61 protein-coding genes, 1 tRNA gene and 1 pseudogene (1 of these 63 only partly in view) are annotated in these 55,620 nt (G+C 67.6%); 29 read left to right on the top strand and 34 right to left on the bottom strand.

Features of this window, described 5'->3' with window-relative positions; genetic code table 11:
* On the bottom strand, window positions 1–482 hold the start of the coding sequence (locus tag AC5Y4T_RS20895) for a peptide ABC transporter substrate-binding protein (RefSeq protein WP_499955190.1). The gene continues 1,147 nt to the left of window position 1, outside the view; 482 of the gene's 1,629 nt are visible here — the first part of the coding sequence; it begins with the start codon at window positions 480–482; its stop codon lies off the left edge, out of view.
* Between the two features lie 83 nt (window positions 483–565).
* Between AC5Y4T_RS20895 and AC5Y4T_RS20890 the strand changes: the two genes are divergently transcribed.
* Together AC5Y4T_RS20890 and acs are read left to right on the top strand one after the other, a co-directional pair.
* Window positions 566–1,378 carry an LppU/SCO3897 family protein gene (locus AC5Y4T_RS20890; protein WP_499955154.1) on the top strand — a complete coding sequence of 271 codons (813 nt, stop codon included), beginning with the start codon at window positions 566–568 and terminating at the stop codon, window positions 1,376–1,378.
* Window positions 1,379–1,538: 160 nt separating this feature from the next.
* A complete protein-coding gene (gene acs / locus AC5Y4T_RS20885; RefSeq protein ID WP_499955152.1) occupies window positions 1,539–3,488 on the top strand; it encodes an acetate--CoA ligase in 1,950 nt (649 codons plus the stop codon).
* A gap of 11 nt (window positions 3,489–3,499) precedes the next feature.
* Here acs and AC5Y4T_RS20880 read toward each other — a convergent pair whose 3' ends face one another.
* Window positions 3,500–4,198, bottom strand: a complete 699-nt coding sequence (locus tag AC5Y4T_RS20880) for a S1 family peptidase (RefSeq protein WP_499917100.1) — start codon at window positions 4,196–4,198, stop codon at window positions 3,500–3,502.
* A 206-nt stretch (window positions 4,199–4,404) separates the two neighbouring features.
* Here AC5Y4T_RS20880 and AC5Y4T_RS20875 point away from each other — a divergent pair, with 206 nt between their 5' ends.
* Both AC5Y4T_RS20875 and AC5Y4T_RS20870 read left to right on the top strand, forming a co-directional pair.
* Window positions 4,405–4,947: a phage holin family protein gene (locus AC5Y4T_RS20875; RefSeq protein ID WP_499947386.1), complete on the top strand. Its 543-nt coding sequence runs from the start codon at window positions 4,405–4,407 to the stop codon at window positions 4,945–4,947.
* Window positions 4,948–5,907: an alpha/beta fold hydrolase gene (locus AC5Y4T_RS20870; RefSeq protein WP_499917102.1), complete on the top strand. Its 960-nt coding sequence runs from the start codon at window positions 4,948–4,950 to the stop codon at window positions 5,905–5,907. It abuts the gene before it with no gap.
* Between the two features lie 7 nt (window positions 5,908–5,914).
* Here the strand turns inward: AC5Y4T_RS20870 and marP are convergent, their stop codons facing one another.
* The 4 genes from marP to nth are packed head-to-tail and all read right to left on the bottom strand — an operon-like array spanning window position 5,915 to window position 9,330.
* Window positions 5,915–7,108: an acid resistance serine protease MarP gene (gene marP / locus AC5Y4T_RS20865; protein WP_499917638.1), complete on the bottom strand. Its 1,194-nt coding sequence runs from the start codon at window positions 7,106–7,108 to the stop codon at window positions 5,915–5,917.
* A 5-nt stretch (window positions 7,109–7,113) separates the two neighbouring features.
* Window positions 7,114–7,929: an NUDIX hydrolase gene (locus AC5Y4T_RS20860; RefSeq protein WP_499917103.1), complete on the bottom strand. Its 816-nt coding sequence runs from the start codon at window positions 7,927–7,929 to the stop codon at window positions 7,114–7,116.
* Between the two features lie 30 nt (window positions 7,930–7,959).
* Window positions 7,960–8,616, bottom strand: a complete 657-nt coding sequence (locus AC5Y4T_RS20855; protein ID WP_499917104.1) for a TlpA family protein disulfide reductase — start codon at window positions 8,614–8,616, stop codon at window positions 7,960–7,962.
* Between the two features lie 33 nt (window positions 8,617–8,649).
* Entirely contained in the window at window positions 8,650–9,330 is a 681-nt protein-coding gene (nth, locus tag AC5Y4T_RS20850) for an endonuclease III (RefSeq protein ID WP_499917105.1), read from the bottom strand.
* Between the two features lie 189 nt (window positions 9,331–9,519).
* On the opposite strand from nth, the gene AC5Y4T_RS20845 reads away from it, so the two are divergent.
* Both AC5Y4T_RS20845 and crp read left to right on the top strand, forming a co-directional pair.
* Window positions 9,520–9,900 carry a hypothetical protein gene (locus tag AC5Y4T_RS20845; RefSeq protein ID WP_499955150.1) on the top strand — a complete coding sequence of 127 codons (381 nt, stop codon included), beginning with the start codon at window positions 9,520–9,522 and terminating at the stop codon, window positions 9,898–9,900.
* A gap of 104 nt (window positions 9,901–10,004) precedes the next feature.
* Window positions 10,005–10,679 (top strand): cAMP-activated global transcriptional regulator CRP, encoded by a 675-nt coding sequence (crp, locus tag AC5Y4T_RS20840; RefSeq protein ID WP_007772229.1) that lies wholly within the window; start codon window positions 10,005–10,007, stop codon window positions 10,677–10,679.
* A 124-nt stretch (window positions 10,680–10,803) separates the two neighbouring features.
* Here the strand turns inward: crp and AC5Y4T_RS20835 are convergent, their stop codons facing one another.
* The 3 genes from AC5Y4T_RS20835 to sp36 are packed head-to-tail and all read right to left on the bottom strand — an operon-like array spanning window position 10,804 to window position 12,244.
* Window positions 10,804–11,607: an MBL fold metallo-hydrolase gene (locus AC5Y4T_RS20835; RefSeq protein ID WP_499955148.1), complete on the bottom strand. Its 804-nt coding sequence runs from the start codon at window positions 11,605–11,607 to the stop codon at window positions 10,804–10,806.
* A 5-nt stretch (window positions 11,608–11,612) separates the two neighbouring features.
* Window positions 11,613–12,068: a RidA family protein gene (locus AC5Y4T_RS20830; RefSeq protein WP_499955146.1), complete on the bottom strand. Its 456-nt coding sequence runs from the start codon at window positions 12,066–12,068 to the stop codon at window positions 11,613–11,615.
* Window positions 12,069–12,082: 14 nt separating this feature from the next.
* Window positions 12,083–12,244, bottom strand: coding sequence for a Sp36 family protein (sp36, locus tag AC5Y4T_RS20825; protein WP_007772224.1), 162 nt, complete (start codon window positions 12,242–12,244; stop codon window positions 12,083–12,085).
* A gap of 35 nt (window positions 12,245–12,279) precedes the next feature.
* On the opposite strand from sp36, the gene bagA reads away from it, so the two are divergent.
* Complete coding sequence (gene bagA, locus AC5Y4T_RS20820; RefSeq protein ID WP_499955144.1) at window positions 12,280–13,299, top strand: ATPase BagA; 1,020 nt, start codon at window positions 12,280–12,282, stop codon at window positions 13,297–13,299.
* The gene (gene bagB / locus AC5Y4T_RS20815) at window positions 13,296–14,453 is read left to right on the top strand and encodes an ATPase BagB (protein ID WP_499917110.1); all 1,158 of its coding nucleotides are present in this window, start codon (window positions 13,296–13,298) and stop codon (window positions 14,451–14,453) included. Before bagA ends, bagB begins: the two co-directional genes overlap by 4 nt.
* 24 nt (window positions 14,454–14,477) lie before the next feature.
* Here bagB and AC5Y4T_RS20810 read toward each other — a convergent pair whose 3' ends face one another.
* Window positions 14,478–14,828 (bottom strand): WhiB family transcriptional regulator, encoded by a 351-nt coding sequence (locus AC5Y4T_RS20810; RefSeq protein WP_007772220.1) that lies wholly within the window; start codon window positions 14,826–14,828, stop codon window positions 14,478–14,480.
* A 352-nt stretch (window positions 14,829–15,180) separates the two neighbouring features.
* On the opposite strand from AC5Y4T_RS20810, the gene ponA2 reads away from it, so the two are divergent.
* The 4 genes from ponA2 (at window position 15,181) to AC5Y4T_RS20790 (ending at window position 19,873) form a co-directional block, all read left to right on the top strand.
* Window positions 15,181–17,610 (top strand): transglycosylase/D,D-transpeptidase PonA2, encoded by a 2,430-nt coding sequence (gene ponA2, locus AC5Y4T_RS20805; protein WP_499955142.1) that lies wholly within the window; start codon window positions 15,181–15,183, stop codon window positions 17,608–17,610.
* Window positions 17,611–17,667: 57 nt separating this feature from the next.
* A complete protein-coding gene (locus AC5Y4T_RS20800) occupies window positions 17,668–18,627 on the top strand; it encodes a metallophosphoesterase (RefSeq protein WP_499917112.1) in 960 nt (319 codons plus the stop codon).
* Complete coding sequence (gene cds1, locus AC5Y4T_RS20795) at window positions 18,624–19,739, top strand: L-cysteine desulfhydrase Cds1 (protein WP_499917113.1); 1,116 nt, start codon at window positions 18,624–18,626, stop codon at window positions 19,737–19,739. The genes AC5Y4T_RS20800 and cds1 overlap by 4 nt, the downstream gene beginning before the upstream one ends.
* A gap of 60 nt (window positions 19,740–19,799) precedes the next feature.
* Window positions 19,800–19,873, top strand: a tRNA-Pro gene (locus AC5Y4T_RS20790).
* A gap of 52 nt (window positions 19,874–19,925) precedes the next feature.
* Here AC5Y4T_RS20790 and AC5Y4T_RS20785 read toward each other — a convergent pair.
* Window positions 19,926–20,159: a DUF7218 family protein gene (locus AC5Y4T_RS20785; protein ID WP_075234960.1), complete on the bottom strand. Its 234-nt coding sequence runs from the start codon at window positions 20,157–20,159 to the stop codon at window positions 19,926–19,928.
* A 304-nt stretch (window positions 20,160–20,463) separates the two neighbouring features.
* Between AC5Y4T_RS20785 and AC5Y4T_RS20780 the strand changes: the two genes are divergently transcribed.
* A complete protein-coding gene (locus AC5Y4T_RS20780) occupies window positions 20,464–21,153 on the top strand; it encodes a GAF and ANTAR domain-containing protein (protein WP_499917114.1) in 690 nt (229 codons plus the stop codon).
* A 55-nt stretch (window positions 21,154–21,208) separates the two neighbouring features.
* On the opposite strand, the gene AC5Y4T_RS20775 is transcribed toward AC5Y4T_RS20780, so the two are convergent.
* The 3 genes from AC5Y4T_RS20775 to AC5Y4T_RS20765 form a co-directional block, all read right to left on the bottom strand.
* Window positions 21,209–21,859, bottom strand: a complete 651-nt coding sequence (locus AC5Y4T_RS20775; RefSeq protein ID WP_499917115.1) for a restriction endonuclease — start codon at window positions 21,857–21,859, stop codon at window positions 21,209–21,211.
* 106 nt (window positions 21,860–21,965) lie between these two features.
* Complete coding sequence (locus AC5Y4T_RS20770; protein ID WP_499917116.1) at window positions 21,966–22,268, bottom strand: DUF4193 domain-containing protein; 303 nt, start codon at window positions 22,266–22,268, stop codon at window positions 21,966–21,968.
* A 237-nt stretch (window positions 22,269–22,505) separates the two neighbouring features.
* Entirely contained in the window at window positions 22,506–22,823 is a 318-nt protein-coding gene (locus tag AC5Y4T_RS20765) for a hypothetical protein (RefSeq protein ID WP_499917117.1), read from the bottom strand.
* Between the two features lie 241 nt (window positions 22,824–23,064).
* On the opposite strand from AC5Y4T_RS20765, the gene AC5Y4T_RS20760 reads away from it, so the two are divergent.
* The gene (locus AC5Y4T_RS20760; RefSeq protein WP_499917118.1) at window positions 23,065–23,748 is read left to right on the top strand and encodes an HAD family hydrolase; all 684 of its coding nucleotides are present in this window, start codon (window positions 23,065–23,067) and stop codon (window positions 23,746–23,748) included.
* A gap of 14 nt (window positions 23,749–23,762) precedes the next feature.
* On the opposite strand, the gene AC5Y4T_RS20755 is transcribed toward AC5Y4T_RS20760, so the two are convergent.
* A complete protein-coding gene (locus AC5Y4T_RS20755) occupies window positions 23,763–24,263 on the bottom strand; it encodes a DUF6328 family protein (RefSeq protein ID WP_499917119.1) in 501 nt (166 codons plus the stop codon).
* Window positions 24,264–24,473: 210 nt separating this feature from the next.
* Window positions 24,474–24,842, bottom strand: coding sequence for an STAS domain-containing protein (locus AC5Y4T_RS20750; protein ID WP_499917120.1), 369 nt, complete (start codon window positions 24,840–24,842; stop codon window positions 24,474–24,476).
* Window positions 24,843–25,012: 170 nt separating this feature from the next.
* Between AC5Y4T_RS20750 and AC5Y4T_RS20745 the strand changes: the two genes are divergently transcribed.
* From AC5Y4T_RS20745 to AC5Y4T_RS20720, 6 genes are all read left to right on the top strand, one after another.
* Entirely contained in the window at window positions 25,013–25,915 is a 903-nt protein-coding gene (locus tag AC5Y4T_RS20745; RefSeq protein WP_499917121.1) for an STAS domain-containing protein, read from the top strand.
* 22 nt (window positions 25,916–25,937) lie between these two features.
* The gene (locus AC5Y4T_RS20740) at window positions 25,938–26,342 is read left to right on the top strand and encodes an STAS domain-containing protein (protein ID WP_499917122.1); all 405 of its coding nucleotides are present in this window, start codon (window positions 25,938–25,940) and stop codon (window positions 26,340–26,342) included.
* Entirely contained in the window at window positions 26,332–26,742 is a 411-nt protein-coding gene (locus AC5Y4T_RS20735; RefSeq protein WP_499917123.1) for an ATP-binding protein, read from the top strand. The genes AC5Y4T_RS20740 and AC5Y4T_RS20735 overlap by 11 nt, the downstream gene beginning before the upstream one ends.
* Before the next feature lie 46 nt (window positions 26,743–26,788).
* Complete coding sequence (locus tag AC5Y4T_RS20730; protein WP_499917124.1) at window positions 26,789–27,361, top strand: SpoIIE family protein phosphatase; 573 nt, start codon at window positions 26,789–26,791, stop codon at window positions 27,359–27,361.
* Window positions 27,358–29,574, top strand: coding sequence for a SpoIIE family protein phosphatase (locus AC5Y4T_RS20725; protein ID WP_499917125.1), 2,217 nt, complete (start codon window positions 27,358–27,360; stop codon window positions 29,572–29,574). The genes AC5Y4T_RS20730 and AC5Y4T_RS20725 overlap by 4 nt, the downstream gene beginning before the upstream one ends.
* Window positions 29,575–29,642: 68 nt before the next feature.
* A complete protein-coding gene (locus AC5Y4T_RS20720) occupies window positions 29,643–30,683 on the top strand; it encodes an iron-containing redox enzyme family protein (protein ID WP_499917126.1) in 1,041 nt (346 codons plus the stop codon).
* On the opposite strand, the gene AC5Y4T_RS20715 is transcribed toward AC5Y4T_RS20720, so the two are convergent.
* The 6 genes from AC5Y4T_RS20715 to AC5Y4T_RS20690 form a co-directional block, all read right to left on the bottom strand.
* Complete coding sequence (locus AC5Y4T_RS20715) at window positions 30,610–30,795, bottom strand: CDGSH iron-sulfur domain-containing protein (protein ID WP_499917639.1); 186 nt, start codon at window positions 30,793–30,795, stop codon at window positions 30,610–30,612. The genes AC5Y4T_RS20720 and AC5Y4T_RS20715 overlap by 74 nt on opposite strands.
* 65 nt (window positions 30,796–30,860) lie before the next feature.
* On the bottom strand, window positions 30,861–31,550 hold the full coding sequence (locus AC5Y4T_RS20710; RefSeq protein WP_499917127.1) for a HemK2/MTQ2 family protein methyltransferase: 690 nt from the start codon (window positions 31,548–31,550) through the stop codon (window positions 30,861–30,863).
* Between the two features lie 103 nt (window positions 31,551–31,653).
* The gene (locus AC5Y4T_RS20705; protein ID WP_499917640.1) at window positions 31,654–32,208 is read right to left on the bottom strand and encodes a type 1 glutamine amidotransferase domain-containing protein; all 555 of its coding nucleotides are present in this window, start codon (window positions 32,206–32,208) and stop codon (window positions 31,654–31,656) included.
* A 65-nt stretch (window positions 32,209–32,273) separates the two neighbouring features.
* Window positions 32,274–32,651 (bottom strand): malate dehydrogenase, encoded by a 378-nt coding sequence (locus tag AC5Y4T_RS20700; protein WP_499917128.1) that lies wholly within the window; start codon window positions 32,649–32,651, stop codon window positions 32,274–32,276.
* 187 nt (window positions 32,652–32,838) lie between these two features.
* Window positions 32,839–33,825 carry an LLM class F420-dependent oxidoreductase gene (locus AC5Y4T_RS20695; protein WP_499917129.1) on the bottom strand — a complete coding sequence of 329 codons (987 nt, stop codon included), beginning with the start codon at window positions 33,823–33,825 and terminating at the stop codon, window positions 32,839–32,841.
* A 143-nt stretch (window positions 33,826–33,968) separates the two neighbouring features.
* Entirely contained in the window at window positions 33,969–34,433 is a 465-nt protein-coding gene (locus AC5Y4T_RS20690) for a GatB/YqeY domain-containing protein (RefSeq protein ID WP_499917130.1), read from the bottom strand.
* Between AC5Y4T_RS20690 and AC5Y4T_RS20685 the strand changes: the two genes are divergently transcribed.
* The 5 genes from AC5Y4T_RS20685 to AC5Y4T_RS20665 are packed head-to-tail and all read left to right on the top strand — an operon-like array spanning window position 34,432 to window position 39,863.
* Complete coding sequence (locus AC5Y4T_RS20685; protein WP_499917131.1) at window positions 34,432–35,751, top strand: DUF7847 domain-containing protein; 1,320 nt, start codon at window positions 34,432–34,434, stop codon at window positions 35,749–35,751. The genes AC5Y4T_RS20690 and AC5Y4T_RS20685 overlap by 2 nt on opposite strands.
* 23 nt (window positions 35,752–35,774) lie before the next feature.
* Window positions 35,775–36,428: a DUF4129 domain-containing protein gene (locus tag AC5Y4T_RS20680; protein ID WP_499955140.1), complete on the top strand. Its 654-nt coding sequence runs from the start codon at window positions 35,775–35,777 to the stop codon at window positions 36,426–36,428.
* Entirely contained in the window at window positions 36,428–37,567 is a 1,140-nt protein-coding gene (locus AC5Y4T_RS20675) for a DUF4350 domain-containing protein (protein WP_499955138.1), read from the top strand. Before AC5Y4T_RS20680 ends, AC5Y4T_RS20675 begins: the two co-directional genes overlap by 1 nt.
* The gene (locus AC5Y4T_RS20670) at window positions 37,564–38,541 is read left to right on the top strand and encodes an AAA family ATPase (protein WP_499917134.1); all 978 of its coding nucleotides are present in this window, start codon (window positions 37,564–37,566) and stop codon (window positions 38,539–38,541) included. Before AC5Y4T_RS20675 ends, AC5Y4T_RS20670 begins: the two co-directional genes overlap by 4 nt.
* On the top strand, window positions 38,541–39,863 hold the full coding sequence (locus AC5Y4T_RS20665) for a DUF58 domain-containing protein (RefSeq protein WP_499955136.1): 1,323 nt from the start codon (window positions 38,541–38,543) through the stop codon (window positions 39,861–39,863). The genes AC5Y4T_RS20670 and AC5Y4T_RS20665 overlap by 1 nt, the downstream gene beginning before the upstream one ends.
* A 26-nt stretch (window positions 39,864–39,889) precedes the next feature.
* Here the strand turns inward: AC5Y4T_RS20665 and AC5Y4T_RS20660 are convergent, their stop codons facing one another.
* Window positions 39,890–40,882, bottom strand: a complete 993-nt coding sequence (locus tag AC5Y4T_RS20660; RefSeq protein WP_499917136.1) for a stage II sporulation protein M — start codon at window positions 40,880–40,882, stop codon at window positions 39,890–39,892.
* Window positions 40,883–40,962: 80 nt separating this feature from the next.
* On the opposite strand from AC5Y4T_RS20660, the gene AC5Y4T_RS20655 reads away from it, so the two are divergent.
* Window positions 40,963–41,895 (top strand): RDD family protein, encoded by a 933-nt coding sequence (locus AC5Y4T_RS20655; protein ID WP_499955134.1) that lies wholly within the window; start codon window positions 40,963–40,965, stop codon window positions 41,893–41,895.
* On the opposite strand, the gene AC5Y4T_RS20650 is transcribed toward AC5Y4T_RS20655, so the two are convergent.
* Window positions 41,892–42,278 carry a hypothetical protein gene (locus AC5Y4T_RS20650; protein ID WP_499955132.1) on the bottom strand — a complete coding sequence of 129 codons (387 nt, stop codon included), beginning with the start codon at window positions 42,276–42,278 and terminating at the stop codon, window positions 41,892–41,894. The genes AC5Y4T_RS20655 and AC5Y4T_RS20650 overlap by 4 nt on opposite strands.
* Window positions 42,279–42,480: 202 nt before the next feature.
* On the opposite strand from AC5Y4T_RS20650, the gene AC5Y4T_RS20645 reads away from it, so the two are divergent.
* Window positions 42,481–43,191 carry a PadR family transcriptional regulator gene (locus tag AC5Y4T_RS20645; RefSeq protein ID WP_499955130.1) on the top strand — a complete coding sequence of 237 codons (711 nt, stop codon included), beginning with the start codon at window positions 42,481–42,483 and terminating at the stop codon, window positions 43,189–43,191.
* A gap of 43 nt (window positions 43,192–43,234) precedes the next feature.
* Here AC5Y4T_RS20645 and glpK read toward each other — a convergent pair whose 3' ends face one another.
* The gene (gene glpK, locus AC5Y4T_RS20640) at window positions 43,235–44,761 is read right to left on the bottom strand and encodes a glycerol kinase GlpK (RefSeq protein ID WP_499955128.1); all 1,527 of its coding nucleotides are present in this window, start codon (window positions 44,759–44,761) and stop codon (window positions 43,235–43,237) included.
* 136 nt (window positions 44,762–44,897) lie between these two features.
* On the opposite strand from glpK, the gene AC5Y4T_RS20635 reads away from it, so the two are divergent.
* A complete protein-coding gene (locus tag AC5Y4T_RS20635; RefSeq protein WP_499955126.1) occupies window positions 44,898–46,370 on the top strand; it encodes a glutamate-cysteine ligase family protein in 1,473 nt (490 codons plus the stop codon).
* A 10-nt stretch (window positions 46,371–46,380) separates the two neighbouring features.
* Window positions 46,381–46,458, top strand: a pseudogene (locus AC5Y4T_RS20630) (SAM-dependent methyltransferase); the annotation flags it as partial.
* Window positions 46,459–46,501: 43 nt separating this feature from the next.
* Here AC5Y4T_RS20630 and egtE read toward each other — a convergent pair.
* From egtE to AC5Y4T_RS20585, 9 genes are all read right to left on the bottom strand, one after another.
* Complete coding sequence (egtE, locus tag AC5Y4T_RS20625) at window positions 46,502–47,608, bottom strand: ergothioneine biosynthesis PLP-dependent enzyme EgtE (protein ID WP_499955188.1); 1,107 nt, start codon at window positions 47,606–47,608, stop codon at window positions 46,502–46,504.
* 47 nt (window positions 47,609–47,655) lie between these two features.
* On the bottom strand, window positions 47,656–48,621 hold the full coding sequence (egtD, locus tag AC5Y4T_RS20620) for an L-histidine N(alpha)-methyltransferase (RefSeq protein ID WP_499955125.1): 966 nt from the start codon (window positions 48,619–48,621) through the stop codon (window positions 47,656–47,658).
* The gene (gene egtC / locus AC5Y4T_RS20615) at window positions 48,621–49,343 is read right to left on the bottom strand and encodes an ergothioneine biosynthesis protein EgtC (RefSeq protein WP_499955124.1); all 723 of its coding nucleotides are present in this window, start codon (window positions 49,341–49,343) and stop codon (window positions 48,621–48,623) included. The genes egtD and egtC overlap by 1 nt, the downstream gene beginning before the upstream one ends.
* Window positions 49,343–50,659, bottom strand: coding sequence for an ergothioneine biosynthesis protein EgtB (gene egtB / locus AC5Y4T_RS20610; protein ID WP_499955186.1), 1,317 nt, complete (start codon window positions 50,657–50,659; stop codon window positions 49,343–49,345). Before egtB ends, egtC begins: the two co-directional genes overlap by 1 nt.
* A gap of 92 nt (window positions 50,660–50,751) precedes the next feature.
* Window positions 50,752–52,065, bottom strand: coding sequence for an ergothioneine biosynthesis glutamate--cysteine ligase EgtA (gene egtA / locus AC5Y4T_RS20605; protein ID WP_499955123.1), 1,314 nt, complete (start codon window positions 52,063–52,065; stop codon window positions 50,752–50,754).
* Window positions 52,066–52,246: 181 nt separating this feature from the next.
* A complete protein-coding gene (locus AC5Y4T_RS20600; protein ID WP_499955184.1) occupies window positions 52,247–52,894 on the bottom strand; it encodes a sensor domain-containing protein in 648 nt (215 codons plus the stop codon).
* A 38-nt stretch (window positions 52,895–52,932) separates the two neighbouring features.
* Window positions 52,933–54,381, bottom strand: a complete 1,449-nt coding sequence (locus AC5Y4T_RS20595; protein WP_499955122.1) for a catalase — start codon at window positions 54,379–54,381, stop codon at window positions 52,933–52,935.
* Between the two features lie 230 nt (window positions 54,382–54,611).
* Complete coding sequence (locus tag AC5Y4T_RS20590) at window positions 54,612–55,121, bottom strand: hypothetical protein (RefSeq protein ID WP_499955119.1); 510 nt, start codon at window positions 55,119–55,121, stop codon at window positions 54,612–54,614.
* A 150-nt stretch (window positions 55,122–55,271) separates the two neighbouring features.
* Window positions 55,272–55,620: hypothetical protein (locus AC5Y4T_RS20585; protein WP_499955117.1), on the bottom strand; the 349-nt coding region annotated here is incomplete at its 5' end.

The raw sequence follows: 55,620 nt of genomic DNA, 5'->3' as shown, positions 1-55,620 counted from the left end.
ATCACCCGTAGGCCGGACATGGTGGTAGTCGTTGGCTTGCCGTCGGCGGTCAGCCCGGCGACGGCGTCGTAGCCGTCGATGGGGCTGAAAAAGCTCTGCTGCAGTTGGGCATTGGTGCTCAGCGCGCCGTAGTTCCAGGCGTCGACGAAGGAATGGGCCGTCACCGGGGAGCCGTCGGTGAAGCTCCAACCGGGTTTGAGGATGATCCGGTAATTGACGTTGTCGGTGGTCTCGACCGACTCGGCCACCTCCGGCGACGGATTGCCGGCGGCGTCGTAGGACATCAGCCCGGCGAACAGCCGATCGAGGATCCGGCCACCCAGGCTGTCGTTGGTGCCGGTGGGAATCAGCGGGTTCGGCGGTTCCCCGCCGTTGACCACCACCAGATCCGGGCTGAGGACGCCGCCACCGCATCCGGCCAGCGAGGCGACCGCCACCAGGGCGGCGCCGACCGGGGCCAGCAAGGCCACCGGTATCCGCATCCGCCACATGACCCCGACCCTAGGGCCTGAAGTCGTACGACGGTGAAGTGCCCGGCACGGCGTCGCCAACTTAGAATCCAGCCGTGACTGTGGCGTATCTGGCCTCGGACTCGGCGGTGCGGGCGGGTCGTTTGATGTTCTCCCTCGGTGTGCCGGCAATTGGATTGGTCTGCCTGGTTATTGGGCTGGTGGAGCGCTCGCGCCGCCGCCGGCGGACACCCGCCTACCCGCCGCCGCAGTATCCCCCCGGTTACGCCTATCCGCCACCGCCGGGCTACCCGGTTCCGCCGTATCCGGCCCATCCGGGTTACGCGCCGGGTCATCCGCCGCGGCCGCGGACGCCGAAGTCGGCCACCGCGCTCATCACCATCGGCGCGGTGCTGCTCGCCCTCGGCATCCTAGGCAACGCCGTGCGGGTGCTGCCGGAGCGCGGCCGCGCAACGCGCACCGCCGACCCGTCTTCCCCGTCTACGGCGGCCGCCGGGCCTCAGATCGGCCAGTGCTTCAGTGAATTCGACGTCGGCATGGGCTCGTTCGACCGACCCACCGACTGCGCGGATCCCGTGGCGACCTACGAACTCGCCGCCAAAGGCGGTCCGACAACAATGTGCCCCGATGGCAAACGCGATGACTCCGTCTATTCGCGCCTGACGAACGAATCCCACATCCTGTGTTTCGCCCCCAACCTTCAACAGGGGCACTGCTACCTCAGGACGGACGAGCGTACGACGGCGACGTGGACGCCGGTCGATTGCAACGAGTCTCGGTTCGCACGGTTCAAGGTCGGCAAACGCATCGACGGCGACACTGATGCAGCGCAATGCCCGCCCGAAACCAGGGCCAACGCGTACCCCAAGCCCCCGCGCCTCTATTGCTTGGCGATCGTCGACTCTTGAGCCGCTCAGCACGCGGTGATCGGGTGCACCTGGATCAATGATCAAGTGTGGGTAGCCGGGCATCAGCACTCGCACAGCCACGCCTCACCCGGCTAGGCTCGCAGTCGGCCAAAGCGTGAGGCCGCTCCCACGGCGCAGTCTCGACACAGGAGAGAAGCCAGTGACCGCCAGCAATTCCGCGGGCCCGTCGTCGTATCCGCCGCCGGCGCAGTTCGCCGAGCAGGCCAACGCCGGCGAGGAACTCTACCGCGAGGCCGAGGACGACTGGTTGGCGTTTTGGGCTGAGCAGGCCAATCGGCTCGCGTGGGCGACGCCGTTCACCGAGGTGCTGGACTGGTCCGAAGCGCCGTTCGCCAAGTGGTTCGCCGACGGCAAGCTCAATGTCGCCTACAACTGCGTCGACCGCCACGTGGAGGCCGGGCACGGGGATCGGGTCGCCATCCACTGGGAGGGTGAACCCGGCGACAGCCGCAGCCTGACCTACTTCGACCTGCAGGCCGAAGTGTGTAAAGCGGCCAACGCGCTGACCGACCTCGGTCTGACCGCCGGCGACCGGGTCGCGATCTACCTGCCATTGATCCCCGAAGCGGTGATCGCGATGCTGGCCTGCGCGCGCCTGGGCGTCATGCACAGCGTGGTGTTCGCCGGTTTCACCGCCAAGGCGTTGCGCGCCCGCATCGCCGACGCCCAGGCCAAGCTGCTGATCACCAGCGACGGGCAGTTCCGGCGCGGCAAGCCCGCCCCGCTCAAGGACGCGGCCGACGAGGCCGTCTCGGCTGCCGACAGCCCGGTCGAGCACGTGATTGTGGTGCGGCGCACGGGAATTGACGTGTCGTGGAACGACGAGCGTGACCTGTGGTGGCATGACGTCGTCGACGCCGCATCGGCCGAACACACCCCGGAACCCTTCGATGCCGAGCAGCCCCTGTTCCTGCTGTACACCTCGGGAACCACCGGCAAGCCCAAGGGCATCGTCCACACCAGCGGCGGCTATCTGACCCACGCCTCGTACACGCACTACTACGTCTTCGACATCAAGGCCGAAAGCGACGTCTTCTGGTGCACCGCCGACATCGGCTGGGTCACCGGGCACACCTACGGCGTCTACGGTCCGCTGTCCAACGGGGTCACCGAGGTTCTCTACGAGGGCACGCCCGACTCGCCAACCCAGCACCGGCATTTCGAAATCATCGAAAAGTTCGGCGTGACAATCTATTACACCGCACCCACGCTGATCCGCACGTTCATGAAGTGGGGACGCGAGGTTCCTGACGCGCACGACCTGTCCAGCCTGCGACTGCTGGGGACGGTCGGTGAACCGATCAATCCCGAGGCGTGGCGCTGGTACCGCAAGGTGATCGGCGCTGAGAGCCTCCCGATCGTGGACACCTGGTGGCAGACCGAAACGGGCGCCACGATGATCTCTCCGCTGCCCGGAGTCGCCGCGGCCAAACCCGGTTCGGCGATGAGGCCGCTGCCGGGCATCTCGGCCAAGATCGTCGACGACCACGGCGATGAGCTGACGCCGGTCGTGCACCAGGGCGAACACATCACCGGCTATCTGGTCCTGGACCGGCCGTGGCCGTCGATGCTGCGCGGCATCTGGGGCGATCCGGAACGATACGTCGAGACCTACTGGTCCCGGTTCGCCGAGCAGGGCTGGTATTTCGCCGGCGACAGCGCCTATTACGACCGTGACGGCGCCATCTGGGTGGTGGGCCGCATCGACGACGTGATGAACGTGTCGGGGCACCGGCTGTCGACCGCCGAGGTGGAGTCGGCGCTGGTCGGCCACGCCTCGGTCGCCGAGGCGGCGGTGGTCGGGGCGACCGACGCGACCACCGGCCAGGCCATCTGCGCGTTCGTCGTCCTGCGTGGCGATCACGAAGTGCACGACGGGATCGTCGACGAATTGCGCGTCGAAGTGGCCCGGGAGATCTCACCGATCGCCCGCCCGCGCGAGGTCCACGTGGTGCCCGAGCTACCCAAGACCCGCAGCGGCAAGATCATGCGCAGGCTGTTGCGCGACATCGCCGAAAACCGCGAATTGGGTGACACCTCTACGCTGCTGGATCCCGACGTGTTCGACGCGATCAGGGCCGCGAAGTAGTCGCTGCCTCCTCAGCCCGGAAGTGGGCTGAACCCCGCACCGGGCCGATGTTTGGCGTTGATGTCGCCCAGGACGGCGTTGAATGACACCACAACCGCCGGCGTATGCAGCGGGATGTATTTGATGATGCAGGTCGGCAGGTTGTCGCTGAACGCTCCGTGGATCATCCCGACCAACTGATTGTTGACGGTAACCGGAGCGCCGGAGTCGCCCGGTTGACCGCAGACCTGCATGACGATGGTGCCCGGTGACTGACCCATGCCCCACGTGACGCCGCACGAATTGCCGGTCGTGCGGCCCTGTTTGCAAGCGATCTCGCCGAAGGCGGGGTCCGGGCCGACGCCCGTGATCAGGAAGCCGTTGAAGTTGGCCACCGGTGTCACCTTGGCCGGGTCGAACTTGATCACGGCGTAGTCGAGGTTGTCGTTGCCCGCCACCATGGTGCCCAACACGCCCGCGTTCTCCGCGCCCTCGGCGGTGACCTGGGCGCCGGGGCCGCCGCAGTGCGCGGACGTGAAGCCGATCAGCTCACCGGCGGCATCGCCGCCGATGGTGGTCAGGGTGCACATGGTGTCGCCGTTGATGACGATGCCCGCACCACCGCCGATCGGGATGCGCACGTCAGCGGCAGCGGCTCGGGCAAAAGAACCTAGGGCGGCCACGAGCAGGGCAACCATTGCCAGTAAGAAGCATCGGTGCGCCCTCCGCACAGCCCCACTCCTATCGGTAGGCCGGACATCACGGCCGGCTTGGCCGAGTGTAATCGCCCGGGATGTGATGTTTCGCTCCGGCGAGAGCGCGTCAGGCTCCGCGGCGTAGTGCTCGGCCGGCATCGTCTGGCTTCTCCTGTCCAGGCACCACATGGCAACATGAACCGCGACGACCGGGAGCCGGCGATGACGAAAGAGGACCGTCTGTGAGCAAAGCCGATGACAAGAACGGTGTGCCCAGCACCCTTACCACGATTCCGTTGACGGACCCGCATGCCAAACCCGCCGAGCCGTCGATCGGTGATCTGATCAAGGATGCGACCACCCAGGTCTCCACGCTGGTGCGCGCCGAAGTCGAACTGGCCCGCGCCGAAATTACCCGCGACGTCAAAAAAGGTCTCACCGGAAGCGTTTTCTTCATCGCGGCGCTAGTGGTGCTGTTCTACTCCACCTTCTTTTTCTTCTTCTTCGTCGCCGAGCTGCTCGACACCTGGCTGTGGCGCTGGGCTTCTTATCTGATCGTGTTCGGGTTCATGGTGTTCGTCGGCGCCGTGCTGGCCCTGCTGGGCTTCCTGAAGGTGCGCCGGATCCGCGGGCCGCGTCAGACCATCGAATCGGTCAAGGAGACGCGCACCGCGCTCACACCGGGCCACGACAAGGCCCCCGGCGACGCCAAGCAGCTCCCCGCGTCGCCCGGCCGGCACGCGAAGCCCGGAAACGGCGCTGCCGGCGATCCATCGGGTTGGTAGATGGCACCGCCGGATCCGTCGGTAACGCGCATCGAGGGGCCGTGGCGCCACCTCGATGTGCACGCCAACGGCATCCGCTTTCACGTCGTCGAGGCGCTCAACGACGCCGACGGGCCGCCCGCGACCGCCCGCCCGCTGGTGATGCTGCTGCACGGTTTCGGGTCGTTCTGGTGGTCTTGGCGCCATCAGCTACGCGGACTGCGCGGCGCGCGGGTGGTCGCCGTCGACCTGCGCGGCTACGGCGGCAGCGATAAGCCGCCCCGCGGCTACGACGGCTGGACGCTGGCCGGAGACGCCGCCGGGCTGATTCGCGCGCTGGGGCATTCGTCGGCGACCTTGGTGGGCCACGCCGACGGCGGGCTGGGCTGCTGGGCCACCGCCTTGTTGCATCCGCGACTGGTGTCGGCGATCGCGCTGATCAGTTCTCCGCATCCGGCGGCGTTGCGACGATCCACGTTGACGCGGCGCGACCAGGGTTACGCGCTCTTGCCGACGCTGCTGCAGCACCAGATCCCGTTGTGGCCCGAGCGGCTGTTGACCCGGGACAACGCCGCCGAGATCGAGCGCCTGGTCCGAAGTCGCAGCTGCGAGAAATGGCTTGCCTCCGAAGACTTCTCGGAGACCATCGGCCATTTGCGGACGGCGATCCAGATTCCGGCGGCCGCGCACAGCGCGCTGGAATACCAGCGCTGGGCCGCGCGCAGCCAGCTGCGCGACGAAGGCCGGCGTTTCATGAAGTCGATGAGCCGGCAGCTCAGCGTGCCGCTGTTGCATCTACGCGGCGAGGCGGATCCCTACGTACTGGCCGACCCCGTCGACCGCACCCGGCGCTACGCGCCGCAGGGCCGCTACGTATCCATCGCGGGCGCAGGGCATTTCAGCCATGAAGAGGCGCCCGAGGAAATCAACAGGCACCTGACGAAGTTCTTGGAGCAGGTGCACCTGACCCGGACGCGGTAGGCGCGGCTCAGCCGACGCAGGACCCGGTTCCCACCAGCTGGGTGTCACCGATCCTGGACAGCTGACCCGCCACCTCGTCGGCGGTCAACACGAAGCCGGTGTCGGGGTCGTCGACCGCCGCGCCGAACACCACGCCGAGCACGTGACCGTCCAGATCGATCAGTGGGCCGCCCGAATTGCCTTGCTCCACACTGGCTCTGATCGTGTAGACGTCACGGGTGACCGGTGCGGGATCCCGGTAGATGTCGGGTCCGCTCAACTTGATCAGCTCGCGGATCCTGGCCGGGGTCGCGGTGAAGTTCCCGCCACCGGGATAACCCAGAACCACAACGCTGGCACCGGTTTTCGCGTCGCCTTGGGCGAAGGCGAGTGGGGGCGGCGGCAGGTTGGGGACAGCCAGGATCGCGACGTCGACCGCCGGATCGTAGGACACCACGGTGGCGTCGAGGGGATTGCCGCTGGCATAGATCTGAACACTGTTCGAGCCGGCCACCACGTGCGCATTGGTCATCACCCGGTCGGGTGCGATCACAAATCCGCTGCCCTCCAACACTTTCTGGCAACTGGGGGCCAGGCTGCGGACCTTGACCACGCTGGGCGCGGTGGCCTGCACCACCGGGTTGCCGGCCAGCTCGGGATCGGGAGATGCGACCGGGATGACCGGGGTGCGGCTGAACGGCTCCAGCACCGCGGGCAGACCGGAGGTATTCAGCAGCGCGGACAGCCGCTTGGGCACCGTCTTGAGCCAGGGCGGCGCGACGTCGTTGACCCGAGCCAGCACTCGCGAACCGCGAACCGCGGCGGCCAGTTCCGGCTGGTCCTTGGACTGGGTCAGCGGCGTCGCCAACAACCACGCCGCGGTCAGCACCACGACGAGCTGGACCGCCACCCCGATGACCGAGTCGACCGTCCGGATGGAGCGGCTGCGGATCGCCCCGCGCACGGCCCGTCCGAGCACCACACCGGCGACCTCGCCGATGACCACGAGCGCGAGGATCAGGAACAGTGCGGCAAATAATTTCGCGCGCGGCGCGGCGATGTGGCTGACGAGGTGAGGCGCCAGCAGCACGCCCGCGATTGCGCCGAGTAGGACCCCGACGAACGACAGCAACGACCCCAGCGCGCCGGACCGCCAGCCGGAGATCGCCGCGATGAAAGCGACCGCGAGGACGGCGACATCCAGCCACTGCGACGGAGTCATGGAATTCATCGAGACCCACCGCCTTCGCCGACCAGCGCCATCGCCGCGTCCAACTCCCGCTCGTCGGTGGTGTCCCACGGTTGAGCCCAACCGGCGACGTCCAGCAGCGCGGAAATCACCTGGCCGGTGAATCCCCAGACCAGCATCTCGTTGAGCAGAAACGCCGGCCCGGCCCACCGGCGGCCGAGATCGCCGCGGTACACCATCAGCCGGTTGTCCGGATTGATGAAGGCGCGCAACGGAACTCGCGCCACGATCGCCGTTTCGGCGTCGTTGACGACGCCGACGGGGCCGGGATCCGGCGAGTAGGCCAGCACCGGGACCACGTGAAACTGCGACGGCGCGATGAACATCTTTTCCATCGTGGCCAGGGGGGACAGCCTGCTGACGTCGATGCCGGTTTCCTCGCGGGCCTCGCGTAACGCGGTGTCCACCGGACCGTGGTCGGTGGGATCGGAGGCACCGCCGGGGAATGCGGCCTGGCCGGCGTGGTGGCGCAGAGTCGACGCCCGCACGGTGACCAGCAGGTCGGCCTCGGCGGGGAAACCCCCGTCGCGCGAGCCGGATTCCGGACCGGAGAACAACACCAGGACGGCGGCCTCGCGGCTGGCGCCGCGCAGGTTCGCCACCGCCGATACGGCCTTGCTGGTGATCATCGCCAGCACGTCGGCCGGCAGGCGGCGCCGGGCCGCATCGGGGACGTCGTCCAGGTTGTCGACCAGCGGACGCAGCCACGACGGGCAGGCGTCAGGCCTCAGCGGAACGGTCCCGCGCGCGGGAGCGGGGTCCCCATTCCGCAGGGGCGAACCCCCAGCACTCACGGCCCCTCCAGTCGGGTTCAATTTGTCCGCTTATCCCCTGTCGTCGCCGATCGCGGCGGCGATCTCATCGGCAGTGTTGAAAGCTCGTGGCAGCGTTTGGGCAACGCTACCGTCCGGCCGCAGGACCACCGTCGCGGGCATCACATTTACCACCCGCAGCGCGGCCGCGACCCGGCGGCGACCGTCCTGCAGCGTCGGCAGGCGCACCCCGAGCTCGGCCAGCCGCAGCAGCGCCGCCGTCTCGTTCTCGTCTTGATGCACCGTCACCACCATCACGTCGGAACCGGCCCGACGTTGATACTCGGCCATCGCGGGCAGTTCGGCAGCGCACGGCGCGCACCAATACGCCCACAGGTTGAGGACCACCCGGCGCCCGGCCAGCGCGCGCGCGACGTCGACCACCGATCCGTCGGCGGCGCAATCGACCGTCACCCCGCGCAGCGCCTCGGGGCCGTCGCCGGCTCCGGCGGCGGGGCACGGCGGCAGGTCGGCGCGGCGCCGCGGGCCCGACAACGCGGCGGGCGTATCGGCGTCGCGGTGTTCCCGGTCGGCCACCTTCTGATCATTCGCCGGCATCGAGGGCGAGGCGGAGTCGTCGCGCAGCTGGGCAACCAGCGCCGCGATCAGCGCCGCCACCACCGCCAGGATCGCGATGTGCCAGCGAGCCTTCCGGGTCAGCGTCGGCATTGCGGTCCCAGTGCGCGTCGTTCGCGGGCCGGCCTACAGCCCGGCCAGGGCGAGCAGGTGCTCGGTTTCCGGGCCCTTCACCAAGGGCGCGGCCAGCGCCGGCTCGGTGGGGCCGAGGCCGAAAGACGGGCAGTCTTTGGCGATCAGGCAGACGCCGCACGCCGGTTTGCGCGCGTGGCAGACCCGGCGGCCGTGGAAGATCACCCGATGGCTCAGCATGGTCCAGTCGTTGCGTTCGATGAGCTCACCGACGGAGTGCTCGATCTTGACCGGATCCGTGTCCGCGGTCCAGCGCCACCGGTGCACCAGCCGCGCGAAATGGGTGTCCACGGTGATGCCGGGAATCCCGAAGGCGTTTCCCAGGATGACGTTGGCCGTCTTGCGCCCGACGCCGGGCAGGGTGACCAGTTCGGCCATGGTCGACGGCACCTCTCCGTCGAACCGTTCAACCAGGGCCTGCCCCAAACCGATCAGCGAGGACGCCTTGTTGCGAAAGAAGCCGGTCGGACGGATCAGGGTTTCCAGCTCGACGCGGTCCGCTTGCGCATAGTCCAGCGCCGACGGATACCGCTTGAACAACGCCGGCGTCGTCAAATTGACCCGCTTGTCGGTGCTCTGCGCCGAAAGGATTGTGGCGACCGTCAATTCCAGCGGCGTCGTGAAATCCAGTTCGCAGTGGGCGTCCGGAAACGCTTGTGCCAGAGCACGATTCATCCGCCTCGCCCGTCGCACCAAGCCGACTCGAGATTCCTGCGACCGACGTCGCGAATCGGCGCCACCGGGTTGGGCCGGAGTCGATTTCGAACGCCCGGACGACTTTGCCGCTGTCACCTACGACAGAGTACTGATTTCGTGATCTCGCCGAGACCCCGTGTTGATTCAAGGCGATGTTTACTCTTCGATGTGTCGTGGTTGCTGGTGGCCGGCGTTCCGGCGCTGCTGATGCTGGCGGCGCTGGGTCTCGGGAAGCTCGAGTCCGAGCTCACCCCTGCCGCTTGGCCGGTGGCCGACGCCGGCGAGCTCCTCGAGCGTGCCGACGCTGTGGATATGCACACACTCGCCGCCGAAGGCATGCCCGAGGCGCTGGAATACCTGCACCGGCGCGAGCTCGCGCAGCTGCCTGAGGGCCCGGCGAACGGGCGCGGCGGCGGCCCGCGCCACGCCGCGCCGTCGTTCGCCGTGCGCTTCGTCGACCGCGATGAAATGACGCTCCCGACCCGGATACACGGCCATTCGCACGTCAATCCGCAGTTTAGGGCACCTCGACACGCCAATCCTGTGTAGCGTTGGCACGTTAGACACAACGGCGTTCCTCTAGACTCGTCACGCGAGCAAGGGGTTAGCCTGCCCGTAGCACACTAATTTTCTGGGAAAGTTGAAGAGGCAACGTGGACGAGATCCTGGCAAGGGCAGGAATCTTCCAAGGGGTTGAACCCGGCGCAGTCACAGCGCTGACCAAGCAGCTGCAACCCGTCGACTTCCCCCGTGGACACACGGTCTTCGCTGAGGGGGAACCCGGCGACCGGCTGTACATCATCGTCGCGGGGAAGGTGAAGATCGGTCGCCGTTCACCCGATGGGCGCGAGAACCTGCTCACGATCATGGGCCCTTCGGACATGTTCGGCGAATTGTCGATCTTCGACCCCGGTCCGCGGACGTCCAGCGCCACCACCATCACCGAGGTGCGCGCGGTGTCGATGGACCGCGACGCGCTGCGGGCGTGGATCGCCGATCGTCCCGAGATCGCCGAGCAGTTGTTACGGGTGTTGGCCCGACGCCTGCGCCGCACCAACAACAACCTGGCCGATTTGATCTTCACCGACGTGCCCGGCCGGGTGGCCAAGCAGCTGCTGCAGCTCGCGCAGCGGTTCGGCACTCAAGAGGGCGGCGCCATGCGGGTCACCCACGACCTGACGCAGGAAGAGATCGCGCAGCTGGTCGGGGCCTCGCGGGAGACCGTGAACAAGGCGCTGGCCGATTTCGCCCACCGCGGCTGGATCCGCCTAGAGGGCAAGAGCGTGCTGATCTCTGACTCCGAGCGCCTGGCGCGCCGAGCGAGGTAAGCGCGGGCGAAGCCCGCGCCGGCTCTCGAGTGTGCAGCCAGGCCCTCGAGTGTGCTCATAGGGCGGGAATTCCGCGAATGTCCCGCCCTCACGACACGCCCAACGCCGTGAGCGCCTGCCGGGTTTATGCCGACGGCTCCGAGCGCAGGTGATTCAGCTGCACCTGTACCGACCACTCGGCGGCCTCCCACAGTTTCTCGTCGACATCGACATAGACGTGTTCGACGATCCGGCGGGCGCTGGCGTCCTCCCCCAGCTCGCGCAACGCCGAACGGACCTGATCCAGTCGCTCCCGCCGGTGCGCGAGATAGCCCTGCGCGACGCTTTCCAGATCGGCCAGATCCGGGCCGTGTCCGGGTAGCACCGTGCGTCGGCCCAGGCCGCGCAACCGCCGCAGCGATTCCAGGTAGTCCGTCAGGCTGCCGTCCTCCTTGTCGAGGACGGCCGTGCCGCGGCCCAGGACGGTGTCGGCGGTCAACACGGCATCGTCGAGCAAAAAGGACAGCGAATCCGCGGTGTGGCCGGGGGTCGCCAGCACCTTGATCTTGAGGCCGGCGGCATCGATCACCTCGCCGTCGGTCAGCTCCCCGCCGAGGCCGCGCAGAAAACCGCTACCCGCCGAGCGCACCGTCGCGCCCGTCAGCTCGACGAGCTTGTCGATGCCGTCGGTGTGATCGCTGTGGCGGTGGCTGATCAGGACCAACGCGATACGGCCGAGCGCCGCGACCCGCGCGATGTGGCCGTCGTCGTCGGGTCCGGGGTCCACGATCACCAGCTCGTTGCTGCGCGGGCCGCGCAGCACCCAGGTGTTGGTGCCCTCGAGCGTCAGCAGCCCGGGATTCTCGGCCAACAGGACCGACGCGGTCTCGGTGACCGCCCGCAGCTTGGCGTATGCGGGATGGGTCAACGACGCGGCGGCCTGGGTCACGGACGTCAGCCGACCTCCACGATCAGCTCCACTTCCACCGGCGCATCCAGTGGCAGCTCGGAGACGCCGACCGCCGAGCGCGCGTGCGCCCCCTGTTCGCCGAACACGTCGGCGAGCAGCTCGGAGGCGCCGTTGATGACGCTCGGCTGGCCGTTGAATCCCGGCGCCGAGGCGACGAACCCGACGACCTTCACCACCCGGGTCACCTCGTCGATCCCCACCAGCGAGTCGACGGCCGCCAGCGCGTTGAGCACACAGATCCGGGCCATCGCCTTGGCATCTTCGGGGCTGACGTCGGCGCCGACCTTGCCGGTGGCCGACAGCTTTCCCTCCCGCATGGGGAGTTGGCCCGCGGTGTAGATCAGATTGCCGGTGCGCACCGCCGGTACATAGGAGGCCAGCGGCGCAACCACCTCCGGGAGCGCGAGGCCGAGCTGGCCGAGCCGGGCCGAAGCAGTCATCGGACCCGACCCTTTTACTTGGGCCGCTTCAGATACGCGACGTGCTGCTCGCCGGTCGGCCCTTGCAGCACCGACACCAGCTCCCAGCCGTCGGCGCCCCACTGGTCCAGGATCTGTTTGGTGGCATGCGTCAGCAGCGGAACGGTGACGTACTCCCATGCGGTCGGTTGGCTCATGCCGCGAGCTTATCGGGTCGGGCTAGCATGCGAAGGTGGCAACCACATCGAGCGGCGGAGCTGCCGTCGGCTGGCCATCGCGCTTGACGAAGGCCCGTTTACATTTCGTGACCGGCAAAGGCGGAACGGGTAAGTCGACCATCGCGGCCGCGCTGGCACTGACCCTGGCCGCGGGAGGACGCAAGGTCCTGCTCGTGGAAGTCGAGGGCCGCCAAGGGATTGCACAACTCTTCGATGTGCCACCCCTGCCCTATCAGGAGGTGAAGATCGCGACCGCCGAGCGCGGCGGTCAGGTCAACGCCCTGGCGATCGACATCGAGGCCGCCTTCCTGGAATACCTCGACATGTTCTACAACCTGGGCATTGCGGGCCGCGCGATGCGCCGGATCGGTGCGATCGAGTTCGCGACGACGATCGCGCCTGGCCTGCGTGACGTGCTGCTGACCGGCAAGATCAAAGAGACGGTGATACGCGTCGACAAGAACCGGCTGCCGGTTTACGACGCGATCGTCGTCGACGCCCCGCCGACCGGACGGATCGCGCGATTCCTGGATGTCACGAAGGCCGTGTCCGATCTGGCCAAGGGCGGCCCGGTGCATTCGCAGGCCGACGGCGTGGTGAAGCTACTGCACTCCGAACAGACGGCCATTCACTTAGTCACCCTGCTGGAGGCGCTGCCGGTCCAGGAGACGCTGGAAGCCATCGAGGAGCTCGCCGAGATGCAGCTGCCGATCGGCAGCGTGATCGTGAACCGCAACATTCCCTCCTACCTGCAGCCGGCCGATCTGGCGAAGGCCGCCGAGGGCGACGTCGACGCGGACTCGGTGCGTTCGGGATTGGAGAAATCCGGAATCAGCCTGAGCGACAACGACTTTGCCGGCCTGCTGACGGAGACCATCGAGCACGCCACGGTCGTCGCCACCCGCGCCGAAATCGCCCAGCAGCTCGACGCGTTGAAGGTGGCGCGGTTGGAACTACCGGCAATCTCCGACGGGGTCGACCTCGGTAGCCTTTATGAGCTGTCGGAATCGCTTGCACAGCAGGGAGTTCGATGAGCACCACACCTAAACAGCTTGACATGGCGGCCATTCTGGCCGACACGACCAACCGCGTGGTGGTGTGCTGCGGCGCCGGCGGGGTGGGCAAGACCACCACCGCCGCCGCGATCGCGCTGCGTGCCGCCGAATACGGCCGCAACGTCTGCGTTTTGACGATCGATCCGGCCAAGCGACTGGCGCAGGCGCTCGGGGTCAGCGACCTCGGTAACACGCCGCAACGCGTCCCGCTGGCGGCGGAGGTTCCCGGCGAGCTGCACGCGATGATGCTCGACATGCGTCGCACCTTCGACGAGATGGTGATCCAGTACTCCGGACCGGGTCGCGCACAAGCGATTCTGGAGAATCAGTTCTATCAGACCGTCGCCAGCTCACTCGCCGGCACGCAGGAGTACATGGCGATGGAGAAGCTGGGCCAGTTGCTGGCCGAGGATCGCTGGGACCTGGTGGTCGTCGATACCCCGCCGTCGCGCAACGCGCTGGACTTCCTGGACGCGCCGAAACGGTTGGGCAGCTTCATGGACAGCCGGCTATGGCGGCTGCTGCTCGCACCGGGCCGGGGCATCGGGCGATTGGTCACCGGCGCAATGGGTTTGGCGATGAAGGCGATGTCGACAATCCTGGGTTCACAGATGCTCGGCGATGCCGCGGCGTTCGTGCAGTCGCTGGACGCCACCTTCGGCGGCTTCCGCGAGAAGGCCGATCGCACCTACGCGCTGCTGAAAAGGCGTGGGACGCAGTTCGTTGTGGTGTCCGCGGCCGAACCGGACGCGCTGCGGGAGGCGGCCTTCTTCGTCGACCGGCTTTCGCAGGAAGGCATGCCGCTCGCCGGGCTGGTCTTGAACCGCACCCATCCGCCGCTGTGCTCCCTGCCGGCCGAGCGGGCGATCGACGGCAGCGAAATGCTGGAGCAGGAAGGCGACTCCGAAGCCGCGTCGCTGGCCTCGGCGGTGTTGAAGATTCACGCCGACCGTGCGCAGACCGCCAAGCGGGAGATCAGACTGCTTTCCCGATTCACCGGGGCCAATCCGCACGTGCCGGTCATCGGGGTGCCGTCCCTGCCCTTTGATGTGTCGGACCTGGAGGCGCTGCGCGCGCTCGCCGATCAGATCACTTCGGTAGTGGACGATGCGGGCCGGGCGACGGCCCGCTGAAAACCTTCCGCCCCCACGAAAGCCTCAGCCGACGCTGCGGGTGCGCCTCTTGTCGAAGAAGTCCGCCCAGGACACCACCTCGGGGTGCTGCTTGAGCAGGGCGCGACGTTGCCGCTCGGTCATGCCGCCCCACACCCCGAACTCGACCTTGTTGTCCAGCGCGTCCGCCCCGCACTCCTGCATCACCGGGCAGTGCCGGCAGATCACCGCAGCTTTACGCTGGGCCGCTCCTCGGACAAACAGTTCGTCGGGATCGGTGGTCCGGCATAGCGCTTTTGAGACCCAAGCGATCCGTTCCTCGGCATCGACACTGCGAAGTACCCCTTGTGCGGCTGCAATGTTTGTCCTACGCGCCGCCGGCCGTATTGGTGACACGAACTGTTCCCTTTCCCTTTCGGCCGCCCGACACGGCCGCCCTCCTCGGGTGCAGATCCCGACTTAGCGATCTACGCCACACCATGTACATCGGTGTTACCTGAATCTCACCGTGTGTCTAAGTTAGGTGGTCAGGTGGCAATTGCGCAACAGTCCGATAACGCTTTTTTTGGGACGGGCGTGCCGTCTCGTACCAAATGGCGGGCGCGGAAGTGGTCGTGGGCGGTAAGGTGCGCGCGGCGTGACGCGACCGCAAATTTCGCACCCACCGGCGCCCGGCGCTCCGATGGACACATTTTATGGGCGAACGCGCAGCGTGGCGGCGTGACTGAGGGCCGCTAATGTAGTAGCCATGTCTGACCGCCCCCCGGCCGCACTCACCATCCTCAAGCTCGCGGGGCTGTGCTTGCTGGCCAGTGTCGTCGCCACGGCGCTGCTGTTCCCGTTCGCCGGCGGCATCGGACTCGTGTCCAACCGGGCCTCGGAAGTGGTTGCCAACGGCTCGGCTCAGCTTCTCGAGGGTGAGGTGCCGGCGGTGTCGACGATGGTCGACGCCAAAGGCAACACCATCGCCTGGCTGTACTCCCAGCGCCGGTTCGAGGTGCCAAGTGACAAAATCGCCAACACGATGAAGCTGGCGATCGTGTCGATCGAGGACAAGCGGTTCGCCGAGCACAACGGCGTGGACTGGAAAGGCACCCTGACCGGGCTGGCGGGCTATGCGCGCGGCGACGTCGACACACGCGGCGGTTCGACCATCGAGCAGCAGTACATCAAGAACTACCAGTTGCTGGTGACGGCGAAGACCGACGCCGAGAAGCGCGCGGCCATCGAAACGACCCCGGCGCGCAAGCTGCGCGAGATCCGCATGGCGCTGACGCTGGACAAGACGTTCACCAAGCCAGAGATCCTGACCCGGTATCTGAACCTGGTCTCGTTCGGCAACGGCTCGTTCGGCGTGCAGGACGCGGCGCAGACCTACTTCGGCATCAACGCCTCCGACCTGAACTGGCAGCAGGCCGCGCTGCTGGCCGGCATGGTTCAGTCGACCAGCGCGCTCAACCCGTACATCAATCCCGATGGAGCGTTGGCGCGGCGAAACCTGGTGCTGGACACCATGATCGAGAACATTCCGCAGGAGGAGGACGCGCTGCGCGCCGCCAAGGCCACGCCGCTCGGGATCCTTCCGCAGCCCAACGAGTTACCCCGCGGCTGCATCGCGGCGGGCGATCGCGCGTTCTTCTGCGACTACGTCCAGGAGTACCTGTCCCGGGCCGGGATCAGCAAGGAACAGGTGGCGCGGGGCGGTTACACCATCAAGACCACGCTGGACCCGGACGTGCAGATCCCGGTCAAGGCGGCCATCGACAAGTTCGCCAGCCCGACTCTGCCGGGGATTTCGAGCGTGATGAGCGTGCTTCAGCCGGGCAAGACGTCGCACAAGGTGATGGCCATGGCCAGCAACCGCACCTACGGGCTCGACGTCGACGCCGGTCAAACCATGCGCCCGCAGCCTTTCTCGCTGGTCGGCGACGGCGCGGGATCCGTCTTCAAGATCTTCACCACCGCCGCGGCCTTAGACATGGGGATGGGCATCAACGCCACCCTCGAGGTGCCGGGCCGGTTCCAGGCGAAGGGCATGGGTAGCGGTGGGGCCAAGGGCTGCCCGAAGGACAACTGGTGCGTGGTCAACGCCGGCAACTACCGCGGGTCGATGAACGTGACGGACGCGTTGGCCACCTCGCCCAACACCGCGTTCGCCAAGCTGATCCAACAGGTCGGCGTGACGCGCACGGTGGACATGGCGATCAAACTCGGGCTGCGGTCCTACGCCGACCCGGGCACCGCCCGCGACTACAACCCGGACAGCAACGAGAGCCTGGCCGACTTCGTCAAACGGCAGAACATCGGGTCGTTCACGCTGGGCCCGATCGAGGTCAACGCGCTGGAGCTGTCCAACGTCGCGGCCACGCTCGCCTCGGGCGGCACCTGGTGCCCGCCCAATCCGATCGACAAGCTGGTCGACCGCAAGGGCAATGAGGTCGCGGTGACCACCGAGACATGCGACCAGGTGGTGCCCGAGGGCCTGGCGAACACCTTGGCCAACGCGATGAGCAAGGACGCCCTGGGCGGCGGAACCGCGGCCGGGTCGGCCGGTGCGGCGGGCTGGGACCTGCCGGTGTCCGGCAAGACGGGGACCACCGAGGCGCACCGCTCGTCGGGCTTCGTGGGGTTCACCAACCACTACGCGGCGGCCAACTACATCTACGACGACTCCCCCAACCCCACCGATCTGTGCTCGGCCCCGCTGCGCCACTGCGGCGAGGGCGACCTGTACGGCGGTAATGAACCGGCGCGCACGTGGTTCACCGCGATGAAGCCGATCGCCAACAACTTCGGGCCAGTGCAGTTGCCGCCGACCGACCCTCGTTACGTCGACGGGTCACCCGGCTCGCGCGTGCCCAGCGTCGCCGGCCTGGATATCGACGCCGCGCGCCAGCGCATCAAGGAGGCGGGATTCCAGGTCGCCGACCAGAACAACTTCGTCAACAGCAGTGCGAAGCAGGGCGAGGTGGTCGGAACAACCCCGAGCGGGGCGACGATCCCTGGCTCGATCATCACCATCCAAGTCAGCAACGGCATACCGCCTGCCCCGCCGCCACCGCCGGAAGGCGCCCCGCCGCCGGTCGGCTCGCAGGTCGTCGAGATTCCGGGGCTGCCGCCGATCACCATTCCGCTGCTGGCGCCACCGCCGCCGGCACCCGGCCAGCCACCCCCATAGGCGTCGCGACGCCAAGAGTCACGTTGCCGGTCGGCGAGCGGCAGTAGGCTTGCCAGCATGGCTGACGTTTTGCCCGTCCTGATACGTGCTGGCGCCGCCGCGCTCGGTTCGAGCGTCGCCGGCCTTGGCTATGCCGCGGTCATCGAGCGCAACGCGTTCGTCCTGCGCGAGATCACCATGCCCGTGCTGACCCCGGGCTCCACCCCCTTGCGGGTGCTGCATATCAGCGACCTCCACATGACGCCCGGCCAGCGCCGCAAGCAGGCGTGGCTGCGCGAGTTAGCCGGCTGGGAACCGGATCTGGTGGTCAATACGGGTGACAACCTGGCCCACCCCAGGGCGGTGCCGTCGGTCATCCAGGCCCTGGGCGACCTGCTATCGCGACCGGGCGTCTTCGTGTTCGGCAGCAACGACTACTTCGGGCCGCGGCTGAAGAATCCGCTGAACTACGTGACCAACCCGTCGCACCGCGTTCGGGGCGAACCGCTTCCCTGGCAGGACCTGCGGGCGGCGTTCACCGAGCGGGGCTGGCTCGACCTCACCCACACCCGGCGCGAATTCGAAGTGGCGGGTCTGCACATCGCCGCCGCGGGCGTGGACGACCCGCACATCGATCGCGACCGCTACGAAACCGTCGCCGGCCCGGCCAGTCCGGCCGCGAATCTGCGGCTGGGACTGACCCATTCGCCGGAGCCGCGGGTGCTGGACCGCTTCGCCGCCGACGGCTATCAGCTGGTGATGGCCGGGCACACCCATGGCGGTCAGGTGTGCCTGCCGCTCTACGGTGCACTGGTGACAAACTGCGGTCTGGACCGCTCCCGCGCGAAGGGGCCGTCCCGCTGGGGCGCGAACATGCGGTTGCACGTTTCCGCCGGGATCGGCACCTCGCCGTTCGCGCCGGTGCGCTTCTGCTGCCGACCGGAGGCCACGTTGCTGACGTTGATCGCCGCCCCGATGGGTGACCGCGACGCGGCCAGCGATCTGAGCCGTTCGCAGCCAACAGCATCGGTGCGTTGACCGGCCAGACCCGGATCGCGGGCCGCAACCGGTCGCGCTGCTGGACAGACGACGCGATCCGGCTGATCCAGGCCGATGCGCGCCGTAGCGCCGACACCCATCTGCTGCGCTATCCGCTGCCCTGCTCGTGGAGCGCGGGCGGCCCCGGCGCCCAGGTCGCGCTGTACCTGAAAGACGAGACGACACACATCACCGGCAGTCTCAAGCACCGGTTGGCCCGCTCGTTGTTCCTCTACGCGCTGTGCAACGGCTGGATCGACGAGGGCACCACGGTGGTCGAGGCGTCGTCGGGCTCGACGGCGGTCTCAGAGGCCTATTTCGCGGCACTGCTCGGCTTGCCGTTCGTCGCCGTGATGCCCGCGGCGACGAGCGCGTCGAAAGTGGCGCTGATCGAAGCCCACGGTGGCCGTTGCCATTTCGTGCAGAGCTCCGGCGAGGTCTACGCCGAGGCCGAGCGGGTCGCGCGCGAAACGGGCGGGCACTACCTGGACCAGTTCACCAACGCCGAGCGCGCCACCGACTGGCGGGGAAACAACAACATCGCCGAGTCGATCTTCGACCAGATGCGCGAAGAGCGTTACCCCGTCCCGGACTGGATTGTGGTCGGAGCGGGCACCGGCGGAACCAGCGCCACGATCGGCCGCTACATCCGCTACCGACGCCACGCCACCCGGCTGTGCGTCGTCGACCCGGAGAACTCCGCGTTCTTTCCCGCCTACGCCGAGGACCGCTACGACATCGTGATGCCCACCTCGTCGCGCATCGAGGGCATCGGCCGGCCGCGGGTGGAGCCATCGTTTCTGCCCGGCGTGGTCGACCGCATGGTGGCCGTTCCGGACGCGGCTTCGATCGCGGCCGCCCGGCACGTGAGCACCGTCCTGGGGCGCCGGGTCGGGCCGTCGACGGGCACCAACATGTGGGGGGCGTTCGGCCTGATCGCCGAAATGGTCGCCGAGGGCCGCGGCGGCTCGGTGGTGACGCTGCTCGCCGACAGCGGCGACCGCTACCGCGACACCTATTTCAGCGACGAATGGGTAGCGGAGCAGGGATTGGATCCGACGAGCGCGGCCCAGGCCCTGGTCGAGTTCGAGCGATCGTGCTCCTGGAAGTGATCGGGGCACCGCGATTTGGCCAGCCGACCGCCCGGTGCGATAGGCTGTCGAAGCTTCAAGCGGGGTGTGGCGCAGCTTGGTAGCGCGCTTCGTTCGGGACGAAGAGGCCGTGGGTTCAAATCCCGCCACCCCGACCCAGAAAGCCTGACCAGCAGTACTACGGTCAGTGCTTCTCCGCGATCAGGTCTAGCTCGACTTCTTGCCGCCTTTGCGCCCTGCGGCCTTCTTCTGGGACTGGTTGCCGCCGCTACCGCTACCGCTGCTACGGCTGCTCTGGCTGCTGCCCGAACTCTTGCCGCCCCTGCTGGAGGCGCCAGGCGAGTTCGATATCGCCGCCGCACGCGACTTGCTCATACCCTTCTTGCGCAGCCCCTCATATTGTTTGTCGTTCTTGACGCTCGACCCATGATCTTTCGTCACCTCGGACTCCTTTTCCTCACGCAGCGGATACCCGTTTCCACCGCGGAGAACAGCTTTTGCGGGAGTCGCGCCTCGAACACATCGCGTAGGTCGAGCCCCGGCACATCGAGCACTGATCAAAGCGCTGAGTCGGGCGCAATCACCCGAAACCGGCCGATATAGTGGATCTCACCGTAATGCTGAGCAAACAGCATTGACATCCGTCGCCGTCAAAATCCGAAGTGATCGCCTCGCGAGGCCGCAGGCTGCGCAAACGGCACGGGGTAATGCCTGCACCGGTCTCGAAGCAAGAGGGCGACACTCAGTGACCAATTTCGACGATCTCACCCTGCTCACCGACGTCTTGCGCGCCATCTATTCGGCGGACGCCGGGGCATTCCCCCGGGTGCTGGACGACCTGACCAGCGCCGCCGCGCGCTGGGTGCCGGGAGCGCAGGAAGCGGGGATCACCGTCACCAGCCGGCAGAACGAGGTCAGCACCCCGTCGGTCACGCACGAGTGCGCCCGGTTGCTCGACGAGTTCCAGCAGCGCCACCTCGAAGGGCCTTGCCTTCACGCCGCATGGACCCGCAAGGTCGTCGTCATCGACGACCTCGAAGCCGACGCCCGCTGGCCCAGGTATCGGGCCGACGCGCTCGCGCAAACACCGATTCGCAGCGTGCTGTCGCTGCCCATGTTCGCCGACGAGTTGAGCATGGGTGCGCTGAACTTCTACGCCGAAAGCCCGCAGTCCTTCTCCGAAGACTCTCGCCGGGTCGCCGCCATGTTCGCGACGCTGGGCGCCCTGGCATGGAGCAACGTCGTGCGGACCCAACAGTTTCGGGAGGCGCTGAGCACCCGCGACACGATCGGACAGGCCAAGGGCATCCTCATCGAGCGCTACGACCTCGACGATCAGACCGCCTTCAACACCCTGATCAAACTCTCGCAGAGCATGAACACCCCGCTGCGGGATGTCGCGTGCCGGGTGATCGAGGACGCTACTCGGCGGTGACGTCGCGGCGTGGCCGCCTTACCGGGCCGAACATGCTGTGACCCAACCTATCTCGCTAGGCTTCCCATTCCGGTTCCAGCCGCTGTGTCTTGACGTGCGGCGGCGAGATCCCATGCGCCCGCCGCGAACCCCGCACGGCGATGGGCTGAATGCGCGTCCAGCTTTGCAGTTGCGTGCGCCCCACCAGCCGGCACTGGTGGGTGCTTGCCAATCGGCGGGCCGCCTTCGTGAAGGTCTGGTTGGTGACGACGACAGTCCGGTTGCAGCCGTGCTGCAGCGCCCCGGCCACGACCTGTTGGACGGCGGCGACACCGACGGCCTTCATCAGCCTTTTGCATTGGACCGCCATCCGGACGCCGTCTTTTCTGGCGATCAGATCCACGCCGTAGTCACCGGTGCTGGCCGTGGGTGCGACGCTGTAGCCCGCGATGCGAAGTTGTGCCGCAACGAATTCCTCGAACTCGATGCCGGACATCCGGTCGATTGCCCGCAGCCCCGACTTCGCGTATTTGAGATCGCGTCGCCGGTGCGCGTCGACCTCGTAGCGGTCCCGTTGCAACGAGAGCCACCACAGGAGGGCCACCGAGGCGGCGAGCCCACCGATCCCGGCCAAGCAACCAGCCGGCAGACTGCCGGTGGCGTTCTGCGTGAAATACCAAGGGAGCACTAATCCCAGCACGAGGAGCGACCCGAGTACCTTCTCCATTGGTCGCTGAACCTAGCGGATACCACTGACAATTCGGCGCAATCGGCGCACGTTCGCGGGGTCGGGCCACCGCATCGGGCGGCTCGGCCCGCCTAAGGAGCGGGTGTCAGGCGCAGTCGGCGCACACCGGTAGACCGGAGCTGGAGGCGCGCAGCCGGCTACGGTGCTGTACCAAAAAGCAGCATGAGCAGGTGAACTCGTCGGCGCGTTGGGGAATCACCGTCACCGACAGCTCCTCCCCGGACAGGTCGGCGCCCGGCAGTTCGAAGAAGTGCACATCGTTGGGGTCCTCGTCGACCACGCCGGTCACGGACCCCTGCAGGGTCGGCGCCAGTTCGCGAAGCGAGGGCTTGTCCTGGGTGTCGGCGTCGGATACACGGCGTGCGTCGTAGTCAGTGGTGGTCGCCATCGGAGTTCCTTCCTGCTAGGAAAACGGGCTGACGCACTTTCCTGTACTCACCCGTGGCGCAGGCAGTACCCAGTTCGCGGGCGGACTACACCGATGCGGCCCGAAAAAGTTGCGGCGACCGAGAAACGGCCGACGGCGACGTCTCGCCCGGTGCTTGCCCGGGGAAGCGCGTCAGCGCCTGCCGATGATCGTTAGCTCGCGCGCGGTGCGTCGCACGCGCGGCAAACATTCGGATGCTCAGCTGCTGGGCGGCGGCGCGGGCTCGTCGGAATGCGCAGCGTGCCACCGGAGTTCGGCGTCGCGGACCTTGCGGTGGGCACGCACCAGCCACGCTGCGCTCAGCGCACCGAGTGCGACCGCCACGATCAGGGCGATGGCGCCGGTCGCCAAATGCCCGGCCGCCACGGAGAACAAGCCCACGGTCAGCGCTATCACCGCGAGGGCCGAACCGGCCAGGCCGGGGACGTTGGCGCCGTTCTTGAGGGACTCGCCGGCGTGCTGACGAGTGGTCCGGGCGTGGTCGACTGGGGCGTCCTTGCGGTAATCCAACGTCATTCCTCGTCGAAGTCATTGTGTGCCAACCGTTTTCGTCCCGCACATGGCTGTGGTCGGCTCCGCCCGCTAGGCGAGCCGGACCCCCGTGATGCGCGGATCACCATCGAGGTGTACCCGTCGGCCCGGTGGTCAAACGAAGCCACGGCCGTGTCAGCGATGGCAGGCATGGGTATGCCGGACACATGACTTCACGATCGCACGCGGAAAACCGCCCCGAAACCGACGCAGGGAGCCCGCACTGATGGCGCGTGGGGGCACACCCGCCGTCCTGTTCGACGTCGACGGCACCCTGGTGGATTCCAACTATCTGCACGTTCATGCCTGGCAGCGCGCATTCGACTACGAAGGCATGGTGGTGCCGTCCTGGCAAATTCATCGTTGCATCGGCATGGACGGATCCCGGCTGGTCCGGAAGCTTTCCGATGACGCCCCCGACGACGTGCGGGAGCGGCTCAGCGACAAGCACAGCGAGTACTACCGGGAAATCACTCCGCTGCTGCAGCCGTTGCCCGGCGCCCGCGACCTGCTGCACCGCGTCGCCGGCCTGGGCTTACAGGTCGTGCTGGCCAGCTCGGCGCCCGAAGACGAACTGGAAATTCTGCGCAAGGTGCTCGACTGCGACGACGTCATCTCCGAGACGACGTCCTCGCGGGACGTCGACACCGCCAAACCCGAACCCGGGATAGTGCAGGTGGCCCTGGAGCGCGCCGGCGTCGATGCCGAGCACGCCGTGTTCGTCGGCGACGCCGTCTGGGACGCGCACGCCGCGGCCGGCGCGCGCTTGCCGTGCATCGGGCTGCGCAGCGGCGGCATCGCCCGCGCGGAGCTGCAGGAGGCCGGCGCCGACCCTGTCTTCGACGACCCCCGCGACCTGCTCGAGCACCTGGAATCCACCCGAATCGCCGCACTTGCGCAGCGAGGCTGACCGGCGACGCTCGCTCACTCGCCGTGCGTGCGCAGCACCAGCGGCAGCACCCACCAGAAGAAGACGAACAGCGGCAGCGCGCACGCTCCGGCTATCAGGCCGACATTTGGCCCTGCCACCGCGGCGAAGATGATCGTGGTCAGGCCGATCACCGCCAGACCGAGAAAACCCAGGCCGGCGAAGGCACAACGGTGTGCGGCCGACACGAGGACCTGGAGCCGGTGACGCCGAAAAAGCATCCGGTGCATGGCGACCGGCGCGATCAGCAACAAAGTCGCGCACACCGCGGATACCACGGTCGCCAGATAGATGATGCGCATCGGCGGTCCCAATACGTCGAAGCGCTGCTGGAACGGCAGTGTCAACAGGAATCCGGTCAGTAGCTGCACCCCGGTCTGGACGACCCGCAGCTCCTGCAGCAGACTGTTCCAATTGCGGTCCAGCCGTTGAACTTCGGTTTCGTCCCGCTCACGGCGATCCCACCGCTGGTCTTCTTGCGGATGGTCGACGTCCATACCCTGATCATCGCACCTGAGTCGGGTGTGAACACCGGATCGGACAGGGCCGGCCTCGACGATGGTTGTTCGCGATGAAGATGCTCGAGCCGCGGTCAGCCCCGAAATCGATGCCATGCGCAACCGTTTTCGGCGTGCGTGCGCCAAACATGGTGTCAGGCAAGCGATGCATGCGGCATGCGAGACGGCGCGCGCCCGAGGGGCGAATCGCTAGCCGTTGAGTTGGCCGTCCCGAACCCCGGTCAACGCGTCGTCGAGCGTCGGGTACAGCGGGAAGGTTTTGTCCAGACCGGTCAGATGGATCGGCCTGCGGGTGGCCGGGCCTCGCGCGACCACCCCGAAGCCGGTCTGCTTACCCAGCTTCTCGTAGGTCGCCGCCAGGATCTTCAGCCCGACCGAACCGAGAAACTCGACAGCGGAAAGGTCGATGATCAGTGCCGTCGGGCTGTCTGCGACGACCGCGCTGATGGCTTGTTCCAGGGCCGGAGCCGTGACCAAGTCGATTTCGCCGCTGACGCTGACCACCGACACCCCGTCGTGGTCCTCAACCAACGTGGTAATCGAATCAGGAGCTGACAATGGCAATCCTTTGTCCTGGGCCTTGCGTGCCGTAAGCGTGCTACAACCCTAGCCTGCCGTTACGAACTGCGGGAAGAATATGCCCTCTATACGTGCCCCGCGACAACCCACGCTAGTCTCGCAAAAAGAACTGCACACCGCAGGGCGCGACGTGGCACTCGGGAGGCCAGATGTCAGATTCGCCGTCGGATTTCAACAGTACCGGCCCTGCGGCTCAGACCGTGGGCGTGTCCAGCGAGGGGCTGCTGCCACAGCTGGTTCAGCATCTGCGGCAGAATCGAACCGTTCTGCGCGAGGAGTGGGCTCGCCGGATCACCGAGGCCGAGCTGCTGACCGCGATGACCCCGGAGGAGCTCTTCTCCGAGGCGACGGCCGTCTACGACAACTACGTCGAGGTGCTCGAGACCGGTAGCGTCGAGGCGTTGCAGGCCTATGCGCGTGACCTGTCCGAACGCATCATTCCGCGGGGCGTCGAGACCGACGAGGTGCTGGGCATCGTCTTGCTGCTGCGCGACGTGCTCGCCCGCTCGCTGTTCGAGAAGTACCAAGCCGAGTTCGAGATGCTCAACCGCGTCCTCGACGCCTACGAGCCGGCGGCCAACCGCATCGCCAACACCGTGGGCGTGTCGTTCGTGCAGGAACGCGAGCGCATCATCCGCCAGCAGCAGGAGGCCATCCGCGAACTGTCGACGCCGGTGCTGCAGGTGCGTGAGCAGCTGCTCATCCTGCCGATCATCGGCGTGCTGGACTCTCAGCGCGCCCGCCAGGTCACCGAACAGCTGCTGCGCGCCATCCGCGCGAACCGCGCCAAAGTGGTGGTCATCGACATCACCGGTGTTCCGACGATCGACTCGACGGTGGCCAACCACCTGGTGCAGACGGTCGACGCGTCGGGGTTGATGGGTGCCAGCGTGATCATCACCGGCCTGTCCTCCGAGATCGCCCTGACGCTGGTGACCATCGGGCTGGACCTGTCCAAGATGAACGCCGTCGGTGACCTGCAAGGCGGTATCGAGGAAGCCGAACGCCTGCTGGGGTACGAGGTCACCCGCACGGGCGAACAAACCGGATAACCACAATCGACACGAGCGCCCCATGCCAGTACCGATCCTGAAACAGGGCTCGATTCTCATCGCGTCGGTACAGGCCGCCCTCACCGACTCCGACGCCGAACGCCTGCGCTACGACCTGATGGAACGGGTCAGCCAGTTCCGTGCCCAGGGCATCATCGTCGACGTCACCGCCATCGACGTGATGGATTCCTTCGCGGCCCGGTCGCTGCGGACGATTGCGCACATGACCCGACTGCGCGGCGCGGACACGGTGATCGTCGGGTTGCAGCCGGAGGTGGCCTTCGCGATGGTTCAGCTCGGTTTGGCGTTCGACGACATGAACACCGCGCTGGATCTTGAAGAGGGTCTCGCCCTGCTGAATCGCCAAGCTCTGAATCGCCAAGGCGGCGTGGGGAAATCAACGATCGGGCCCGACGGTGGCGGCTGATATCGTCGTCGCCATCGATCACCCCGACGACATCGTCGAAGCCCGCAAAGCCGGTCACCAACTCGCGCTTGATTTGGGATTCTCCCTCACCGACGTCACGATGATCGCCACGGCGATCTCGGAGATCGCAAGGAACATCACCAGTTACGCCGGCCGTGGCGCCGTCTCCGTTGCGATCGCCGACCGGGAAGGGCGTAAAGCCCTGGTGGTGCGCGCCGAGGACCAGGGCCCGGGCATCGCCGACATCGAGCGGGCGATGGAAGACGGTTACACCACCGGGCGCGGGCTGGGGCTGGGCCTGCCGGGTGCGCGCCGCCTGATGGACCGGTTGGTCGTCGAGTCCACGCCCGGTCGGGGAACCGTCATCGAAATGTGGAAATGGGTCCCCCCTCGTGCATAAAAACGGCCGCTTCGGACCGATCGAATGGGCAAGGGCGGGGCGGCCTTTGCCCAGCGAGTACACGTCTGGCGACCGCGGTATCGCGGTCGATGTCGACGGCGGGGCGGCGCTGTTCGGGGTGGTGGACGGGCTCGGCCACGGGCCCGCCGCCGCGGAAGCCGCGCTGCGCGCGGTCGATGTGGTCACACGCGCCAGGTTCGAGCCGGTCGAGGTTTTGATCCAGCTCTGCCACCGTGCGTTGGTCGGCACCAGGGGGGTCGCAATGACGTTGGCGCGCATCGATTTCGCCGCTAACACCGTCACCTGGACCGGCGTCGGTAATGTCACCGCGGACCTGGTGGCCAAGGCCCCCACCGGTATCCAGGTTCGGTCCAGTGCGCTGCTTGCCGGGGGTATCGTCGGCTACCGGATACCGGAAACCACACCGGCACAGGTGGTTTCCATTCGCCCCGGAGATCTGCTGCTGATGAGCACTGACGGCATCGCCGAAGACTACCTCGACCACATCGACTTCTCGGCCACCGCTGTCGCTATCGCCGAAGGGCTCCTCGGCAAGGACGCGAAGGAGACCGACGATGCGATGGTGCTGACGGCGCGTCACAGGGGAGCAACGATTTGAGCGGCGACAACGACTTCCACGGTCAGTACGAGGCTGCGCTGCGCGCCTATCTGAACTCGCACGACGAGGCCGACCTGTCGATCGGCAACGAGCTCGGGCGCAGGGCCTTGCAGGAACAGATCAGCCTGCTCGACCTCGTCGAACAGCACGTCCGGCTGGTCTTCGAAATCTCGCAGGACGTGCGCCTGGATGCGCCGATCGCGCTGGAATTCCTGCTGCAGCTGCTGGTCCCGCTCGACGTCGCGACGCGCGGCTTCATCGACGGCAACCGACGCTATGCCGAACAACGCGCCCGCGCCGAAGGGCTGGCCGACCGCGACAAATTCCGCACCGCGCTGGTCAATTCGCTACAGGAAGGCTTCTTCGTCGCCGATCACCAGGGCTCCGTGGTCGAGATAAACAGCGCCTTTATCGAGATCCTCGGATATCCCAGCGAGGGCTTACCGTACAAATGGCCGCACCCCTGGCTGGTCGACACGACCACGGCGGCCGAACAGACGTCACGGGTGATGGCGCAGGGCAGGGCCGACTACGAGACGCCCATTCGTCATGCCGACGGGCACCTGGCATGGGTCAAGGTGAGCATCAACGCGGTCAAGGAAGCCGGCAGCGATCGGGACGTCTTTGTCGGAACGATCCGCGACGTCACCGCCGAGCGTGCCTTCGCGGCCCGGGAGACCGCGGTGCTGCGGTTGGCCACCGCCGTCGCGGTGGCCAAGACCGTGGACGAGCTGCTGTCGATCACGCTCGACGAGTGCAGTGCCGCAATCGATGTGCAACGGGTGATCGCGGTCTCGTGGCCCAACGGCGACGGCGATCCCACGGTCCAGGCTGCCGGCGAGCCCTCGGCCGCGTCGTGGCGCAAGCTGGATCCGTGGCTGCGCCATACCTTTCAAGATGCGCGCCATCAATTGCCGCTGACGGCGAAAACGATTGAGGCGCCGGATAATCCCGGCAAGGTTCAGGGGCTGGTGGCGGTGCTCTCCGGTACCGGCGACCTGGCGTTGTGGTTGGAGCTGCGCACGCCTCGCTGGGTCAGCGGCGAGGACCGCCTGTTGGTCACCGTGCTGATCGGTCACCTGAGTCTGGCCATGCAGCACGTGCGTCAGTTCGAAAGCGCGCGTGAGACGTCGCTGACGTTGCAGCGTGCCATGCTGCCGCCGGTTCAGCCGCCGGCGGGGTTCACCGTTCGGTACGAACCCGCGGTGCCGCCCTTGGAGATCGGCGGTGACTGGTATGACGTGCTACCGATCGGTGAGCACCATATCGGCATCGTCGTCGGAGACTGCGTGGGGCGCGGCCTGCCCGCGGCCGCGATCATGGGCCAGCTACGGAGCTCGGCGCGCGCACTGTTGATCAACGGGGCCGAGCCCGCGGTGCTGCTCGACCAGCTCGACTCGGCGGCATCGCTCATCCCGAACGCGTACTGCACGACGGTCTTCCTGGCGATTCTGGATACCGAAACCGGGGTGCTGCAGTACAGCAACGCCGGCCACATGCCGGCCGTGCTGGCCGGACCGCAGGCCGGCACCACGATGCTGTTGACCGATGCCGCATCGGTACCGCTCGCTGTGCGCCGCAATGAGCCGCGACCGCAAGCCACCCAGGTGCTGCCGCCCGGCTCGACACTGATGCTGTTCACCGACGGGCTCGTCGAACGCAAGCACGAGTCGATTGACGACGGAATCGCCCGTGCGGCAGACGTTCTGGCGCAGACCATGACATCGCCTCTGGACACCATCGCCGATGTGGTGCTTCGCGAACTGGCGCCCGCCGCGGGGTACGACGATGATGTCGCGATGGTGATCTACCGGCATCAGCAGACCCCGCTACGCATCGAAAGCGACGCCACCGCAGACCAATTGGTCCTCATCCGGCATCGGCTGGCGGACTGGCTGCACGCCGGTGGCGTATTGGAAGACCAGGCCGCCGACATTGTGCTGGTCGTCAACGAGGCGTGCACCAACTGTGTCGAACACGCTTACCGTGGTTTCGCGGCCGGGGCCATGTTGCTCGAAGTCAGCCTTGCCGACGGCGAAGTGCGCACCCGGATCACCGATTACGGATCGTGGAAGGCGCCGGCCGCCGTCCCGGGCAACGGCGGGCGCGGCTTGCCGCTGATGCGAATGCTCAGCGACTCGATGGAGCTCGACACCACCGAAACCGGCACCACCGCCGACATCACCTTCCGCCTGCCCGCAACGGCCCGCTGAGGCGGATTGCGACCGTGGAAGCTGCCGCCCGCCCGTTTGCCCATCCCGTACAGCGGGTAGACATCGGCGTGACCCACACATCGACCTTGACCGAACCCGTCCTGCCTGCGGCGCACGGGCCGCTGTCGACAGCCGTACGTTGCGCGCTGGCGGGTCCGCCATCGACCGACCACCTGGCGCGCATCGGCGCCTCTGTGCGGGATTCCGATCCGTACGGTCTGGATCTGCAACTGGCGCTGTCCATGTGCTATGAGCTGCACTACCGCGGGCTTGCCGGCGTCGACCCCGCCTGGGAGTGGAATCCAACGCTGCTGGGTCTGCGCGCCGAACTGGAACGGGTGTTCCTGGCCGGCGTGCGCCGCGACGTCGGTCACATCGATCCAGACCAGACCGCGGCGGCCGAGATGGAAGCGCTCACAATCGAACCCGTCGACGGCACGGGCCCGTCGTATTACCTGCGCGACACCGGAACCTGGCAGCAGATGTGCGAGTACTTCGTGCACCGCTCGCTCTATCACCTCAAAGAGGGCGATCCGCACGCTTTTGCCATCCCGCGTCTGACGGGTGTGGCGAAAGCGGCTTTTGTGGCAATCGAATTCGACGAATACGGCGCCGGACGGGGCTCACGGCTGCACCAGCAATTGTTCGCCGATCTGCTCGCGGCGGCCGGCCTGGATGCGACGTATTGGGCTTACGTCGACGCGGTGCCGGCCGAAGCGCTGGCGGTGGTCAACCTCATGTCGCTGTTCGGTCTGCACCGCTCGTTGCGCGGCGCCGCGATCGGGCACTTCGCCTCCACGGAGATCACCTCACCGCCGGGATCGCAACGCATGGTGCAGGCGCTGCGGCGGCTGCAGGCACCGGCGGCGTGCATCGAGTTCTACAGCGAGCACGTCGAGGCCGACGCGGTGCACGAACACGTCGTGCGCAACGACGTGGTGGGCGATCTGGTAGCCCAGGACCCGCGACTGGAACACGACGTCGTCTTCGGCATCCGCGCGCACGCGGCGGTCGAAGACCGCTTGGCGCAACGGATTATGACGTCGTGGAAGAAGAATCAGACGTCGTTGCGGATGCCGCTGGAGCAGATGAGCGTGCCGGCGTCTTGAGGCGCCGGCACCGGCGGTGACTGGTGTCGCAGAGCGGGTAGCGGTCGCTGCGCCGGCAGGTACAGATCGCCACCATGAACCGGTCGGACTCGACGACCTCGCCATTGGGCATCTCGATTCGCACCGGGCCCGACACCAGCACGGGCCCGTTCGGCACCACCTGAACCCGGGTTGTCGTCATCGCTTTTCCGCGCGGATCACGATCAGTTCTTCTTCCCGGCGCCCGCGCGGTATCAGGCCGACTTCCTCCAGCCACGTGGCCCGCGAAGACATCACCGGTCCGAACGGTATCCATTTGGAGGCAATCACTTTCGCATCCATGCCCGCCCATTTGAGCGAATCCAGCGACTCCTGAACACCAGCGAGCGCCGAATGCACCAGCAGCAGGGATCCCCCGTCGCGCAAGAGCTTTGGCGCCGTTTCGCACAGCGGGTCGAGGATCGTCCGGCCGTCGACCCCGGCGTTCCACGCCCACGACGGTCCGGCCGCCGGGCAGATCTCTTCCAGCTCGGCGCCGGGCGGCGTGGGCACATACGGCGGGTTGGACACGACGACGTCGAACGGCGCGCAGTCCACCGCAGCGATCCACGATCCTTCGCGAACGTCCACCTCCACACCGGCGGCCGCCGCGTTCTCCCGAGCGCACCGCACCGCCTGCGGGCAGATGTCGAAGGCCGTTGCGCCGGTGCACCCCATGGCGGCGGCAGCGATCGCTACGAAACCGCTGCCGGTGCACAGATCGAGGACCCGCCGCCCCGGGATGAGGCCGGTGTCATGCATCACGTCCACCAGCAACCGAGAGTCCTCTTGCGGCTGATACACGTTGGGGACGGACGAAACGGCGGGCTCGGGATACGTGGTTGTCACTGTTGGCCTTTCGAGAACCCTATAAAATTCGCCGCTGATCACGGCTTGGCGGGATAATGCCCGCAAACCGGCGCTTTCAAACGAACGAGCCGGAAATCCGCGGTTAACCCGCCGTCGCATGCGCGAACTGTTCGAGGATGGTCGCGCAGAACGCCGAGAGGTCCGATGGCGAGCGGCTGGTGATCAGATTGCCGTCGACGACGACCTCCTCGTCGACGACGTGGGCGCCGGCGTTACGCAGATCGGTGCGAATACTGGCATACGACGTCAGCGTCCGGCCCACTGCCACACCGGCTTCGACCAGCGTCCAGGGGCCGTGACAGATGGCCGCGACCGGCTTGCCCGACCCGACGAAGTCGCGGACGAAGGACACCGCGGAGCTGTCCATGCGCAGCTTGTCCGGGTTCACGGTGCCGCCCGGGAGCACCAGGCCGTCGTAATCGTCCACCGAACTCTCGGACACTTTGCGGTCGACGGCAAAGGTTCCGGCCGGTTCGAGATCGTGGTTGCGCGCCTGTATTTCGCCATCCTTCAACGACAGCAGCTGCACTTGCGCGCCGGCCTCCTGCAACGCCGCACGAGGCTGTTCGAGCTCCACCTTCTCCACACCGTCAGCCGCAAGGATCGCTATTTTCTTGCCCTGCAATTCATTTGACATCGTCACATCCCTTTCCTGCGATCGCCGACTTCCGTCGGATCAAAGAGCTCTCAACTGCAGCCGTGTCACGCCCCGGTCGTTCGCAACGCCGTATAAAGGTCCAGTCCGCCGATCCCCGAAAGAACGACGGCCGCGATGGTGCCCCGACGCCGTCGCCCGGTCCCGCGGGCGACTACTCCCGCGATCAACAGCGCCATGTCCAGGACGTCGCCGGCCACCCGGGTCCACACCAGCGTGGGTGGACCGCCCAGCAGCGCCGCGCCGTGGCCGCATTCACGCACCCCGAGAGCGCGGATGACCCGCCGCGACCGGCTGGTGTCGTCGACGCCGGCAATGGCGGCGACCTTCCCCGGGGCTACCAGTTCGCTGACGCCCAGGCCGAAGCTGGCGCCGCTGAGCGCCCTGACCAGTGTGGTCGTAGTGTCACCATCGCCATCGGTCATCGTTCACTCCCCCCGCTTAGCCGGAATGCGCACACTTGCGAGCCGGCTGTGCGTCAGCGGTTTTGATCGGACCAACGCGCGCCGGAACGCCCGTTCACGTCCCAGCTCTACCGGCGTCCGGCGCGCGTTGGTTGGCTGCGCACGACTGCGACCCGGGTACCCGGGCGAAAAGCGGTCAAACCTGTGCTCAGTTCGCTGCGTCGCGCAAAGCCGCGAGCAGCGGCTCAGCGGCTTCGGCGAGGAACCTTTCCTGGGTGTCCCCGCCGATCTGCACGAGCGCGATGTCGGTGAAACCGGCTTCCCAGTAGGGCCGGACGCTCTCGACGATGGCATCGAGGTCAGGGCCGCACGGGATCGTCTCGGCGACGTCTTCGGGTCGCACGAACTGGGTCGCACCGGCGAAGCCGGCCGGCGTCGGCAGGTCGGCGTTGACCTTCCAGCCGCCGGCGAACCAGCGGAACTGCTCGTGCGCACGTTTGACGGCCGTCTCACGGTCGGGATCCCAGGACACCGGTATCTGCCCGACGACCCGGCCGCCGCCGGCGAGATCGGCCGCCTGGCGGGCGCCGTGCCAGGCGTCGACAAGCTCCGTGCTGGGTTCCACTGCGATCAGATGGTCCGCCAGCTTGGCGAACTTGTCGACCGCCTGGGTACCCCCGATCGCCACCCCGATGCCCACCGGAACATCGGGCACGTCCCATAGCCGCGCCGAATCGACCTGGAAGTAGTCGCCGGTGAAGTCGACCAATTGCCCGCCGAACAGCTCCCGGATGATTTTGATGGCCTCGCGCAGCATGTCTTGCCGGCGCGCGACGGCCGGCCAGCCCTTGCCCACGACGTGTTCGTTCAGGTTTTCACCGCTGCCCAGGCCCAAGGTGAACCGGCCGTCGGACAGGATCTGCACGGTGGCCGCCTGCTGGGCGACGATCGCGGGGTGATACCGCATCGTCGGGCACGTCACGTAGCTGTAGAGGTCGACCCGCTCGGTGGCCTGCGCCACCGCACCCAGCACCGCCCAGGCGTTCGGAGCGTGTCCTTGTGCGGCGAGCCACGGCGAAAAGTGGTCGCTGCACACGTGAAAGTCGAAGCCCCGCTCCTCGGCCGAAACCGCATACTGGACAAGGTCTTTGGGTCCACTCTGCTCGGTCATCAAAGTGTAGCCAAAACTGGTCATGCGTGACGGAGTACCCGACTGCCCCGAGCGCAAACCGGCGCGCGGTGTCACCGCTATCCGGTGAGGCGTCTGGTGTTGCGGCGCAACGTGTTTGGCTCGACGAGCCGGGCGCCGGGCCGTTTTCGCCGGCCGACCCTCCCGGGCTACAGACGCTCTTTGACGGCGGCCGAGAGCCGCGCGCCGTCGGCCTTGCCGGCGGCGATCGCCGTCGCGGCCTTCATCACCATACCCATCTGTTTCATCCCCGGCCGCTCGCCGATTTCTTCGGCGACCTGCGCGATCGCGGTGTCGGCAACGTCGGCCACCTCGGCCTCGGTGAGCGGGGTGGGCAGGTATTCGTCGATGATCCGCCCCTCGGCGTGCTCGTTGGCGGCGAGCTCCCCGCGCCCGTTCTGGGTGTAGATCTCCGCTGCTTCGCTCCGCTTGCGCGATTCCCTGGCCAGCACCTTGATGACCTCTTCGTCGTTGAGGTCTTTGGCCTCCTTACCGGAGACTTCCTCGGTTTGGATCGCAGCCAACAGCATGCGCAGGGTGGCCGTTCGCAACTTGTCCTGGGCCTTCATCGCCGCGGTCAGGTCCGTCCGGATCCGGGATTTGAGTTCCGCCATGTGGGAGACGCTACGCGCCGGGCGGGGGGTCAACGTTGTGAAATGCCCCGGCCGCCGACAGGATGGAGCCCATGACATACGAGGCGCCCGGCTGCAAAGGCCGCGGGGTTCGGTGAGCGCGCCGCCACCTGGTTATCCGGCTGGTCCGCCACCGGCATACGGCCCACCACCCCAATACGGTCCACCCGCAACGTATGGCCCGCCCCCGGCTTACGGTCCGCCCCCGGCATACGGCCCCCCGCCTGGCTACCAGCCCCCGCCCGGTTACGGACCACCTCCTGGCTACGGGTCGCCATCCGGCTACGGGCCCGCGTGGGGCTATGGATCGCCGCCACGCTTCGGCGGTTACGGAGCCGTCAAACCAGGCATCATCCCGCTACGGCCGCTGACCCTGGGCGACATCTTCAACGGCGCGGTCGGCTACGTTCGGGCGAACCCGAAAGCGACGCTCGGCCTGACGGCCGTCGTCGTGGTGATCATGCAGATCATAACCAAGGTCGCATTCTTCGGGCCCCTGGCCGCGGCGGACCGATTCCCCAGCGATCGACCCGGCGAACTGAGCTCGGCGGTCCTGGGGGCCTGGTCCGCGTCGTTGATCGGCGGCCTGCTGGTCAGCTGGCTGGGCGGCATGCTGCTGTCCGGGATGCTCACCGTCATCATCGGGCGAGCGGTTTTCGGGTCACCCATCACCATCGGCGAAACCTGGGCCAAGATCCGCGGCCGCCTGCCGGCCCTGCTCGGCCTGGCCCTGCTGGAAGCCGTCGCGGTGGCGGCCCTTGCCGGGTTGGTCGCGGTGATCATCGGCGTGCTGGCGGCGATCGGTAACGCCGCGGCGGCCGTAGTGCTGGGCATCCCGCTGGCGCTGGCCGTCCTGGCGTTGCTGGTCTACCTGTACACGGTGGTGCTGTTCGCCCCGGTGCTGATCGTGCTGGAGCGGCTGCCGGTCATGGACGCGATCACCCGATCGTTCAAGCTGGTTCGCCACGGCTTTTGGCGAGTGCTGGGCATCCGGGTGCTCGCGTTGCTGGTGACATCCGTCGTCGCCAACGCCGTTGCGGTGCCGTTCAGCATCGCCGGCCAGTTCGTCCAGATCAACTCGTCCGCCGCGGCGTTTGTGGTCAGCACGGCGATTCTGTCGGTGGGGGCGGCGATCGGCGAGATCATCACCGCGCCGTTCAACGCGGGCGTCATCGTCCTGCTGTATACCGACCGCCGCATGCGCGCCGAGGCATTCGACCTGGTGCTGCAAAGCGGAGCGGCCCAGGGGCCCTACGCGGCCGCGTCCACCGACAACCTCTGGCTGACGCGGCCCCGGTAGGGCCGAGCGAGGACTAGCTGACGATGCCTTCCATCGACATCGACCGCGATGCCGCTCATCGTGCCGCGCAGGACGAGCTCGACAAACCGATCTATTCGAAGGGCTCCCCCGGGGAACAGCTCATCAACTGGATCAGCGATCAGTTTTACCGGCTGCTGCAGAAGATCTCCTCGGTTCCGGGCGGATGGTTCACCGCGACAGTGCTTTCCACCCTGCTCGTCATCGCACTGATCGTCGGCATCTATATTCTGCGACGCACCATGCGCACCCGCCGCGGCGGTGACCACTCGCTGTTCGAAGCCGCCCAGCTGACCGCCGCCCAGCATCGCGCTACCGCCGAAAACTTTGCGGCCGAGGGTAATTGGGCTGCCGCGATTCGTCACCGGCTGCGCGCCGTCGCCCGCCAGCTCGAGGAAACCGGAGTGCTGATACCCGCCCCCGGCCGGACGGCCAACGAGCTGGCCCGCGATGCCGGTGCGGCGTTACCGCACCTGCTCAGCGAATTGAGGCGAGCCGCAATGGCTTTCAACGATGTCACCTACGGCGAGCAAATCGGAACCCAGGCTGCCTACCAGATGGTCGCCGACCTCGACGATCATCTGCTGACCCGCCGGCAGGGCGGTCCGCTCGAGCCCGGCCAGCCTGCCGCTACCGAGTCGTGGGCGCGGGTGCGGTGATGGCGACGATCACCGGCGCCGGTCCCGAAGCCGCACCGCGGCGCTGGCGCGCCTGGCGCTGGGTGCTCGTCACGGTGTTGGTGCTCGCCGTCATCGCCGGCGTCGACGCGTATCTGAACGCACCGCGACCCGGGCCCCGGATGGACCCGTCGTCGACCAGCCCCGACGGTGCGCACGCCCTGGTGGAGTTGCTGCGCGGCGCCGGAGTCGACGTCGTCGTGGCCAACAACATCGCCGGCGTCGAAGCTGCGGCACGCCCGGACGCGCTGATCCTGGTGGCGCAGAGCCAATACCTCACCGATGCGCTCCTAGACCGGCTGGACAACGTCCATTCGGATCTGCTGCTCGTGGAACCGACGGCGCGGGCCCGCGGGGCGCTGCTGCCCGGTGTGCGGGTCTCGCACGCCAAGGGTTTCGACCTCGACCCGAATTGCACACTGCGCGAGGCTGTTCGCTCCGGGCCGGTCCGGTTCGGGGTGAGCAGCACCTACGAGTCCGAAGACGGTCGCGAGATGACCCGCTGCTATGACGGCGCGTTGATCCGCTTCCGCAACGACGGGCGCACCATCACAACCGTCGGCAACACCGACTTCATGACCAACAGCAGCCTGCTGCAAGCGGGCAACGCCGCGCTGGCGATGAACCTCGCGGGCGACCGGCCCCGGCTCGTCTGGTACGCACCGCACGCCGTCGAGGGTGAATCTTCGCCCAAGTCAACACTTTTAGAGCTGCTTCCGTCCAAGGTGTTCTGGCTGGTCGGACAACTGGCGCTGGTGGTGCTGCTGGTCGCCGTGTGGAAGGCCCGCCGGCCCGGACCGCTGGTGGCCGAGGAGTTACCGGTGGTGGTGCGCGCGTCGGAGACCGTCGAGGGCCGCGGCCGGCTGTACCGGTCCCGGCGGGCGCGCGATCGCGCGGCCGCCGCATTGCGTGCGGCCACCCTGGCGCGGCTGCTGCCGCGGCTCGGCTTGGGTGCGGGCGCTTCGCCGTCGGCGGTGGTGGCCACCGCGGCCGGGCGCATCGGAGCCGATCCGGCGTTCGTCTCCTACCATCTGTTCGGTCCGCCCCCGACGACCGACAACGACCTGTTACAACTTGCCCGTGCGCTCGACGACATCGAAAGGCAGGTCGCACACCCGTGACACAACCCACTACCACCGAATCTCCCACCGCTGAATCGGCGCGCGAGGCGCTGCTGGCGTTGCGCGGTGAGCTGGCCAAGGCCGTCGTCGGACAGGAGGGTGTGGTCAGCGGCCTGGTGATCGCGCTGCTGTGCCGCGGCCACGTGCTGTTGGAAGGTGTTCCCGGAGTGGCGAAGACGCTGCTGGTCCGGGCGCTGTCCGCGGCGCTGCAGTTGGAGTTCAAGCGGGTGCAGTTCACCCCCGACCTGATGCCCGGCGACGTGACGGGCTCGCTGGTGTACGACGCGCGCACGGCCGCGTTCGTTTTCCGCGCCGGTCCGGTGTTCACCAACCTGTTGCTCGCCGACGAAATCAACCGCACACCACCCAAGACCCAGGCCGCGCTGCTCGAGGCGATGGAAGAGCGGCAGGTCAGCGTCGATGGCGAACCGCGGCCGCTGCCCGACCCCTTCATCGTGGCCGCGACCCAGAACCCGGTGGAATACGAGGGCACTTACCAGTTGCCGGAGGCCCAGCTGGACCGCTTTCTGCTCAAACTGAATGTGACGCTGCCGCCGCGGGACGCCGAGATCGCCATCCTGCATCGGCACGCGCACGGCTTCGACCCGCGCGATCTGTCGGCGATCAAGCCGGTGGCCGGACCCGCGGACCTGGCGGCCGGTCGCGACGCCGTGCGAAACGTGCTGGTTGCCGACGAGGTGCTGGGCTACATCGTCGACATCGTCGGGTCCACCCGCTCCTCCCCCGCGCTGCAACTCGGCGTGTCGCCCCGCGGCGCGACCGCCCTGCTGGCGACGGCGCGCTCCTGGTCCTGGCTGTCCGGGCGCAACTACGTCACGCCCGACGACGTGAAGGCCATGGCCCGCCCGACGCTGCGGCACCGCGTGATGTTGCGGCCCGAGGCCGAACTCGAGGGGGCCACACCCGACGGGGTGCTCGACGGGATTCTGGCGTCGGTTCCGGTGCCCCGCTAGTGGTCCTGACCGGACGCACCGGCTTGGTCGCACTGATCTGCGTCCTGCCTATTGCGCTGTCCCCTTGGCCGGCAACAGCTTTCGCGGTCCTGCTGATAGCGCTGGCGATCGTGGTAGCCGTCGACGTCGCACTGGCGGCCAGCCCCCCCAGGTTGCGCTACGTGCGTTCCCCGGACCGCTCGGCGCGGCTCGGGCAGCACGTGGAGTGCGGCCTGCTGATCCGCAACGACGGCCCGCGCCGGTTCCGGGGCCAGATTCGCGACGCCTGGCCGCCCAGCGCTCAAGCGCAGCCGCGCATCCATCCCATCGACATTCCCGCCGGGCGAGACCAGCACGTCCAGACCCAGCTCCGACCGGTTCGCCGCGGCGACCAGCGAGCGACGGTGGTGACCGCCCGATCCATCGGCCCGCTGGGGCTGGCGGGTCGCCAGGGTTCGCGACCGGTACCGGGGCAGCTGCGGGTGCTCCCCCCGTTTCTGGCCCGCAAGCACCTGCCGTCGCGGCTGGCCAAGCTACGGGAGATCGACGGCCTGCTGCCGACGCTGGTCCGCGGTCAGGGAACCGAATTCGACTCGCTGCGAGAGTATGTCGTCGGCGACGACGTGCGCTCGATCGACTGGCGCGCCACCGCGCGTCGCGCCGACGTGGTGGTGCGCACGTGGCGGCCCGAACGCGACCGGCGGGTGGTGATCGTGCTCGACACGGGCCGCACGGCTGCGGGTCGGGTCGGCGTCGATCCGACCGCGTCCGATCCCGCGGGCTGGCCGCGGCTGGATTGGTCGATGGACGCCGCACTGTTGTTGGCGGCGCTTGCGTCGCGCGCAGGGGACCATGTCGACTTCCTCGCCCACGACCAGGTGAGCCGGGCCGGTGTGTTCGGCGCCTCGCGCACCGAGCTGCTCGCGCAGCTGGTGGAGGCGATGGCGCCGCTGCAACCAACGCTTGTCGAATCCGACTGGCGGGCAATGGTTTCCGCCATCTTACTGCGCGCCCGCCGGCGCTCACTCGTGGTATTGCTGACCGACCTCAATGCGGCCGCCCTCGAAGAGGGACTGTTGCCGGTGTTGCCGCGGCTGTCGGCCAAACATCACCTGCTGCTGGCCGCGGTCTCCGATCCGCGCGTCGACCAGATGGCCGGGGGGCGATGGGATGCCGCGGCGGTGTACGACGCGGCGGCCGCCGAACGCTCCCGCAATGACCGTGGCGCGATCGCCACCCGGCTGCGCCGCAGCGGGGTGGAAGTCGTGGACGCCCCTCCCGCCGAACTGGCGCCCGCCCTTGCCGATCACTATCTCGCGATGAAGGCGACCGGGCGCCTGTAGCTGCCGGCCCCGGGCCGCCGGGACGCTCAGCGAGTCGGAACGACGTCGGGCGACTCTTCCATATCACCGCTCTCGCCGGCCTGCGCAGCGCGGCGGCCGAAGTAGACGATGTAGGACAGGAAAGCGACCTCGGCGATGACGCCGATGCCGACTCGCACGGACGTCGGCAGTGGCGAAGGGGTCACCAGCGCTTCGATCAAACCCGAGACCAAGAGCACCGCAACCAGACCCACGGCGACCGAGACGACGGCACGGCCCTGTTCGGCGAGCACCTGGCCGCGGGGCCGCTCACCCGGTGAGATCACCGACCAGCCGAGCCGCATTCCCGTTGCGCCCGCGAGGAATACGGCCGTGAGTTCCAGTAGTCCATGGGGGGCAAGCAGACCCAGCAGCAAGGCCCCCTTCCCGGCCGGAAACATCAGGCCGGCCGTGACACCCAGGTTGGCGGCGTTCTCCAAGAGCACCAGGGGGATCGGCAGTCCCAGCACCACCGACATCGCGATGCATTGAGCGGACACCCACGAGTTGTTCACCCAGATCTTCAGCGCGAACGCCGCGGCGGGATGTTCGCTGTAGTAGGACTCGACGTCGTGGTTGATCAATTGTTCGATGTCCGTGGGTGTTCCGATCAAGGACTGCACGTCCGGGCTGCCGGCCACCCACAGCGCAATGACCGCAACGACGGCAAAGAACGCCGCCGCCGTAGCCAGCCACCACCGCCAGGTGCGGTAGGCAACCACCGGAAACGACACCGTCCAGAACCTCGTGAACGCACGGCTCAGTGGCGCATGGGCACCGGTCACCGCGGAACGGGCCCGCGCTACCAAGCTCGAGAGCCGACCGATCAACATGGAGTCGGACGACGTCGAGCGCAGCATCGACAGGTGGGTGGAGACCCGCTGGTAGAGGTCGACGAGTTCGTCGATCTCCGCGCCGGAAAGCGACCGGCGCCGCCCGATCAATCGGTCAAGGCGGTCCCAGGTAGGGCGATGGGCCAGCACGAATGCATCGACATCCACCCTCGGCAGCCTAATCGCACCGCCGGCTCGGCCAAGCGCGCAGCAGGCCACACGCAAGCCAACCTGTACCGTTCGAAGTTATGTCGGAGGTGGTGACCGGGGACGCTGTGGTGCTCGATGTGCAGATCGCCCAGCTGCCGGTTCGAACGTTGAGCGCGCTGATCGATATCGCGGTCATCGCCATCGGTTACCTGCTCGGCCTCATGTTGTGGGCTGCCACGCTGACTCAATTCGATAGCGCACTGTCTCAAGCGATCCTGCTGATCTTCACGGTGCTGGTGGTCGTGGGCTATCCGCTGATTCTCGAAACGGCAACGCGGGGACGCTCCGTGGGCAAGATCGCGATGGGCCTGCGAGTCGTGTCCGACGACGGCGGCCCGGAACGCTTCCGCCAGGCGTTGTTTCGCGCCCTGGCTTCGTTGGTGGAGATCTGGATGCTGTTCGGGAGCCCCGCGGTCATCTGCAGCATCTTGTCGCCCAAGGCCAAACGCATCGGCGACGTTTTCGCGGGCACGGTGGTGGTCAACGAACGCGGACCTCGACTCGGACCACCGCCGATGATGCCGCCCTCATTGGCGTGGTGGGCGTCGTCGCTGCAGTTGTCGGGGCTGTCCGCCGGCCAGGTCGAGGTTGCCCGCCAATTCCTTTCCAGGGCAACGCAGCTCGACCGTCAGCTGCGCGTACAGATGGGATACCGGATCGCCGGCGACGTGGTGGCCCGCATCGCGCCGCCGCCACCGCCCGGCGCTCCGCCGGAACTCGTGCTCGCCGCGGTCCTCGCCGAGCGGCACCGCCGCGAACTGGCCCGGCTGCGGCCGGTCATGCCCGGGCCGGGGCAACCAATGGGTCCGGCGACGTGGCCACCGTCCGGCCCCGCTTATCAGGGCCCCCCAGCCTGGCCAAGCCCGCCGGCCGCAACACCACCACAGGCCACGGGATGGCCGGGACCGCAACCCGGTCCATCCGGCCCAGGAGAAGCCGATACGCCCGACGGTTTCTCACCCCCGAGCTAGCCGGCCACACTCGCCGCCATGAGCAGCACGTCGGCGACCAGCAACGCCCATCCGCACAGCGGAACCGCGATACCGCCCCGGCGTTTGGCGGTGAAGAACGAGATGACGATGACGACGACGGCGACCGCGGGCGCACCGTAGAACGCGACGCCGAAGTCGATCCCGCCGTGACCCAGGTTGGGACAGCCGCCATCGCTGCAGCCGTCGGTGCTCATGATGGCGCCGAGCGCGAACAGCATCACAAGTGCGGCGGCCGGCACCGTCGCCAGCGCCAGTCCCCAGTTGATCCACGGCCAGGTACTGCGGGTCCGGGCACCATCTGGTCGTCCGGCTGCGGCCGCGCCGGCACCGCTATTGACCCTCAGGTCGTTGTCGGGATCCATCCCGATAGTTCCTACCCGTCGCTTCGCCCGTGCAAACCGCCTGGCGGACCGGTCGTGGGCAGATACGGCCAGGATTTCCCAGTTCAGGCGCGGTCAGCCGAGCCTCTTCGACATTCTTAGTTGCATCGCGTTAGTTTCCGATATATCGTGATGCTTCGTAGTGCACGACCGGTGCGCGACCCACAAACGTAAGGACAGAACAATGACCAACCCATTCACTCCCCCCGATGGCCCCTTCGGCGGCCGGCCCGGATTTGGATTCGGCTCCGGCCCAGTTGACCGGCGCGCCCTGCACGAGGCACGGCGCCAGGCCCGTCGGGACTTCCGCGAGCATCTGCGCGATCATGCCGGCGGCCACGACGGCCCGCTCGGCTTCGGACCCGGGTTCGGACCGGCATTCGGTCCCGGATTCGGTCCCGGATTCGGCTTCGGCCCCGGTGGCCGGCGCGGCGGATGGCGCCGTGGCGGCCCGGGGCGCGGCAAGCGCGGCGACGTGCGAGCGGCGATCCTGAAGCTGCTCGTCGAGCGGCCGATGCACGGCTACGAAATGATCCAGCAGATCGCCGAACGCAGCAACGGACTCTGGAAACCGAGCCCCGGTTCGGTGTACCCGACGTTGCAGCTGCTCGACGACGAAGGGCTGATCACCGCGAGCGAAACCGAAGGCAGCAAGAAGCTTTTCGAGCTGACCGAGCAGGGTCGCGCCGCGGCCGACAAGATCGAGACCCCACCCTGGGACGAGATCACCGAAGGGGCGGACCCCGGTCATATGAACCTGCGGGCCGCCGTCGGCCAATTGTTCGGCGCGGTCGGGCAGTCCGCCCACACCGCTTCGGCCGAGCAGCAGCAGCGGATTGTCGACATCCTCAACAATGCGCGGCGTGAAATCTACGGCATCCTCGGCGAAGACTGAGTGCCTTCGGCGGGCCCTGGATCGGGCGGCGTCACGTGACCCCTCAGGTTACGGAGACCCAATCCAGGGTCCGCTGCACGGCTTTTCGCCAACCCGCATAACCCGCGGCCCGCTGCTCGTCGTCCCACGCCGGCGCCCAGCGCCTGCCCTCCTGCCAGTTGGCACGCAGATCGGCCGGATCGGCCCAGAACCCCACCGCCAGACCGGCCGCGTAGGCGGCGCCGAGCGCGGTCGTCTCGGCGACGACGGGCCGGACCACATCCACCCCCAGCACGTCAGCCTGAATCTGCATGCACAGGTCGTTGCCGGTGATACCGCCGTCGACCTTCAAGACCTCAAGGCGCACACCGGAATCCGCCGCCATGGCGTCCACCACATCGCGGCTTTGATAGCAGATCGCCTCCAGCGTCGCGCGCGCCAGATGCGCGTTGGTGTTGAATCGCGACAGCCCGACGATCGCGCCGCGCGCATCGGATCGCCAGTAGGGCGCGAACAGCCCGGAAAACGCGGGGACGAAGTAGACGCCACCGTTGTCGTCGACCTGGCGCGCCAGCGATTCGCTTTGGGCGGCACCGCTGATGATGCCCAGCTGATCGCGCAGCCACTGCACGGCCGCCCCGGTCACCGCGATCGAACCCTCAAGCGCGTAAACGGGTTTCGCGTCACCGAACTGATAGCAGACAGTGGTGAGCAACCCGTTTTCGGACCGCACGATCGTCTCACCGGTATTGAGCAGCAGGAAATTTCCGGTGCCGTAGGTGTTTTTCGCTTCCCCTTCGGACAGGCACACCTGACCCACCATCGCCGCATGCTGGTCACCGAGGATCCCGGTGATCGATACCTCGCCACCGGCCGGCCCCGCCTCCGACGTCACGCCGTAGGGCTGCGGCGACGACGACGGGCCGATCGTCGGCAGCATCGCGCGAGGAACGGAGAAGATCGACAGCAGCTCGTCGTCCCAGTCCAGGGTCTCCAAGTTCATCAGCATGGTCCGGCTGGCGTTCGTCACGTCCGTCGCGTGCACACCGCCCCGCGGCCCCCCGGTCAGGTTCCACAACACCCAGGTGTCGGGGGTGCCGAACAACGCGTCGCCGCTTTCGGCGGCCTGACGCACGCCGTCGACGTTCTCCAGAATCCACTGCAGCTTGGCGCCGGAAAAGTAGGTGGCCGGCGGGAGACCGGCCTTGCGGCGGATGACGTCGCCGCGACCGTCGCGGTCCAGCGCCGACGCGATCCGGTCGGTGCGGGTGTCCTGCCAGACGATCGCGTTGTAATACGGCCGCCCGGTCTTGCGGTTCCACACCAGGGTCGTCTCGCGTTGGTTGGTAATGCCCAGCGTCGCAATGTTTTCCGGACTCAGATCGGCCCGGTTCAACACCGACGTCAGCACCGAGGAGGTGCGCTCCCAGATCTCGACCGGGTCGTGCTCCACCCACCCGGCCCGAGGCAGGATCTGTTCGTGCTCGAGTTGATGGCGGGCCACTTCGGCACCATCGTGATCGAAGATCATGCAGCGCGTGCTGGTGGTCCCCTGGTCGATGGCTGCGACGAATTCGGCGAACTCGGCCAACTGTTCTCCTCCACCCGTGAGGTCGGACACGTTTAGCGGCAAAAGTCCATCATGGTCTACCCGGGAGACCGACGGTGCATGGACTGCGACACGTGAGAGCTTGCGTTACGGGCGGTAACCCTGTTGCATCTGCGTTGTGGGCGAAGAGGTCAAGCGCACCACGTACGACAGCGCGCATCGACGGGAATACCGCCGCAAGGTACAGCTGTGCCTGGACGCCTTCGAGACGATGCTGGACCGCTCATGCTTCGAGTCCGAGCAGCCGTTGACCGGCATGGAGATCGAGTGCAATCTCGTGGACGCCGGCTACCAGCCGGCCATGTCCAATCGTCACGTGCTCGACGCCATCGGCGATCCGGCGTATCAGACCGAATTAGGCGCCTACAACATCGAATTCAACGTTCCGCCGCACGCGCTGCCTGGACACACCACGTTGGATCTCGAGGCCGAGGTGCGGGCCAGCCTGAACGAGGCCGAGAAGAAGGCCAGCGCCGACGGTGGCGCCCACATCGTCATGATCGGCATCCTGCCCACGCTGATGTCCGAACACCTCGACCACGGCTGGATGAGCGAGTCGACGCGATACGCCGCCCTCAACGACTCGATCTTCACCGCCCGCGGCGAAGACATTCCGATCGACATCTCCGGGCCCGAGCCACTGAGTTGGCACACCGCCACGATCGCGCCCGAATCCGCTTGCACCAGCATGCAATTGCATCTGCAGTTGGCGCCCGAGGCGTTCGCCGCCAACTGGAATGCGGCGCAGATCGTGGCCGGCCCGCAGCTGGCGCTGGGCGCGAACTCGCCGTTCTTCTTCGGGCACCTGCTGTGGGCCGAAACGCGCATCGAGCTGTTCACCCAGTCCACCGACACCAGACCCGAGGAGCTGAAAACTCAAGGCGTGCGCCCGCGCGTGTGGTTCGGCGAGCAGTGGATCAGCTCCGCCCTGGACCTTTACCAAGAGAACATCCGCTACTTCCCGTCGCTGCTGCCCGAGGTGTCCGACGAGGACCCGGTCGCCGAGCTGGCCGCCGGGCGCATCCCGCAGCTTTCCGAGCTGCGCCTGCACAACGGGACGGTATACCGGTGGAACCGCCCGGTGTACGACGTGGCCGACGGTCGCCCCCACCTGCGACTGGAGAACCGGGTGTTGCCGGCCGGGCCGACCGTCGTCGACATGCTGGCGAACTCGGCGTTCTTTTACGGCGTGCTGCGCAGCCTTTCCGAAGCCGACAACCCGCTGTGGGACACCATGGAATTCGGTGTGGCGGAAGCCAATTTCCTGGCGGCGGCGCGCTACGGCATCGACGCCCGGCAGCGTTGGCCGGGGCTGGGTGAGGTGAGCGCACGCAAACTCGTGCTCGACACGCTGTTGCCGATCGCCGACGAAGGCCTGCAGCGCTGGGGCGTGGACACCGAGGTGCGCGACCGGTTCCTCGGGGTCATCGAGGGTCGGGCCCGAGCCGGACGCAACGGCGCCAGCTGGCAGGCGTCGACCGTGCGGGCGCTGCAGGACGGCGGCATGAGCAGGCCCGCTGCGCTGGCAGAGATGCTGCGCCGGTATTGCGGCCACATGCATGCCAACGAACCGGTGCACACTTGGGAGTAGGTTCGCAATCATGTCGTCTGACGAAGTCATGGACCGGGACAGCGCATATCGCGAGCAGGCCCACTTCGAGGGGCCGCCGCCGTGGAACAGATGAAGATGCCTGCCTACCTGTTAACCGCACACAAAGCCGGCTAGCTGGTCGCGGTCGCCGCGGTGGCGGCGATGAGCGCCTCGGCGAACGTCTCCAGGTCTTCGGCCGTGATGTCCACGTGCGGCGAGATCCGCAGCACGGGTTCCGTCAGCTCCAGCGGCGCGCGTTGCACGCCGGCGAACGTGGTCAGGATCCGCCGTTCGGCGAGTAGCCAGTCGCGCACCGCTTGCGGGTCGGCGCCGTCGTTGGGCGCCAAGGTGGTGATGGCGCTGGGTTCTTCGACCTCTTCGACCACCGTCCAGCCGGTCACGTCGGCCAACACCGTGCGACTCAGGCTGCCCACCTCGGCCAGACGCGCGCGCACCGCCTGCGGCCCGTACGCCAGATGCTCGCCCAGCGCAAGCGAAAAACCCACGCGTGCAGCCACATTGGCCTCGCCGAACTCCAGCTGTTCGGCCACCGTCGGCGAGCCGTCTGTGCGGGCCCACTCCGGCGCGGACAGCCGGGGGTGCAGGCTTTCCATCAGCTCGCGGCGCACCCCGAGCATCCCGACACCGCGCGGGCCGGCTATCCATTTGCGCGACGACGAGTAGGTCACGTCGGCGTCCGCCGTGCAGTCGATCTGGCCCAGCGCCTGCGCCGCGTCGACGACGAGCGGCAGCCCCAACTCCCGGCAGAGTTGGGCGACCATCGAAAGCGGTTGCACCACACCGCAATGGCTGGCCACCGCCGTCAGGTGCACCACGTCTGGCGGATCGGCGTCCAAGGCCAGCGCCGCGTCGTCGAGCGCGACCCGCCCATCCTCCAGGGTCGGCAGCAGCTGGCGGTCGAACCCGTGGGCGGCCAGCAGGGCAAGGTTGGGCCCGTACTCGCCGGGCAGGCAAGCCACCGTTGCGCGTTTCGCCGGCCAGCTGCCCAGCAGCAGATCCAGAGCGTTCAGCGAGCCGGTGGTGAAAACCACTTCGGCGTCGGGCATTCCGGCCAGCGCGGCGAATGCGACGCGTCCGGCATCGAGCACCGGTGCGGCGGCCTCGGCTGCGACATAACCACCGACCTCGGATTCATTGCGGGCGTGCTGCGCGGTCGCCTCGATCACCGCCAGGCTCTGACGGGAACACGCCGCGTTGTCCAGGTGCAGCCCCGCCATCGGCGGGCGGGCTGACCGCCATCGCTCGGCCAGCGCGCTGGGGCCGGTCACTTCACGGCCAACGACAACCCGAAGTCGCCCGCCTCGTCGGTCCACCACCGGGTGCGGCGCAATCCCGCGGCGGCCAATTCGTCAGTCACCTTGTCGGAGCGGAACTTACACGACACCTCGGTGAGCATCTCCTCACCCTCGTCGAAGTCGACGGTCAGCTCGAGAGCACCGACCCGCACCCGCTGCTGACGGTCGGACCGCAGCCACATCTCGATGCGTTCTTCGGCCGCGTTCCACCGGGCCACATGCCGATAGGCGTCGACGTCGAAGTCGGCGTCGAGTTCCCGGTTCACCACCGCAAGCACATTGCGGTTGAACGCCGCCGTCACACCGGCGGCGTCGTCGTAGGCGCGCACCAGCCGCCCGGTGTCCTTGACCAGGTCCGTGCCCAGCAGCAGGCTGTCGCCGGGCCGCATCTGGGCGGACAGCGCGGCAAGGAATTCCGTGCGCGGTCCGGGCGTGAGATTGCCGATCGTGGACCCCAAGAACACGAACAGCCGTCGCCCGCCTTCGGGGATCTCGGTCAGGTGCTCTTCGAAATCGCCGCAGACGGCCCTGATTTCGACGCCCTCGTATTCCCGCTGGATGGCCGTGGCGGCGGTCGACAGGATGCCGGCGTCGACATCGAACGGGACGAACCTGCGCAGCGAATCCCGCGCCCGCAGTGCGTCGAGCAGCAGCCGCGTCTTCTCCGACGTGCCGCTGCCCAATTCCACCAGGGTGTCGGCCTCGCTGGCCGATGCGACCTCGGCCGCACGGGCGCGCAAGATCTCAGCTTCGGCGCGCGTCGGGTAGTACTCCGGCAGCCGGGTGATCTGATCGAACAGATCGCTGCCGACCGAATCGTAGAACCATTTGGGCGGCAACGCCTTCGGCGTCTTCTGCAGGCCTTCCAGCACGTCGCGGCGCAACGCGTGGTACGCCGAGTCGGCGGCCAGGTGGTTCGACAGCGACAGCGTCATCAAGATCCTCTCGACTGGTCCAGTGGCGTCAGCGTGACACCGTGCGCGGTGACTTCGACAAGGTGGCGGTCCGGCACGTCCTCCCAGTCGGAGTCGTTGTCGTAGGGTTCGCTGGCCAGCACCACGCCGTCCCGGCGACGCAGGATGGACAGCGTGTCACCCCAGGCCGTCGCCAACAAGCGAGACCCGTTGGCGGCCAATATGTTCAGCCGGGCATGTGGATCGGCCGCGGCGACCTCTTCGATGGTCTGCCCCAGCGCGTCGAGTCCGCGCTCGAAGATCGTGGCCGCCAGTATCGCGCTGTCACAGACCGATTCGGCGCGCGCGGTCGTCGGCAACACGGCCCGGTCGACGATTCCGTTGTGCGACAACAACCACTGCCCGTCGGTGAACGGCGCGCACGCGCTGGCCTCGATCGGCATGCCGACGGTGGCCGAACGCACGGCGGCCACCACGCAGTGGCTGCGCAGCGCGGGCGCGATGGAATCGAACGACACGTCGCCCCACAGCGGCGCCTGGCTGCGCCAGCGGCGCGGCGCCCCGCCCTCCGGGGAGCCCTGCGCGGAGGTGTCGAAAAACCCGACGCCCCAACCGTCGGCGTTGAGCAGGCAGTGCTTTTGGCGGCGCGGCGCATAGGACTGCACGCGCAGCCCGAACGGCGGCTCGAGCACCAACGAGGAAACCGTGACGTCGGCCCCCAGCCAGCCCAGGTGCCGGCACATCAGGCGCGACCCCGGGCCTCGGGGACGTCCCACGCCAACCGGACGCCGGAGAAGATCTGGCGCCGGTAGGGGTAGTCCCAGTTGCGGAAACTCGGCCGGATGATGCCGGGTTCCACCGCCCACGAGCCGCCGCGCAGCACCCGGTAATCGCCGTCGAAGAAGGGCTGCGAATAACGCTCGTAGAGCATCGGGACGAACCCGGGCCAGGGCCGCAGCGGGGAGGCGGTCCACTCCCAGACCTCGCCGAGCATCTGCTCGGCCCCGTACGCCGACGCGCCGCCGGGGTAGGCGCCGACGGGCGCGGGCCGTAACGCGGTGCCGCCCAGGTTGGCCAGCGTCTCGTCCGGTTTGCGCTCTCCCCAGGGGTAGCGGCGCCGGGTCGCGGTGGACGGGTCCCAGGTGCAGGCCTTCTCCCATTCCATCTCGGTGGGCAACCGCGCACCGGCCCAGGCCGCATAGGCCTCGGCCTCGAAATAGCTGACGTGCTGGACGGGTTCGTCGGCGGGAATGTCCTCGACGTGGCCGAATCGGGTGCGAGTCGTGCCGTCCGAACTCCAGAACTGCGGCGCGGTCAGGCCCGCGCCCTGGCGGTGCTGCCAGCCGCGCTCCGACCACCACCGCGGCTGGTCGTAGCCGCCGTCGTCGATGAACCCGCGCCATTCGCCGTTGGTGACGGGAACCCGCCCGATCCGGAAGGCGGGCAGGTCGACGACGTGGGCCGGACGCTCGTTGTCCAGCGAGTGCGGTTCGCTGGCGGCGTCCACACCGAGCACGAACTCGCCGCCGGGCACCAGCACCGACGTGCCGGCCAACCCGGCCCGGCCGCCCGGTAGCCCCGGGGCGTCTCGCAAAAGCGGTGTGCCGCTGCGCAGGTTCAGGGCCTGCAGCATCGTTTCGTCGTGCTGGTTTTCGTGGCTGACCACCATCGCGTACACGAAGGCCGCCTCGTCGCCGGCGGGATCGTCGGGCAGCACGTCGAGCGCGTCGAGCACGGCGGACCGCACGGTTCGGCAATATGCCCGCGCCTTGTCCGGCGACAGCAGCGGCAGGTCGACGCGGCTGGCGCGGGAGTGCACGAAGGCGTCGTAGAGCCCCTCGACCGCCGGCGGCAACATCCCGGGCCGCGCGGGATCACCACCGCGCAACAGCCACAGCTCTTCCTGTTGGCCGATGTGCGCGAGGTCCCACACCAGCGGGCTCATCAACGGATCGTATTGCCGGCAGAGCTCCGCGTCGTCGAACTCGACCAGACGCAACGTCCGCGTGCGCGCCCGCGCCAAGTCCTGGGCGATGCCCTCCCGGCATGACGACCGCAAGCGCGGCGCTGGGGGCACTCGCCCGCGAGCGGGAGGTACCCCCACCCGCTTGCGGGGGACCGGGCGCAGCGGGTCGGAATCATCAGGAGACGTCACAGCTCCCCTTGAGCCAGTCGCGCCACTGTTGGCGCGAGGCCGTGCTCGATCACCTGGTCGGAGAACTCGTCGCCGGGGCAGCGGCCCCGGTCGACAAGGCGGACCAACCGCTGCATCGAATCACCCAGCTCGGCCGGGGCTTTCGCGGCGGCGACGGCCACGCAGGCGTTGGCCGCCGCATACAGCCGCCGATCACGCAGCCCCACCCGGGCGGCGGTATCCCAGGCGGTGGCAACCGGTTCGACCGCCTCGGCCGCGATGTCGGCCGCGGCCGGGTCATCGAGCAGGACCGCCAGGGTGAACGCCACCGCGGGCCACAACGCGTCCGGCACGCTGTCCAAATACCGGATCTCCAGCCACTGCCTGGGCCGCACCGGCGGGAACAACGTCGTCAGGTGGTACTCCAGGTCAGCGACGCTGGGCCGGCGATCCGCGAGCAACACGCGGCCGTCGACCCAGTCGGCAAAGGGCACCCAATGCGTGACCGCCTCGGCGTCGGGGTTGTGCACCAGCATCACCGGGGCCTTGAGCGCATACCGGGCCCAGTCGGTGCCCGGGTCATCACCGCTGGCCCCCAAGATGGGTCCGCAGCGCGCCGAGTCCATCCGACCCCACACTCGCTGCCGGCTCGACACCCAGCCGGTGAATTCACCGCTCAGCATCGGGGAGTTCGCTGTTATCGCGATCATGGTGGGCCCCAAGGCATGTGCCAGGCGCACTCGCGCCGCCCAGCCGTCCCGCGGCCCAGCGTCCACATTGACCTGGATCGATGCGGTGGACGTCATCATCGCGGCACCCGCGTCCCCCGACTCGCTGGTCGCGAAGAAGCGCTCCATGGCGCGATACCGGGCGCCGGGGTTGATGCGCCTGGGTGGACGCAGCGGGTCGGCGCCGAGGAAGACCAGGCCCAGCCCGGCCTCAGCAAACGCGGGCTGCAGCACGGCCTGATCGCGGCGCATGGCGTCGATGGCGGGCAGCACGCCGTCGGCCGGCGGCCCGGACAGTTCCACGGCGCCGCCCGGCTCCACGGTGATCCTGCTGCCCCCGGGCAACGCGGGGAGGGCGTCGAGCACGGCGGCGATCTCGTTCCACCCCGGTCTGCGGTGCGGGTCGGCCGGGTCATGGCAATGGGCCTCCAGCTCAAGACCGATACGGCCCAGCGGGGCGTCCACCAGACATCCCTCGGCGATGTACTGCGCGACGGCCGCGGAGTCGGCCAGCTCGGCGATGTCCAGCTGCGGGGCGCGGTCAGCGCCGGCCACCCGCGACTCCGACTGCGAAGCCGCGGAGGTGATCGGCGCGAACGTCATATCACGATCCCTTCGGGTCCGGGCACGCCGGAACATGGACTTGCGGACCGCTTCCCTGCGGCAGCCAATCGAACGATAATCGGCACAACTTCGTCTAGTGCTTCATCTATCAGATGACCCCGACATATTCCCTTCTCGCACCTGCGCGTGCACGGGGAAGACGGATACCCAAATCGGCCGATTATTGACCCAGGGCGTTCTGCATCGCCCCGGCCAGCACGTTCACCGCGGGCCCGGCGTTGCCGGATTGGCACACTTTCGCCTGCAGCAACACGTTTTCGCGCAGCCTGGTTTGATTGAAACACCGGCGGTCGGTGCCCGCCTCCTGCTTGGTCCAGTTCTCGTCGGCGGGGCCGGCCGGCCCACCGTCGAAAGACCAGACCTGGGTACTGCCGTTGTCCAGGTGAAGCGCGGTCGTCTGTCCCGAACAGCCCACCGTTCGATCCACCACCCGATGAAAAGCCCGGCCCGCGGCCTCATTGGTGGCGAACACCCCGACGGCCTGCTTGACCAGATGTGTCTGGTCGGTGGCCGACGTCTGGGTGAGGGCTCCGTTGAACGAGGCCAGGTCGGGATCGTTGTACACCTCGGGCAAGCCGATGTCGGCCCAGTTGTTGCACTCCGGGAGGTCCACCCAGTCGCCTTGCCCGGGCTGGGTGAAGACCGACTCCCACCCCATGGGTCCGCCGACGATGTTGCCGACCGAGCCTTTGCCCAGGACCGCGTAGTTCACCACGCCCGGCTCCGACGGGTGCGCTGCCGCCACTGGAAGGGCGGCCGCGCCCGCGATGGCCAGGGCGACGGTGATCGCGGTGGCGCGAACCCGCATGGTCATGCAGCGATCATGCCAGGCGCACGGACGTGCGGTCAGCCCCCGTTGCCCCGGACGCCGTCCTCGACCTTCTTCCCGAGGTCGGCATCGACGTTGCGCCAGTACTCGAACACCCGCGACAGCACCGGCTCCTTCACACCCTGGGACACGTGGCCAATGATGTTGCCCGCCAAGCGTTCCCGGGCCGCGTCGTCGAGGACTTCGCGGACCATGGTGCCGGCCTGCCCCCAGTCGTCGTCCTCGGCGTGCAGCGTGTACGCCGACCGGACCATGTCACCGTCGGCATGCCAGCGGATCTCGGCGGCGCGTGCCGAGTCGGCGTGCGGCCCACCATAGGAGTTGGGCGCATAAACGGGGTCGGAGACGTTGTTCATCCGCATCGCCCCGTCTTTGGAGTAGCTGTTCACCTCGACTCTGGGGGTGTTGACCGGGATCTGCCGGTAGTTGGTCCCCAGTCGGGCGCGATGCGCGTCGGAGTACGAGAAGCCCCGGGCCTGCAGCATTTTGTCCGGGCTCAAGCCGGTGCCGGGCACGGTGTTGTTCGGCTCGAATGCCGCCTGCTCGATCTCGGCGTGATAGTCGGTGACGTTGCGGTTCAGCGTCATCCGGCCGACGTCGATCAACGGGTAGTCGCCGTGCGGCCACACCTTGGTCAGATCGAACGGGTTGAACCGGTAGTCCTTGGCTTCCTCGTACGGCATGATCTGCATCTTCAGCGTCCAGCTCGGGTGATCCCCGCGTTCGATCGACTCGAACAGGTCGCGTTGGTGGTAGTCGCCGTCCTCGCCGGCCAACCGGTCCGCGTCCTCCTGGGTCAGGAACTCGATGCCCTGGTCGGTGATGAAGTGGTACTTCACCCAGAAGATCTCGCCGGCGGCGTTGATCCAGCTGTAGGTGTGGCTGCTGTAGCCGTTCATGTTGCGCCAGGTCTTGGGGATTCCCCGGTCGCCCATCAACCAGGTCACCTGATGCGCCGACTCCGGGGAGAGACTCCAGAAGTCCCACTGCATGTTGTGGTCGCGAACGTTGCTTGCCTGCAAGCGCTTCTGGGAGCGGATGAAGTGCTGGAACTTCAACGGGTCGCGCATGAAGAAGACCGGGGTGTTGTTGCCGACGAGGTCGAAATTGCCTTCGCTGGTGTAGAACTTCAGCGCGAAGCCACGCGGGTCGCGCCAGGTGTCCGGGCTGCCCCGCTCGCCGGCGACGGTGGAAAACCTGGCCAGCATGTCGGTCTTGGTGCCGGGCTGGAAAACGGCGGCCCTGGTGTACTGGCTGACGTCATTGGTCACTTCGAACTGACCGAACGCGCCACCACCTTTTGCGTGCGGCTGACGCTCCGGGATGCGCTCGCGGTTGAACATCGCCATCTGCTCGATCAGGTAGTGGTCCTGCAGCAGGATCGGGCCGTCTGGGCCGATCGTCAGCGACTGATCGTCGCTCGGCGCAGCGATACCGGCGTCATTGGTCGTGAAACGCTCCGTCATTACGCTCTCTCCTCGTCACCGGCCGAAGGCCCCAGTATCCGAAGTCGCACACCGCCTCGCCGAATCTGCCCGCACAGCAAGCATTCTCATTGTGGTGTTGAACGCCCCGGATCTTCCGACCCGCAACCCGGTGTCTCCTCATCTTGATGTGGCCACGAAAATGCGGGCAACTCTCGGTCGGCCCACTACGGGTTTAGTACCCATTCCGGGCGTGGCTTAAGTGAGCGCTATCAAGGACGCGGCGCGGGCGCGCCGGGGGGCGCGCTGGCAGGCGGCTGTCCGGGGCCGCTGACGCCCGGGCCGGCATGCGGTCCGCCGGGACCGCCCGGACCGCTCGGGGGCATCGGAACGATCAACCCGGGCCCGCCGGGCCCATATCCCCCCGGTCCGTTGTCGGGTCCCGGACCACCGGGTCCGCCGTAATACGGTCCGTAGCCGCCGCCGGGGCCGCCAGGTCCCCAGGGCCCGTTGCCCGGCCCGGGATTGCCGGGGCCGCCGGGGTGGAACATGCCGTGGTGATGCTGGCACGGGTGCTGGTGCTTCCAAATGAAGGCACCGACGAAGAACAGCGACGTAAGGATGAAGACCACGCCGGCGACGATCACCACCCAGGCCGCCGCCGTGTAGAGCCGCGGCGGTGTCACCCGGTGCGGGGGTGGTTGCGACGGTGGCCCGGCGACTGATGCGGCTGGCGTCACCTCGGTGGTCGGCTCATCTCGTGGTTCGGGTGTCTCGCTCATGCCTTGCCATATTGCCCCGCACACCTGTGCTCTAACAGGTTTCGGCTACGAAAATGTTGTGAATCGAGATGCGGCGGTTAGGCACCGGTGACCGCAAACAACAGGCGGCCCGGCGCTCGTGAAGCGCCGGGCCACTGGTTGACAAGGGATTCAGTTGGTCAAAACGATGACGCTCGGAACCTGTCCCAGCGCGGCGGCCGAGTGCAAGACCGACGGCGGCAGCTGACCCGGGGCCATGCCACTGGGGCGAACGCCCGACGGGGTCGGAGGCGCGGTGGTGGCTCCCGGACCGTTCTGTCCGTTCTGTCCACCCTGACCACCCGGCGCACCCGGTGCGCCTGGGCCACCGAAGTTTCCGGGTCCGCCCGGACCGCGGTGGTGAATCATCGCGTGGTGGTGCTTGTGGTGGTGACCGTGATGCCCGCCGCGGTGGCCGAGGATGAAGCCGGTGAAGAAGATGACCGCGACGATGAACACGATCCCGGCGACGATGGCGACC

The organism is Mycobacterium sp. NGS11 (assembly GCF_059813315.1).
This window is presented reverse-complemented; position numbering and strand designations above follow the sequence as displayed.

Excerpts from the sequence above, each read along its gene's own strand:
- AC5Y4T_RS20870 (WP_499917102.1), top strand. The coding sequence starts at position 4,948 with ATGGCACCGCCGGATCCGTCGGTAACGCGCATCGAGGGGCCGTGGCGC.
- marP (WP_499917638.1), bottom strand. The coding sequence starts at position 7,108 with ATGACTCCGTCGCAGTGGCTGGATGTCGCCGTCCTCGCGGTCGCTTTC.
- AC5Y4T_RS20855 (WP_499917104.1), bottom strand. The coding sequence starts at position 8,616 with ATGCCGACGCTGACCCGGAAGGCTCGCTGGCACATCGCGATCCTGGCG.
- nth (WP_499917105.1), bottom strand. The coding sequence starts at position 9,330 with ATGAATCGTGCTCTGGCACAAGCGTTTCCGGACGCCCACTGCGAACTG.
- AC5Y4T_RS20830 (WP_499955146.1), bottom strand. The coding sequence starts at position 12,068 with ATGACTGCTTCGGCCCGGCTCGGCCAGCTCGGCCTCGCGCTCCCGGAG.
- sp36 (WP_007772224.1), bottom strand. The coding sequence starts at position 12,244 with ATGAGCCAACCGACCGCATGGGAGTACGTCACCGTTCCGCTGCTGACG.
- bagB (WP_499917110.1), top strand. The coding sequence starts at position 13,296 with ATGAGCACCACACCTAAACAGCTTGACATGGCGGCCATTCTGGCCGAC.
- ponA2 (WP_499955142.1), top strand. The coding sequence starts at position 15,181 with ATGTCTGACCGCCCCCCGGCCGCACTCACCATCCTCAAGCTCGCGGGG.
- AC5Y4T_RS20800 (WP_499917112.1), top strand. The coding sequence starts at position 17,668 with ATGGCTGACGTTTTGCCCGTCCTGATACGTGCTGGCGCCGCCGCGCTC.
- AC5Y4T_RS20775 (WP_499917115.1), bottom strand. The coding sequence starts at position 21,859 with ATGGAGAAGGTACTCGGGTCGCTCCTCGTGCTGGGATTAGTGCTCCCT.
- AC5Y4T_RS20770 (WP_499917116.1), bottom strand. The coding sequence starts at position 22,268 with ATGGCGACCACCACTGACTACGACGCACGCCGTGTATCCGACGCCGAC.
- AC5Y4T_RS20765 (WP_499917117.1), bottom strand. The coding sequence starts at position 22,823 with ATGACGTTGGATTACCGCAAGGACGCCCCAGTCGACCACGCCCGGACC.
- AC5Y4T_RS20760 (WP_499917118.1), top strand. The coding sequence starts at position 23,065 with ATGGCGCGTGGGGGCACACCCGCCGTCCTGTTCGACGTCGACGGCACC.
- AC5Y4T_RS20755 (WP_499917119.1), bottom strand. The coding sequence starts at position 24,263 with ATGGACGTCGACCATCCGCAAGAAGACCAGCGGTGGGATCGCCGTGAG.
- AC5Y4T_RS20745 (WP_499917121.1), top strand. The coding sequence starts at position 25,013 with ATGTCAGATTCGCCGTCGGATTTCAACAGTACCGGCCCTGCGGCTCAG.
- AC5Y4T_RS20740 (WP_499917122.1), top strand. The coding sequence starts at position 25,938 with ATGCCAGTACCGATCCTGAAACAGGGCTCGATTCTCATCGCGTCGGTA.
- AC5Y4T_RS20715 (WP_499917639.1), bottom strand. The coding sequence starts at position 30,795 with ATGCCCAATGGCGAGGTCGTCGAGTCCGACCGGTTCATGGTGGCGATC.
- AC5Y4T_RS20705 (WP_499917640.1), bottom strand. The coding sequence starts at position 32,208 with ATGTCAAATGAATTGCAGGGCAAGAAAATAGCGATCCTTGCGGCTGAC.
- AC5Y4T_RS20700 (WP_499917128.1), bottom strand. The coding sequence starts at position 32,651 with ATGACCGATGGCGATGGTGACACTACGACCACACTGGTCAGGGCGCTC.
- AC5Y4T_RS20695 (WP_499917129.1), bottom strand. The coding sequence starts at position 33,825 with ATGACCAGTTTTGGCTACACTTTGATGACCGAGCAGAGTGGACCCAAA.
- AC5Y4T_RS20685 (WP_499917131.1), top strand. The coding sequence starts at position 34,432 with ATGTGGGAGACGCTACGCGCCGGGCGGGGGGTCAACGTTGTGAAATGC.
- AC5Y4T_RS20690 (WP_499917130.1), bottom strand. The coding sequence starts at position 34,433 with ATGGCGGAACTCAAATCCCGGATCCGGACGGACCTGACCGCGGCGATG.
- AC5Y4T_RS20680 (WP_499955140.1), top strand. The coding sequence starts at position 35,775 with ATGCCTTCCATCGACATCGACCGCGATGCCGCTCATCGTGCCGCGCAG.
- AC5Y4T_RS20675 (WP_499955138.1), top strand. The coding sequence starts at position 36,428 with ATGGCGACGATCACCGGCGCCGGTCCCGAAGCCGCACCGCGGCGCTGG.
- AC5Y4T_RS20655 (WP_499955134.1), top strand. The coding sequence starts at position 40,963 with ATGTCGGAGGTGGTGACCGGGGACGCTGTGGTGCTCGATGTGCAGATC.
- AC5Y4T_RS20650 (WP_499955132.1), bottom strand. The coding sequence starts at position 42,278 with ATGGATCCCGACAACGACCTGAGGGTCAATAGCGGTGCCGGCGCGGCC.
- AC5Y4T_RS20645 (WP_499955130.1), top strand. The coding sequence starts at position 42,481 with ATGACCAACCCATTCACTCCCCCCGATGGCCCCTTCGGCGGCCGGCCC.
- egtE (WP_499955188.1), bottom strand. The coding sequence starts at position 47,608 with ATGGCGGGGCTGCACCTGGACAACGCGGCGTGTTCCCGTCAGAGCCTG.
- egtD (WP_499955125.1), bottom strand. The coding sequence starts at position 48,621 with ATGACGCTGTCGCTGTCGAACCACCTGGCCGCCGACTCGGCGTACCAC.
- egtC (WP_499955124.1), bottom strand. The coding sequence starts at position 49,343 with ATGTGCCGGCACCTGGGCTGGCTGGGGGCCGACGTCACGGTTTCCTCG.
- egtA (WP_499955123.1), bottom strand. The coding sequence starts at position 52,065 with ATGACGTTCGCGCCGATCACCTCCGCGGCTTCGCAGTCGGAGTCGCGG.
- AC5Y4T_RS20600 (WP_499955184.1), bottom strand. The coding sequence starts at position 52,894 with ATGCGGGTTCGCGCCACCGCGATCACCGTCGCCCTGGCCATCGCGGGC.
- AC5Y4T_RS20595 (WP_499955122.1), bottom strand. The coding sequence starts at position 54,381 with ATGACGGAGCGTTTCACGACCAATGACGCCGGTATCGCTGCGCCGAGC.
- AC5Y4T_RS20590 (WP_499955119.1), bottom strand. The coding sequence starts at position 55,121 with ATGAGCGAGACACCCGAACCACGAGATGAGCCGACCACCGAGGTGACG.